Origin of the sequence: Fuchsiella alkaliacetigena (assembly GCF_023227765.1) — a bacterium.
Lineage (GTDB): Bacteria > Bacillota > Halanaerobiia > Halobacteroidales > Acetohalobiaceae > Fuchsiella > Fuchsiella alkaliacetigena.
The window spans coordinates 1-57,671 of record NZ_JALKBZ010000010.1; the positions used below are offsets into that span (position 1 = coordinate 1).

Consider the following 57,671-nt stretch of genomic DNA (forward strand, 5'->3'; position numbering starts at 1 on the left):
TGCATTTTTTAAATTCAAACTGAGTATAAGAAATAAGATTGAGTTTTAAAATAAAATTTATTCATGCGATTGCCCTGTAATGCTAATATTTGTACTTGATATTTAAAAATGATGTGATATGCTTATGTTAGAAATAAAAGAGCTTTATAAAGCTTATGATAAGTTGGAAGTCTTAAAGGGGGTTAGTTTTGCTGTTCAACGAGGTGAAACTTTAGCTATTATGGGCCCTAGTGGTTGTGGTAAGTCTACTATTTTGCGCTGCATTAATAGATTGACTGAGGCTGACCAGGGTCAAATTATATATAAGGGTACTAATCTGTTGGAGTTGAGCGAAAGTGAAATGTTAGAGCTGAGAAAGGAGATTGCTTTTGTCTTTCAAAGCTTTAACTTAATAAATAGACTAACTGTTTGGGATAATGTATTACTGGCTTTACTCAAACATAAAATTCCCACCAAGGTTAAGCAGCAAAAGGTAAAGGAAAGTCTGGCCCAGGTGCGTTTATTGGAGCGGAGTGAAGCTTATCCCTCACAATTGAGTGGAGGCGAAAAGCAAAGAGTGGGCCTGGCTAGAGCTTTGGTAATAGAGCCAGAATTAATCTTATTAGATGAACCTACGGCTGCTTTAGATCCTATCTTGGTAAAAGAGGTCTTAGATATTTTAGAAGAGTTGACTGTTACTGAAGATAAGACCTTAATTATTGTTACTCACGAGGTAGCTTTTGCTTCGCGAGCAGCCGATAGGATTTTGTTAATGGATCAGGGGAAAATAGTGGAACGAGGGACTCCGCAGGCTGTCTTTAATAATCCTAGTTCTAAGATAGGCCAGAAGTATCAGGAGTTAAAGGAATACCAGTGAACCTCTCCACCCAAATCAAGAATAAGATTTTCATCAAAGATACTAGCTTTGCGCAGGATGGAGTTTTCTCGGCTGTTTTTGATAAATTTTAAAAGATTGCAGGAAAATGTAGATAAGTTCTGGAAATAGTTAAAAGTTATTGTTATTAGGGAAGGAGGCAGCTGATGTCTTTTGATTTTCAGTACCAGCAAACCTTAGAGCAAGAGACTTCTTATACAGGTATAGGTCTACATACTGGCCAAGAGGTAACTATTAATTTTAAACCTTCAGCAGCAGATAGTGGGATAAAGTTTAAACGAGTAGACCTGCCTGGGCAGCCCGAAATAAAGGCTACAGTAGATAATGTATTGACTACTAATCGTTGTACTACTATTGGTAATCAAAACTTCAAAATAAGCACTATAGAGCATTTATTAGCAGCTTTAGGTGCTCTAGGCATAGATAATCTATTGATTGAATTAGATGCTGAAGAAGTACCAGTTACTGATGGGAGTGCTCAGATTTATTTAGATCTTTTAACTAAGACAGGTGTTAAAAGATTAGCTAAAGCTCGTTTAAGTAAAAAAGTTAAAGAGACTGTTTCACTTAGAGAAAGGAACAGTTTTTTAATAGCTCTTCCCTTTGAGGGCTTGAGGATTACCTATACCTTTGTCAGCGAACATCCTGCTGTAGGAAATCAGTTTGCTGATTTGATATTAACTGAAGAAACTTTTAGAAAAGAGGTGGCTGCCAGTAGAACTTTTGGCTTTGCTAGAGAAGTGGAGGCTTTGCAGAAACGCGGTTTGGCTTTAGGTGGTAGTTTGGAGAATGCAGTTTTAATTGGGGAAGAAGAGATAGTTAATGAGTTGAGGTTTGATAATGAGTTTGCTAGACATAAAATTTTGGATATTATAGGAGACTTGACGCTAATTGAGCCCTTTACGGGACATATTGTAGCTGTTCGTTCTGGACATGCTCTTAATATCGATTTAGCTAAGAAGTTAAGGGAGCAATTCAAAAGTAAATAGTTATCTGAAACGAGATAGGGAGGCTTAGTTATGTTAGATATAAATAAAATTAAGGAAATTTTACCTCATCGCTATCCTTTTTTATTAGTGGATAGGATTTTGGAAATGGAAGCTGAAAAGATTATCGGTTTAAAGAATGTAAGTGCTAATGAAAACTTTTTTAATGGTCACTATCCAGACCATCCAGTAATGCCGGGAGTTTTAATTGTGGAAGCTATGGCTCAGGTAGCTGGAGTATTGATGTTGGATCAGCAAGGAGATGAAAACTCAGTTCCTTATTTTGCGGGTATTGATAAGGCTCGATTTAGAAAACCGGTAGTTCCTGGTGATCAACTGATAATTAAGGCTGAGGTTTTGAAGCTCAGGGGTAGAATTGGCAAGATAGCCGCTGAAGCTTCAGTAGAAGATAAAGTTGTAGCTGAAGCTAAACTAATGTTCGCTATTGAACAAAAATGATCTATTAGTTAGATTTAGGGGGAAAGATTAATGAATGATAAGAATAAGCAGAATAATGTGGTCCATATGGCTAATATTCACGAGACGGCAGTTATTGATCCAGGGGCAAAGATAGGGAAGGATGTAAAAATTGGCCCTTATAGTGTGATTGGGGAGCATGTAGAGATTGGAGAAGGGACTAAAATTGGATCTCACGTAGTAATTAAAGGTTGGACTACCTTAGGCCAAAATAATGAAATCTTTACTGGAGCTTCAATAGGTTTGCAACCTCAGGATCAGAAGTTCAAAGGAGAAAAAAGTTATCTCTTTATAGGTGATAATAATACTATTCGTGAATATGCTACCATTCATCGAGGCACCGAAGATGGTGGTGGGGAGACTAAAATTGGTGATGATAATTTAATTATGGCTTATTGTCACGTGGCTCATGACTGTCAGTTAGGTAATGAGATAATTATGTCCAATGCTGCTAATTTAGCGGGACACGTGATGATTGAAGACTCGGCAGTAATAGCTGGTTTATCGGGGATTCACCAGTTTGTGCGCATTGGTAAAATGGCTATGGTAGGAGCTCATTCCAAGGTTGTTAAGGATGTACCACCTTATGTGTTAGTTGATGGTCATCCAGCTACTGTAGGGGGAATTAATGTAGTTGGTTTGCGGAGAAATGGGGTTACTCCGGAGTTGAGACAGCAGATTAAAAGAGCTTATAAGTGTTTATATCGCTCTGATCTAAATATTTCTCAAGCTATTGATAAAATGGATCAAGAGTTAGATAGCAGTGCTGAAATTGAGCACTTTTTGCGTTTTTTGAGAAATGCACAACGAGGTATCTGTAGATAGATCAATATAGGAGGATTGGCATGCAAAGAGTAGGCTTACTTGCAGGTGATGGAAATTTACCTTTGGTTTTTGCTCATGGAGCTAGGACTAGAGAAGTAGAAGTAGTAGCTATTAGTGTTACTCCTAATGCTTTAGCAGCTGAGTTAGCAGAGATTGTTGATGAACATTATCAGCTTAGCGTAGCTCAGTTGGGAGCAGTAATAGCTAAGTTAAAAGAATTAGACGTAGAAGAAGTAGTGATGGCTGGCAAGGTTAATAAGGACTTAATGTTTGCTTTGGATTTTGATCAACGAGCTATGACTCTTTTAAATAGATTACAGGAAAAGAATGATGATTCAATTCTGTTGGCTTTGGTGAATGAGTTAGAAAGTGAAGGAATTAAAGTAAAGCAACAAACGACTTATTTGGAGGAACTGTTCCCTGAGATTGGTCAGCTGAATGATGTTGAGCCTAGTGAAGAAGATCTCTTTAATATGGAGTTTGGCTTTAAAATGGCTAAAGGGATTGGGGCTTTGGATATTGGGCAGACGGTAGTGGTTAGAGATGGAGCAGTAATAGCTGTGGAAGCTATTGAAGGTACGGATAAAGCAATCTTACGTAGTGGGGAATTAGCTCCGGGAGATATGATTGTAGCTAAGGTGAGCAAGCCGGAGCAGGACTTCAGATTCGATATTCCTACTATCGGTATGCAGACTATGGAGAACTTAATTAAAGTAGGAGCTAGAGGAATTGTGATTGAGGCAGGCAAGACTTTTATTCTCGATGAAACTGAGGTGTTAGCTAAAGCTAATCAAGCAGGAATTTCGGTAGTAGCAATGGGGTGGCAAGATGAACAAGGTGTTATTAGTAGCCGGTGAGGCTTCCGGTGATTTGCATGCAGCGCGAGTAATGGAAGAAATGAAAGAGCTTAATGATAATCTAGAATTTATTGGTATCGGTGGACAGAGAATGGCTGCCGCCGGGATGGAGGTGCTTTTCGACCCTACTAGCCGGAGTACTATTGGTTTTGTGGAGGCTATTAAGCATCTTCCTTTGTTATGGGGGGTACTGAAGGATTTAGAAGAGTTAATTGAGAGAGCAGAGCCGGCAGTAGCTTTATTAGTCGACTATTCTGCTTTTAACCTCCGGGTGGCTAAGTTGACTCAAGAAAAAGGGATACCTACCGTGAACTATTTTGCTCCTTCGGCTTGGGCTTGGGGTAAGTGGCGGGCCCGAAAGATGGCCCGCCGAGAGGCAAAGATAGCTTCGGTCTTTCCGATGGAGGCTGAAGTGTATCGTCAGGCTGGAGCTGAGGTTAACTTTGTAGGTCATCCCTTATTGGATATTGTAGAGCCTCAGTTAAATAAAGAAGAAGCAGCAGCTGAATTTGAAATTGATCTCGACAGTGAGATAATTGGCTTATTACCCGGCAGTAGAGAACAGGAAATAAAAGGATTATTACCGCCAATGCTGGCCACAGCAGAGCTGATTGCTGCTCAGCGGGAGGTTCAATTTTTATTGCCTAGGGCTGAGACTGTTTCTCAGGATTTGTTAACGGAGTTAATAGCAGAAAGCGACTTAGAGATTAAAGTAGTTGAGGGTCATTCCTACGAAGTAATGAACTTAGCTAAGCTGATTTTAGTAGCTTCGGGAACGGCAACTCTGGAAGCTGCCTGTCTGGGTACGCCGATGATAATTCTTTACCAAACAGCCTTTCTTACCTGGTGTTTAGCTCAAATATTAGTTGATGTACCCTATATAGGTTTACCTAATTTGATTTTAGAAGAAGAGATAGTACCAGAGTTTTTGCAAAAGGAGATCAAGGCAGAATCTATTGCTCAGGTAGGACTACAGATCTTAAATTCACCTACTAAGCAGGCTCAGATTAAGAAAAATTTAGAGCAGGTAGTGACTGAACTGGGAGCAGGAGGAGCTACTAAACGAGTAGCAGAAATGGTTTTAGAAGTTGGAGGAGTGAAATAAGATTGGAATTAATCAAGAGATTACTATTAACTTATGTTAAACCTTATCGAAAAAGATTTACCTTAGCTATTATAGCGATGATATTTCATTCTGGCTTTACCGTGCTCACAGCTAAGGTATTTAAGGACTTAATAGATACTGTAGTGGCTAATATGGCTAATCCCGATGCTGACTTAATGCAGTTAAACTTAGTAGCAGCTTCAATTATTGGAGTTTACGTAGCTAAAGGCTTAACCTACTATGCTCAGAAGTATTTAACCTACTACGTCGCTCAAAAGTCTATCCGGGATATTAGAAATGATCTCTATCGTCATATGCAGAACCTTTCTTTAGGCTTTTATGATCAGGTTAAAACGGGAAAGTTGATGTCGCGGATTACTAATGATGTAGGTCAATTGGAAAGTGCTATTGTTTCCGGAGCGGTGGGGATTTTTTATAAATCCTTTACCTTAATAGGAGGATTAGCCTATCTATTTTATCTTAACTGGAGGCTATCTATGGCCGTGTTGGTGATCTTTCCGGCGGTGACTTATATATTTATTAAGTTTAACCGGAAGATTCGCAAGGTGAGTAGGCGAATGCAGGTTAAAGTAGCTAACTTTACCGATGTATTACAGGAAACCTTGGCTGGAATTAGAGTAGTTAAGTCTTTTGGGCAAGAAGAGTATGAATATCAGCGTTTTAGTGAAGAAAATCAAGCTAGCTTTGAAGCAACTATGAAGAACAAGCAGTTGAATGCTAGCTTAAGTCCTTTAATTGAACTATTAGCAGCTTTTTCCTTTACTTTTGTACTTTGGTTTGGAGGCTATCAGGTAATGCAGGGTAATATGACTACCGGGGAGATGATGGGTTTCTTTACTCTGCTGATTACTATTTCGGACCCTATTAAATCTTTAAGTAAGCTTTCGGGTAAAATACAAAAGGCTTTAGCAGCTGCTGAACGAATTTTTGAAGTGATGGATATTGAAAGTGAGATCGACGAAAAAGAGGATGCTATTGAGTTAACTGAGGTTACTGGTAGAGTGGAGTTTAAAGATGTTTATTTCCGTTATAATGAACAGGAAATGGTCTTAAAAGGAATTAATCTAGTAGCTAATCCCGGCGAGGTTGTAGCTCTAGTAGGGCCTAGTGGAGCTGGTAAGTCTACTTTAGTAGATTTAATTCCTAGATTTTATGAAACGGAGCGCGGAGATATCTTTATAGATGATTATAATATTAAAGACTTAACTATAGATTCCCTACGTTCTAAGTTAGGAATAGTTCCCCAAGAGACGATGCTTTTTGCAGAGACTGTGAGAAATAATATTGCTTATGGTTCTATAGATAGAGCAGAAGAGGAGATTATTGCCGCCACTAAAGCAGCTAATGCTCACGACTTTATTATGGGCTTTCCGGAAGGCTATGATACCAAGATTGGGGAAAGAGGAGTTAGTCTTTCCGGAGGTCAGAAGCAGCGAGTAGCTATTGCTAGAGCTATCTTAAAGGATCCGGAAATCTTAATTCTTGATGAAGCTACTTCTTCTTTGGATACGGAGTCCGAAGCTTTAGTACAAGAAGCTTTAGATAGATTAATGGAGAATAGAACTACCTTTGTAATTGCTCATCGCTTGTCTACAATTCTCAATGCTGATCAAATACTGGTAATTGAAGATGGTGAGATTGTAGAGCGCGGAACTCATAGCGAGCTATTAGAGCAAGGAGGACTATACAGCAGCTTATACGAAGTACAATTCGAATAGTGGAGGGAAAGAGATGCAGGGCAAGGATAGAGACTTAAAGGATCGAATCCAGTTGTGGATACTTTCGGTGATTTGTTTTGTGTTTGTATTGATAGCTAACTGGAGCGTTAAAGACCTAGTTGTAGTTGGCGAGGAGCGGATAGAAAGGCTAACAGCTGAACAGCAGGGACTGATTTTTGCTCTGTGGCACGGAAAGATGTTATTACCGATGTACTATTTACGACAGCGCGGTTACTATACTTTAGCTAGTCTCAGCAAAGCGGGTGAATGTATTAGCTGGGTTTTAAATAAATTAGGCTGGCAGATAATGAGAGGTTCTAACTTAAAAGGTTCTAAAACTAAAGGAAGTGTCCGTTCTTTGATTAGATTAATTAAGGTTTTAAGGCGCGGAGAAACTGTGGCTATTACTCCCGATGGCCCGCGAGGCCCGCGCCATCAGCTCAGTCCAGGAGTGCTTTATTTAGCTCAGAAGAGTGAGGCAGTAGTGGTGCCTATCGGAGTAGCTATGGCTAAGAAAAAAGAGGTGGGTACTTGGGATCGCTTTAATATCCCTTATCCTTTCACTAAAGGAGCTATCTATTTTGCTCCGGCTATAGAGGTGCCGACGGAACTATCTAAAGCCGAAAGGGAGGCTAAGAAAGAGGAAGTAGAAGAAGCTATCTTAGCAGCTGATAAAAAGGCGGAAGCTTTACTAAACTAATAGGATGGTTCTAAATATGAATAAAAAATTAGAAGACTATCTATTGCAAGTAATTAGAGGTCATAAGCAGGGATTTATAGCTTGGTTAATCTTATTTCTCTTTACTTTGCTTTCCAATATTTATTATTTGGGAATTAAGTTCAGAACTAAGCTTTATCAATGGGGCTTTAAAGAGGATACCAAACTGCCTTGTCGAGTAATTAGTGTAGGCAATATTACTATGGGAGGGACGGGCAAGACGCCGATAGTGGAGTATTTAGCTAAAAAGTTTAAGCAGCGGGGTCGAAAAGTGGTGGTTCTCAATCGGGGCTATAAGGCTGATTTTACAGGAGAGGTCGGGGTGGTTTCCGACGGGACTTCGATTTTGATGGAGGGCTCTCAGGCTGGCGATGAAGCTTTGATGCTGGCCCAACGTTTGGAAGGAGTGCCGATAATTATCGGTAGTAATCGGGTAGTTACTGGAGACTATGCCTGTCGAGAGTTTGAAGCTGAAATTTTAATTTTAGATGATGGCTTTCAGCACTGGCCTTTAGCTCGCGATGTGGACGTAGTGGTTATCGATGCTACTAATCCTTTTTCCAATGGCTATGTTATTCCGCGGGGGATTCTGAGGGAACCTTTGTCTAGCTTAGAAAGAGCTGATATCTTTTTATTAAGTAAGGTTGATCAAGCTCCGGAAGAGAAGCTAGCAGAAATTAAGGATAAATTGAATAAGTACAATCCGCAAGCGTTGATATTTGAAACTGCCTACCGTCCTAGTTATTTACGTAACCTAGAGGGAAGTGTAAAGTTAGCAGCGGAGTTTTTAGCTAGGAAACGAGTAATAGCTGTTTCGGGAATTGGAAATCCAGCTTCTTTTGAGCAAACCTTAGAGGATTTAGGGGTGGAGCTAGTGAAGCATACTAAGTTTGAAGACCATCACCGTTATACTAAGGAGGAATTAGTAGATATTTTTTCTGAAGCTGCTGCTAAAGGAGTAGAGCTAATAGTTACTACTGAAAAGGATGCCGCCAGTATAGAAGCAGAGCTGGTAGAGGAAATTAAGGGACAGGGGATAGATTTTAGAGTTTTAGGAATTGAGGTAGAGGTTAAAACAGAAGAGGTGAGAATGGATAGTTTGTTAACTAAGATGGAGGGTAGATAATGGAAGTAGTAGGAATTATTCCGGCCCGCTATGCGTCAACTCGCTTACCGGGTAAGCCTTTGGTGAATATTAACGGTAAAACTATGGTCGAACATGTTTATAGAAATTCAGCTCAAGCTAGAGTTTTGGATAGGGTGATTGTGGCTACCGATGATCAGCGAATTAAGAGTACTGTAGAGGACTTTGGGGGACAGGCGTTAATGACTGCGCCGACTCATCAGACTGGAACCGATCGTTTAGCTGAAGCAGCAGCTAAGCTGGAAGCGGAAATTGTAGTTAATATACAGGGAGATGAGCCTTTAATTAAGGCGGAGATGATTGAAGAGGCTGTTGAGCCTTTATTGGTCGATCCTACTTTACAGATGGCAACTTTGAAGCGAGAACTCAAGGAAGAAGAACGCCTCACAGATCCCAATCTGGTTAAGGTGGTTACTGATCAAGAAGGTGATGCGCTTTATTTTTCGCGGGCCCGAATTCCTCATAATAGAGGAGCAGCGGCTAAGTTCTATGAACATGTGGGACTATATGTTTATCGACGAGACTTCTTATTGACTTTTAGCGAATTAGCAAGTACACCTTTGGAGAAAGCAGAGTCCTTAGAACAGTTAAGGGCCCTAGAAAACGGTTATCGAATTAAGGTAGTGGAAACAGAATATACTTCAATTGGAGTAGATACTGAAGAAGACTTGCAGTTAGTTAGAGAAATTATGAAAGGAGAGCAGCATGGAGAATAAGGTTGTACTCAACGAAGAGATAACTTTTGGACAAGGTCATCCTTTTGTACTTTTGGCCGGGCCCTGTGCAATTGAAAGTGAAGAACGAGTGCTGCGGATAGCAGAACGGCTCAAAGAAATTACCACAGCTCTGGATATTCCCTATGTCTTTAAGTCTTCCTATGATAAGGCTAATCGTTCCTCAATAGATTCTTATCGCGGGCCCGGCTTAGAGGCGGGCTTAAAGATTTTAAATAAGGTAAAGGAAGAGTTTGAAGTACCAGTTTTAGCCGATGTTCACTGTACTCAAGAGGTAACTCCGGCTAGTGAGGTCTTGGATATTATGCAGATTCCCGCCTTCTTATCTCGACAGACGGACTTAGTAGTAGCGGCTGGAGCTAGCGGAGCTGTAGTTAAGGTTAAAAAGGGTCAGTTCTTGGCTCCCTGGGAGATAGATAATGTAGTAGAAAAGATCGAAAGCACAGGTAATCGTCGGATCTTATTGACTGAACGGGGAGCTTCTTTTGGTTATAATAATCTAGTAGTGGACTTTCGTTCCTTACCTCGGATGAGGGAAACAGGTTATCCAGTAGTCTTTGATGCTACTCATAGTGTGCAACTGCCTGGAGGAGCTGGGGATAGTTCGGCGGGAGAGCGAGAGTATGTACCTCATTTAGCTCGGGCAGCAGCGGGAGTAGGGATTGATGCTTTATTTATGGAGGTTCACGATCAACCTGAGGAGGCGCTGTGTGACGGGCCCAATATGATAAAGATAGAGGATTTAGCAGAGATTTTAAAGCAGGTTAAAGCCATTGATGCAATAGTCAAGGAGCTACGAAACAGGTAGTAAAAACTTAATTAAAACTGGTTAAAACTATCTAAAGTAGTTGCTCTCAAGCCAAAGCAAGTGTAGAGGTTAGAAATAACCTCAGCATGTTGAACTACGTCATTTGGTTAAAGGGTTTATTTATTAAACCTGACAAGGCAAATCACACCCTCGGATGTATCCCGTCAGTCTTAGGCTCTGTGGTGTCAAGGAAGGCCCCTCACCTAAGTTGCTTTTTAAGCAATAAGGTAGGCTAACACCAACAACACTTAAAGCCCCATTTGACATTGGCAAGAAGGGAATTACCCCGCAAGGGAGGTGGCAGAAATGCCTAATAAATATGCTTTTGTAATTGACGGCGAAGGCAAAACTTTAAGTCCTACAAAGTTCAACAATGCTTTTCGTTTAGTAAGGATAGGCAAGGCTAAACTATTAAGTAAATATCCATTAGTTATTCAATTAAATAAGGTTGTAGCTGAAAAAGAAATTGATACCACTAAAATAGTTTTAGGCATTGATGATGGAGCTAAAAAGGTTGGTTTTGCTCTAGTTCAACAATGCAAAAATAAAAACAAAGTGTTATTTAAAGCTACAATGCACCAGCGTGAAGATGTATCTAAGAAAATGGAAAAACGCCAAGGTTATCGTAGGTATAGAAGATCACACAAAAGATATAGACCTAAAAGGTTTGATAATCGTAGTGCTAGCAAAAGAAAAGGTAGATTAGTCCCAACTATTAAACAGAAAAAACAAGCAATTATTAGAGTGGTTAAGAGGTTAAATAAATATATTAGGATAGATAAAATTATCTTAGAAGATGTAGCGATTGATATTCGTAAAGTAATAGAAGGTAGAGATTTATACAATTGGGAATATCAAAACTCAAATAGGTTAGATGAAAACCTTCGTAAAGCTACTTTATATAGAGATGATTGCACTTGTCAATTATGCGGTGCAACCGATACTATGCTTCATGCCCATCATATTATTCCACAAAGAGATGGTGGTGCAGATAGTATTTATAATTCCATTACTTTGTGTGAAAGCTGTCATAATAATAAAGTAGATGACAATGAATATGAATATAAAGACCAGTTTTTAGCCAAAATTGATGGAAAAGAGCTTAATTTAAAAGCACCAATGCACGTAATGCAAGGTAAACATTGGTTAAGAGAGCAATTAGCCAAAACAGCTAATTTAGAAACTATTGCCGGTGGAGATACAGCTAATCGAAGGATTGATTATAATATAAATAAATCTCACTCTAATGATGCAATTTGTATTACTGGTTTACTACCAGTTGATACAATCAGTATAAAGCAATATATTATTAAACCACTTCGTAAGAAAAGCAAAGCTAAGATTAAAGAGTTAAAAGGCTTTAGACAAAAAGATTTAGTTAAATATACCAAAAGAGATGGAACAGAAATAATAGGTTATATTACTTCGCTTAGAATTAAGAACAACAAGTATAATTCTAAAGTATGCAGTTTTAGTAATTTTGAAGGTAAAACGTATCGTGGTTATGGATTTAGAAATCTGGAATTATTAGATAGACCTCAAGACTTGATGTTTGCATAGTTTTGAACAGTTTTAAGCAAATTTTACTAAGGAGAATTAGCCGATGGTAGATAAAGAAGAAATTAAAAAACAGGCCTGCCAAGTGCTGGAGATTGAGGCCAGAGCAGTGGAGAACTTAAAAGATTCTATTAATGGAGTTTTCGTGGAGTTGGTAGAGGTGATTTTGGACTGTCCGGGCCGGATTATTATGACCGGGATCGGTAAGTCAGGACTAATAGCCAAAAAACTGGCTGCTACCTTAGCTAGCACCGGAACTCCATCTTTTTTCTTGCATCCTAGCGAGGCCATTCACGGTGATTTAGGAATGGTTACCGCTAAGGATATAGTAGTTGCTCTTTCCAATAGCGGTGAAACTGAAGAGGTTATTGAGATTTTACCGGTTATTAAGCGAATTGGAGCCCAGGTAATAGCCTTAACGGGTAATACTAATTCAACCTTAGCTGAAAATGCTGATTACTTTTTAGATACCAGTGTCAAGCGAGAGGCCTGTCCCTTAGGTTTAGTGCCTACGGCCAGTACTACCGCTACTTTGGCTTTAGGCGATGCTTTAGCAGTAGCCTTATTGAAAGCACGCGGTTTTAAGCCGGAAGACTTTGCACTGTATCACCCGGGAGGCAGCTTAGGGAAGAAGTTACTGTTGAAGGTAAAAGACGTAATGCACGTGCGAGAGAGAAATCCGGTAGTTGAGCGAGATAGCCTATTAAAAGAAGTCTTATTTACTATGACTTCTACTCAGATGGGGGCAGCTAGTATTATAGATGATAATGGTAAACTGATTGGGATTATCACCGACGGTGATGTACGACGCAGCCTAGAAGAGTCGCCGGACTTGTTGAGTTTAAAGGCTGAAGAAGTAATGGTAGTAGATCCGGTGACTATTACTGCTGATAAAATGGCAGTGGAAGCAGTGAAGATAATGCAGGAGCGAGAGATTAATGACCTGCCGGTGGTTAATCAAGAGCAGGAGCCGATTGGGATGCTTAATTTCCAAGATTTATTAAAAGCAGGAGTTTTTTAGTAGTTGATAGTTAACAGTGTATAGTTGATAGTTGAAATTCAAAAAATTAAAGCTCTATCATTAGTTAATATATAATATTGGTATATTGTCTCGTTGGTGTGGAAGGCCAAACAGATGTTTCCAAAGTAATGGTTAGCTTCGCGTCACACATAGAAAAAATTATTTGATGCTTCTAGAACTCATCTCCACTAAAATAAGAGCAAGCTAATTTTAATTAGAAAAATTAGCTAAACCAGCTCTTATTTTAGCTCCGATTCGTTAAGAAGCATTGACAAATAATTTTTAATATCGCTTAGAAACACCTGTTTGGCTGTGCTGATAACGAAATAACTATCTTAACCTACAAGTTGATATGTTTCAAAGAGCGACTCTGAGAATAGCCCGGAGGCAAGGATGCCGGGAGGGCTATTCTCGAGAGTGAAGGAGGCACGGACGCCGACTGAACGGCAAGTGGTTGAAACATATCAACTAGCTCAGGCTTTCGATAATAGCTATATCGGGAATGCAACAATAGAATGATATTGCTTTGTTCTTAGAGCTTGAAATTAACTATACATTATCAACTGTCAACTATAACAAAGCAATAGGATGATAAAATAAAAAAACACTGGGGGATTTGATGATGAATTTCAATTCCGAAAAAACAAGAGAGTTAAAAAATAAGGCTCAACAGATAAAACTCTTCATCACCGATGTCGACGGAGTCTTAACCGACGGGAAGATCATTTTAGGTAGCGAAGGTTTGGAGTTTAAAGCCTTTCACGTTCATGATGGACAGGGAATTAAGCTAGCTCAAGAGGTCGGCATAGAGGTAGCTATTATCACCGGTCGGGAGTCGGAAGCGGTAAGCTGTAGAGCAGCTGAGTTAGGTATTAGCGAGCTTTATCAGGGAGTTAGTGATAAAGTAGAGGTTTTTGAGCAGTTATTAGCTGATTATAATTTAAGTTCAGCCGAGGTATCCTATATAGGTGATGACTTAGGTGATTTAGCTTTATTGAAGAGAGTAGGTTTGGCCTTAACGGTTAGTAATGGAGTATCAGCCATTAAAGAGGTAGCTGACTATACTACTACTAAGCCTGGAGGAGCAGGAGCGGTTAGAGAGGCTATTCAGTTAATTTTGGCTTTACAGGAGCTGTAGGAGGTTGAAGTAGATGCAGGATTGGGTAGTTTATTTAGTATATCGTTGTTTGGAGTTGATAGTTAATTTAGTACCGGAATCGATAGCTTTTAAAATAGGGCGAGCTTTTGGCAGCTTAGCTTATAAATTGATGTCTCGGCGGCGGGAGATAGCTGAGGCAAATCTTAAACTGGCCTTTGATTTAGATGAACAGGAGTTGGCTGATTTAACTCGGGCCCACTTTAAGCATTTAGGAATGGTAATTATCGAGTTTTTGCGCTCTCCGCAGTTAGATCAACAGCAGGTAGAGGAGATTGTGGAGATTGAAGGGGCAGAATATTTAGATGCGGCTCGGCAGCGGGAAGAAGGGATAGTTATCTTTACCGGTCATTTTGGTAACTGGGAGCTATTGGGTATCTGTTTAACCTTAATGGGCTTACCGATGAATGCTTTAGCTAAAAACCAGAGTAATGAACTGATAAATCAACATATTCTTAAAAATAGACAACTTACGGGAGCTAAGGTTTTTGCTAATAAAGGTATGGTTCTTAAAAAGGCTTATCAAGTTCTCAAAAAAGGGGAAGCCTTATATGTGATTGGCGATCAAAAGGCTAGAACTGCTGAAGAGTATGTAGAGTTATTCGGGGTTAGGGCTACTGTTGCATTAGGAACTGTTGATTTGGCGGCCCGGACTAATTCTTGGATTTTGCCTATCTATCTACCGCGAGTAAAGGAGGGTAAGTATCGCTTGTTGATTAAGGAGCCAATTAAGGTACAAGGCAAGCTGGCTAAAGAGGAAAAAATAGAGGTAATGCAGAACTTACACAGTAGTTTAGAGGAAGTAATTAAGGAATATCCTGAACAGTGGCTATGGATTCATAGACGTTGGCATTTTTCGCCGGATTTAGAGGAGGAACTCTATTAAGCTAGCTATAATATAGATAAAGGAGGGGAGCTTGTGAAGCGTTGGGGAGTAGTTTTGTTAGTTGTTTTGCTAATTACTGGTAGTTTTATTTATTTATATACTGATTTAGGTGAAGAAACAGCTCCGCCTCCGGCAGATTCAGAAGAGCAAACAGAGGAAGTACCTGAAACTGAGGTTAGCAATGCTGAATTGACAGTTCGTAGCTTGGATGGAGAGAGTAGATTGATTTTAAAAGCGGAGAAAATAGTTCGAGTTGCGGACGAGAATAGGCTTGATTTACAGGAAGTTTTAGTGGAAATTTATGAACAGGGAGCTCAAGAGTTAAGCGCTACTTTGGAGGCTGAAAGTGGAGTTTTTCTACCTAGTGAGGGAAGATTGGAGTTTTTTGCTCCTTTAAAGGTGACAGGGCGAGGAATGGAAGTTCAAGCTGACACCTTAAATTGGGAAAGACGAGAGAATCGTTGGTCGGGAGAGGGTAATGTAGTAATTATTAATCAGCCAGAAGAGATTAAATTAACTGGAGGAGAGTTTGTGGCTTATTTGGATTTTGATCGTTTACAGGTGAAAGAGAATGTACACTTAAGTAGACTGGAACGGGAAGAAGGTGAGAGTGGTGACGGTTAAAAATACTAAGTTGGGTTTTAGTTTAGTTCTACTTTTGGGAATCTTATTTTTATTAGCAGCTGGAGTAGGAGCTGGAAATAACGAAGGATCTATTGAAGATATTGAGATTTGGGCCGATGAAATGACTATTGAGGAAGATAAGTTAATTGCTGAAGGTAATGTAGTTATTTATAGCCCGCAAGGTGAAATGAGAGGAGCTTACTTTGAAGCTGATAATATAAGTGAAACTGGTGTTTTAAGTGGAGATCCAGTCTGGGAAAATGAAGCAGGTTGGGTAGTGACGGGGAGTAAGTTTGAGATCGACTTTGCTAAACAAGAGCTTTTTATTCCGGAGCGGGCTAATGTGGAATCAGAACAAGTGGTAGCCGACTCTCAGCAGTTACACTACTTTCGAGCCAGAAATGAAGTTATTTTAACTGGAGAAGTAGAGGTTACTAATCAGCAGCGTCGTTTGACTGGTGAACAAGTAGTAATAGATTTGGAGACTGAAAGAATGACTTCATCTGGTAGTAGCCGACTGTTATTGCCGCGTAGAGATGTAGAAACTGAGGATGATCAAGAATGACTATTAAAGCTGTTGATTTAGTAAAAGAATACGGGGGAGTAAGAGTAGTAGATCAGGTTAATTTTTCTGTAGAGCCGGGAGAGATTGTAGGTATTTTGGGCCCGAATGGAGCTGGCAAAACCACCACCTTCTATATGGTAGTAGGATTAATCAATCCTGAACAAGGAAAGGTCTTACTCGAGGACGAAGATATTAGTAGCTTGCCGATGCATAAAAGAGCTCGAAAGGGAATTGGTTATCTAGCTCAAGAGGCTTCTATTTTTAGAAAGTTATCGGTAGAGGATAATATTATGGCTATCTTAGAAATGATAGACCGGGAAGAGGATGACCAAAAGATTGTAGATTCATTATTAGCTGAATTTGATATTGAAAATATTCGTGAGCAAAAGGGTTATACTCTTTCCGGAGGAGAGCGACGCCGGGTAGAGATTGCTCGGGCCCTAGTTACAGATCCAAAGTATATTCTTTTAGACGAGCCCTTTTCGGGAGTAGATCCCATAGCTGTTAGCGATATTCAGGATATTATTTCTTACTTGAAGGAAAAAAACTTAGGAGTTTTAATTACCGACCATAGTGTTCGGGAAACCTTAGAGATTACCGACCGAGCTTATATAATGCACGAGGGTAGAATTTTGCTTTCAGGAAGTTCGGATGAGATAGCTAACAGCGAAGTAGCTAAGAAGTTCTATCTAGGCGAAAAGTTTCGGATGTGAGGTGTGCAAATGAAGATAATCGATAAATATATTTTAAAACAATTAGCAGCTCCCTTTTTATTCGGAGTTTTCGCTTTCGTAAGTATCTTTATCGGTACCGATATTTTATTCGATTTAGCCGATTATGTAATTGAATGGGGAGTGCCTTTACTGACGGTAATGCAGCTTTTCTTTTTAAGCATGCCGGAAATAATAGTTTTAACCTTCCCTATGGCTACTTTATTAGCCACTTTATTGGTTTTTGGTCGCCTTTCGGGTAATAGTGAAATAGTAGCCTTAAAAGCAGGAGGAGTTAGCTTTATTAGGCTGATAATTCCGGTTTTAATAGCAGCTTTTTTAATTAGTGGTTTAAATATTTTGATTACTGATACTTTAGTGCCTAGAAGTAATGAGTTTTATAGTAGGTTAGTTTGGGATATTGAAAACCAAGAAAGCTTTCCTACTACTCAGAAGCATTTACGCATGACTCCTATTGACTCCAGTACAGATAGAATAGACTATATATTTTATGCCTATAAATTCGACGGCGAGGATATGACTATGGAAGAGGTCAGCTTTCAGGACTATAACCAAGGTCAATTAGTTCAGGTTATCGAAGCTGAGCGAGCTAAGTGGACTAATCAGCAGTGGAAGTTTTTGGATGGGAAGATCTATGATTTACAGGATGGAGATCTAGTACCGACCATGAACTTTCAGGAATATGCAGTTAAGAGATTAGATCGTACTCCTACTCAGGTGAGACGTAGCCAACAGGATGAAGACGAGATGACTTTAAGCGAACTGTGGGAGTGGATTACCTTAAGAGAGTCAGAAGGTCGGGATGTTACTGAATTAAAGGTTGATTTTCACCATCGCTTTTCTATCCCCTTTGCTTCTTTTATCTTTGCTTTGATAGGAGCTCCTTTAGGTTTGCAGCCTAGTCGCTCTAGTACCTCTATTGGTTTAGGTTTGAGTATAGTAATTATCTTTATTTATTATAGTTTAATGACTATTGGTTCGACTTTAGGCCAGTCGGGAGCTTTAGCGCCTTGGTTGGGGGCTTGGATTCAAAACTTTGTTTTTGGGCTAGTAGGGGTCGCTTTAATAATTAGGGCTGCTCGTTAAAATATAGCTGGAGCTATACTGTTAAAGAGGGGGGTAGTAGCTATGTATGGAGCAATTATGATTATTAGTCTAATTGTAATTAGTGGCTTAATAGCTTATATCGGTGATCAGATTGGAATGAAAGTAGGTCGTAGTCGTCTTTCTATCTTTGGACTGCGGCCTCGCCATACTTCGATTTTAGTTACTATCTTAACCGGAATTATGATAGCTACTATTACTATTAGCCTGTTATTAGTTACTTCGCGGGGAGTGCGAATGGCTCTGTTCAATATGGAAGCTATGCTTAGAGAACTAAACACCTTAACCGAACAGGTGGAAAGTAAAGACGATAAATTAAGTGAAATGCAGTTAAGTATTAATACTAAGAGTGAAGAGTTAGAGCAGTTACAAGGTAAAAAAGCTGAGACTACTAAACAGTTAACAGCAACTCAAAAGGAATATCAGCTAACTTTAGAAAAATTAGCTGAAACTGAAGAAGAGCTAGCTAGATTGAACGAAGTTAAGGAGGCTTTAACTATTAAAGTAGATGACTTAGATCAGGAAGTAGCTTCTTTAGAAAAAGTAGTAGAAAAGTTAACTATACAAAGAGATGAGTTAGAAGCTAGACTTGATAATCTATCCTATAGCTTGCAGTTTGTAGGTCAAAAGTACATAGATTCACTGGTAGGTGATATAGTTTATCAAAAAGAAGAAGTTATTTATGCTGATACCATTGAGGCTGGTCTTTCTGATCAAGAGACAGTAGAAAGCTTAGATCAGTTTATTGTTAAAGCTAACCAAAAGGCTGTGAGTCGAGGAATCGAAGAACAAGATAGTGAACGAGTAATTAAAATGTATGAGGATGATCTATTGAGAGCCGCTCAGACTTTGCGGCAAGAAGAGGGGCAGATGGTGGTAAGGCTAGTAGCTCAAAAGAATACTTTAAAAGAGGAGGAGTTGTTAGCAAAATTTGAAATATACCAAGACTATCAGGTTTATCAAACTGACGAGGTATTAGCTAAGTTGGAAATTGAAAAAGTGGAGTCTATGCAGAGCTTAGAAAGAGAGTTAGAGCTGTTTTTAACCGAAATTAATGCTAATGCTATTGAAGCAGGTTTAATTCCTGATGCTCAAGGAAAAGTAGGTAGTGTTAGTTTTAGCCAGTTTTATGACCTTTTTGACCAGATTGATAAATTAGATAAACCAGTAGAGGTTAAAGTAGTAGCTGAAGAGGATATTTGGCGTAGTGATTCTTTAGTTAGTAATGTTGAGTTTCAAGTTCGTTCTCTAAAGAGGTGAGTTAGTATGATTTTAGGCATAGATCCCGGCCGAAAAAAATGTGGATTAGCTATAATGGATTTTGAAGAAAATGTTTTGGCTCAAGAAGTAGTAACTAGAACAGAGCTAACTAAAAGGATAAATAGCTTGGCTGTTGAATATACTTTACATAGTTTAGTAATTGGCGACGGGACTTTAGCAGAGGAGATAATTGATAGTTTGGAGTCACAGTTAAATTTTGAAATAAAAATAATAACTGTTGATGAAAGCTATTCTACTTTAGAGGCTAGAGAGCTTTATTGGCAGCATAATCCTCGCCGAGGTTGGCGTAAACTGTTGCCTATTTCTTTACAGACTCCGCCTAGAGAAATAGACGATTATGCAGCAATTATTTTAATTAAAAGGTTTATAGCTCAAAATTAAGCAGGAATTTAGATTTAGATGTAGAACTTAGGTAATAATATATATTTTAAGTTAGCTTTTTAAAATTTGTAAAGGAGGAAGAGATTATGAAGAAGATAGCTTTAATTTTGACTTTAGTAATGCTTTTTGCAGCTACAGTACCTAGTTTAGCCTTAGCTGCTAATCCCTTTAGCGATGTACCGACAGGACATTGGGCTTATGAATCCATTGCTAAGTTAGCTGAACTGGGTGTATTGGTTGGGACAGAGCACGGGGAGTTTAAAGGTCAGGAAAAAGTAAGTAGATACGAAATGGCAGTAGTTACTGCTAAAGCAATAGGGCACTTAGAAGAAGCTGGGGAGGGATTAACCTCAGAGCAGCAAGCAGAAGTAGAAGAGATATTAGCTGACCTTTATGATGAGTTTGAAACAGAATTATCGGTTTTGAGAACAGATGTAGATCAGAACAAAGAAGATATTGAAGAATTAAGAGATGATGTAGGCGGTCCTACAACGTGGGATCTGTTAGGTATTGGTCTAGGAATTGCCGGGATAGCATTATCTCTATAATTAAATAAGGATTTAGTAGATATGTACTTAGGAATATTTTAAACCTTCTGTTTAGGCAGGAGGTTTATTTTTTTTGCTTATTTTTTGCTTAAAAGTACCAAGAGGGGTTGGGGGAAATATAAAGAACAAAGGACAGAGGATAGAGGATAGATAAAGTTCAAAGTCAAAACCTTTTTGACGCAGTGCCCTGAAGGAGGACCTTTGAAATTGAGATTCCACGAGATGTTTTTGTTTTTAAAACATTGAGAGGCGATTTTTCCGACTGAGGAAGTAGTCTTGGGCTGAATGAGCACGAATAAGTTCAAAATAAAAAGCTTATTTTTAAGTAATAGTTAAGAATCCAGAATTTAATATTTAAAACTTTTAAAATGTTTTTATTCGTGTTGATTTGTGTTCATTAGTGGTTTCAATAGATTTTAAAGGTTTTTTCTGAACTATTTGATATTCTGATTACCAAATCTTTCTCAAAATTTTAAACAGGAACTTGACTAAAAAAGCAGAATAAAGTAGATAAGAGTCATTTAAAGTAAAATATTTTTAAATACAGTAAAATAGATACATATTTTTACAAACATACAAATAAATTTTACACATTTTAATATAGAAATTGTAATTAACTTTTAAATAGTTTATCAAGTTTTCATTCTTAAAGATAAGCAGCGGTGAGAAAGGAGGTGTACCCCATAGATAACCGAACTGCTTTCAATTTAAGAATGATATTTTCGAAATACTTAAGCTGAAAAGGAAATCTCAATCTAGGCAGTAAAAAATGAGGAAACTAGGCTACTCATTTTAGCTACTACCCTGGATTAGAGGAGATAAAAAAGCTGAAGTAGAGTAGAAAAACTAACTAATAATAGTAATAGATAATCTAGGGGGATGTATAAATGAAAAACAAGTTAATTATTCTATTGGCTGTAGTAATGGTTTTTGCAATGACTGTACCAGTAATTGCTAAATCTTATTCCGATGTATCTATTGATCATTGGGCTTATGAGGCTGTACAAGATGTAAGTGAGATGGGGATTATTACTGGTTTTGAAGATGGGACTTTTAGAGGTGAAGAGAGCTTAAATAGGTATCAGATGGCGATGGTTACTGCTAGAATAGCTGAGCAGTTAGCTAAAGGTGATTTGACTCTCGAAGAGGAAGCGCAGTTGACTGAGATTAAAGAGAAGTTAGCTGAATTTGAAGCTAAAGATAATGGAGTCAGTATTAGTGGAGAGCTAGGAGTAGAATATAAGTACGAAGATGTTAATTGGGATGAAGATCGAGATGATAATCGAGACGATTATATTGATGAAGACTTGGCCGATGATGAAGTCTTTGTTAATCCTTATGCAGTAGATGGAGACCAGATTTATAGTGTTGAACGTTACTTCCAGGAAACTGCTGATTTCGATATTACAATTGAAAAGGAAGGTATTAGAGCTGATTTAGAGCTAGGATTGAAAGCAATCGCTGAACAGGATGATCATCAGGAGTTTGTAGTTGGAGATATAGCTTCGCAGGAGTTGGAGTTAGATAATATCTTTGCTACTGTAACTACTGAAGACTTCGTAGCTAAATTAGGTGAAGAACAAGAGGTGGATTTGAAGGATTACTTATTCTTCGAAGCAGAATTAGATGGAATTACAGTTGAAGCTGGTGATTACTGGGTAGGTTTAGGTCAAGAGGACCAGGATACAAGACATATGTTAGCTAGAAAGAATAATATTTTGGACTTACCAGCTAACCTATATGTAGGTGTGGAAGATCAAGTTGATAACGATAGAGAAACAGTAGTAGCTGTTGATACTGAATTTACAATGATGGATTTAGATTGGACAGGTGAATTTGCTACTAATGATTCAGAGATGGAGAATAAGTTGCTTAGAGTAGGAGTAGCTAAGGACTTAGATTTAGGCTATTTATTCAGCTTAGAAGGAAATATTGAGCAAACTGAGAACTTTAATGGAATTAAGTATGATGATGATGAAGATGATGGTTTTGAAGGAACTAAGAAAGGATATGACTTTAGAGTAGCTACTGATGTGGATAAAGTAAAGTTGGCTGTGCTTTATGAAGATTACGAATATGCTACTGAGGAAGAGCAAGAGACTACATTAAGTGCTGAAGTGCTTGCAGATAATCCTTATAGTATCTATGGTGTTAATCTCTTTGGTAACTATGAGTATAAATTGGATTCCGAAGAAGAAGTTCGTTATGTAGAAGCTAGTAGAGCTTTAGATACACTTACTTTAACTGGTATTTATGACTATGAAAGTGATGATACCGATGATAAGCTAGTTAGCTTGGACTATGCTTCTGAAATGGACATTGCTGGTATTAACTTTAGGCCGCAGCTGGGAGTGGCTGCTATTCGCGATGACCTTAACGAAGAAGATTATTTAAATAAGAAAGCAGGTTTAGAAGCAGCTTATGCTATGAGTGAAAAAATCACCTTAACTGGAGGTTATGCTTGGGCCGATAAAGAGCACCGGGTAGATATTCCTGGTGAAATGGCTAAGAGTTATGCTGCTTTAGACTATAAAATTGCTGCCGATGCTAGTGCTTCTTTAAGTTATGAAGAGGTAGACTTTAGTGGAGTAAAGGCTAGTGATGATTTCGATGTGCAGAGCTTAACTGCTGATTTCAAGCTCAGATTCTAAATTCTCTCCAAAACCCCTAGGGCAAGAGTCCTAGGGGTTTTTATTTATCTTTTAAGCAGGTGTTTTAGCTGAGGATATAGAATAAACACAATATAGCTTGGATTATGCTTAATTTTGGAAAGGGGGTTGAGGGGTCATTGATAAATGACTACAATTGATTATGAAGAATTTAATAGTACTTATAACTGTTTTATTATTGCTCTTAATCTCCCTTAGTGTTGAAGCTCAACCATTAAGTTCGGACTTTTTACTACATAATAATGAACTAGAAGCAGGGCAGATGCGAGCAGAACTTGAAAATTTGAACTTAAGTAGGCCTTCGGAAATTGAGTATTGGATAGAAAGATTAATTAAGATAGATGTAATTAGAGATAGGAGTAATAATTTTAAACGAAGAGAAAGTAGAGAACATAGAAAAATGGTAGAAGGGATTACTTATTATCAGGATTTGGATGTAGAAAGTGATTTTACTGATGATAAAGTATTAGTAGAGAAGGATGGAGGGTTGCAGTTAGGAGTTTTAGCAGATGCTTTGCGGACTAAGGAGCAAGCTAATAAAGACTTGTTAGCAGTGATTGAGTTTGACCGAGAATCTAAATTGAGTAATCAGCATAGCTTTGATTGGGAAGTGGAGACCTTTAGGGAAGAAAACTATTTAATAGATTATGAAGATTGGTATTTAGGTTTGGATTTTTCTCACTCAGAAATTGAAGTTTTACCGGAATTAGGATTTACTTATCAGACTTCTGATCGGACTTCTATTTTTGCTGATTATTCAGAAAAGATGGATCAGGATGATTTAAAAAGAACTACTACTGTCGTAGGCTTGGAGTATAATAATGATCTAGGGAGTTATCAACTTAAGTATGAATTTCAAGATTCCTCAGAACTGGAGTCTAGCTCAGCTGGAATTGAGTTAGGAGTGAGTGATTTTGCAAAAGTAAGAGCTATTTATACTTTGTTAGAGCAAGAGGTTGCTGATAAAGAGGAAATTAGTCAAGAGCAGGAACAGCTGCGTTTACAGCTCTTGGATTTAGGTTTGGATTTTAATGTTAATAATCAAGCTAGTCTTAAGTTGGGTTATCAGCTGAGTGAAAGAGATAAGACGGCTGATTTGGAAGAGGAAGAAGAAGGATTGCTGCAAAAATTTAAACCTAGTAGTGCTGATATAAAGTTGGAGCTTAAGTTTTAGTCAGGGGGAGTAGTTATGCCGGAGAAAATTAGTGTTTTATTGATATTTTTGTTAGTATTTGCTCTAGTTACTCCTAGTCTTACGGCTGAAACTTTGCAGTCTACCTTTTCTGTGGAGAGATTAGGTTTATTAGAGGAGGTAGTTACTGGAGAGCGAAATAGTGAAGAAGCTATTTTGATTAGATTGGAAGAGTTAGAAAGAAAGTTATACGGGAGAAATATGTCGGGCTCTTTAATTGAACGTTTAAATAGAATTGATAATTTGATTTTTACTAGTAGTGTGAATAGACCTTCTATTTTCTTTTCTATTAGTTCGATAGAATGGATTTTGTGGCAGGAGCTTAATCAGGGCCCGCTGGAAGAAAGACTCTTGGAGTTAGAAGAGCTATTATTAGGTAAGTCTACTAGAGGTAACTTAGTAGCTAGATTAGGAGAGTTGAAAAATCAAAGTTTGCCTGATGGCAGAATTAATGCTAAAAAAGTAGAGGTTTCGGAGGGGATACAGCTAGAAGTGAGCTTCTTGGAAGACTTAGATGCTGGCAAACTGGAAATAGGAGAAGTAGTGGAGTACGAATTAGTAAACGATCTGGTGGTAGAGGGGAAAATGGTCTTAGCAGCAGGTATTAGAGGGACAGCAGAGGTTACTAATTTAACAGAGGCTGATTTTTTAGGTCAGGATGGAATAGTGGAGTTGGAGTTTGCTGATTTAAGAATGTTAGATGGTACTCAGGTAGAGGTAGTACCTACTGATGATTTGCGTGTATATAGCGGGCGTGAGCTAGCTGCTGGGGTTAGTATTTTGGGAGTAGCTACCTTCGGGCCCTGGGGAGCAGTAGTCGGTAGCTTCGTGCGAGGTAGTAACCAAGTGATTGAAGCTGAACGGAGCTTTAGATTAGAGTTTAGTGAAACTATTGAAGTGTTGGGAATATCTATCGAAGAAGCTATGGATGAGGAAGAGAGAGAAAGGTTACAAGAGGAGTTAAGGGAATAGTTTTTTTAAGATTATCTGCCGTTTAAATAAAGTAGAAATTGCCTAAAGGAGATTTAATTGCTTTCCAGAAAATATTAAGGAAAGAAGCTAGGTATTTAGATATTAGGAAGAGGTGCGATTTTTGCTGAAAAATAAAGCTATCTTAATTGTAGTAATAGTAATTCTATTTACTTTCAATTATTCTGCCGGAGCTAGAGAGGCACCTTTTAGTATTGAAGCCGATGATCTGGTTTTAAATCAATCTGGAGAGTTAATAATAGCTTCTGGTAAGGTGAGGGTAGAGTTTGATGATTTAGTACTTCTAGCCGATGAGCTAGAGATAGATTTAGTTAAAGAAGAGGTTTTGGCGATAGGAGAGGTAAGTTATATCGAAGATGGCTTGGAGTTGACAGGTTCTAAATTAATTTATAATTACGGACAGGAGCAAGGTGAGTTTTTAGAAAGCGGCGGTAGAGTGGAGGATTTACAGGTAAGCAGTGATCGGATTGAAATGGTGAGCGAGGATGATTTTAAACTGGAGAGAGCTATGGTTACTTCCTGTATTGAGGACAAGCCTCACCATAAGTTTGTAGCTCGTCAGGCTACTATCTATCCCGGGGAGATGCTAGTGGCTAGAAATGTAGAGTTTTGGCTAGGTGATTATCATTTACTGACCTATCCTTCTTATCGAGTAATGCTAGAGGAAGGAGTAGTGGTGACGCCAATTCCTACCTTTGGTTATGGTAGTGAGGAAGGGGCCTACGTAAGGATGGATTATAACCACTATGTAAATCCCAACTTAATGGGAGAGCTTAGTTATCAATGGAATTCTAAAGCTAGCGATAGAATAGTTTTGGACTATGATTATCAAATGAGAGAAAATATAAGGTTAAATCCTATTTTTGTGCATAATCCTGATGATGATAACGATGACGATGATGATCTCAAAGAACGAGATATAAAAAAACAAGACTGGTATGGGCGCTTGATTTTTAATGGTGATTTCGATTATAATTTAAGTATGGACTCTGATTTGAAGTATATTAGTGATCGAGAGTTGATTGGAGATTTGCAGTTAACACAAACTAAGGATCAATTTTATTGGCAGTTGGATTATGAGCATAATCTTAACTGGAACTATCAGCCTCACTTCTCTTTAGGAGTGACTGAGCACGAGTTAGCTAATACAGGCCTTTTAGGTAGGGCTGAATATAGTCATAGTAAGTTGCAGTTTAGAAAAAGTGAAGAAGAGATAGCCCAACAAGAGCTGGAGTTAGGAGTTAAGCATGACTATTCATTAACCGATAGTACTAACTTAAGTTCTCAGGCTGACTTTAATCGGGCCCGTTACGAAACAGATAGTGAAGACTTAGAACATGACCTTTATAGCTTAGCTTTCGATTTGGATCAGCAGTTGCCAGCGGTAGCTGATATCCATTTGGGTTGGCAACACGTGGGAGAGAGCGGTGATACTCCTAGTGTATTTGCTGATTTCGATGATTTAACTGAGAGTAAGGCTGATCAGACTAGTTGGCGACGTTATTATGATCTGAACTTAACTGGTCATTCGCTAACAATAGGCGGTAGTGGTGCTTTTAATTGGGGACTAAAGGGACAAAGAGCTACTTATGCTACGGAGGATGTCTATGATGCCTATGGTTATCAGTTAGGTTATCAACAGGGCTTAGGAAGTAGAACTGACTTAGCTCTTAACTATGAGTACTTGACCGAGGAAGGTCAAACACCACTTAGCGATGATGAAATCGATAAAAAAGATCATCTGGAAGCTGCTTTAAGTTATAGTGGCACTAGCCTTAGTTTAGGCGGTAGCCTGGAGTATCATTTAGCTGAAAGCGAGTATACTACTGCTAAGGCGGAAATAGGCTATAGAACTAATAGCGGAGAGTGGCCTTATTGGAGTGTAGATGCTAGTGCTGAGTATGATTTTGAGGATGAGGAGTATGATGAGCAGTTAGTAGAAGTAAAGAGAGTTTATGACTGTATGGATTTCGGTGCTAATTGGGACTTTGTTGAGCAAAGAGGAGAAATTAGTTTGCAGTTGAAGTATTAAGCTGTTAGTCGTGAGCTATGGGCTGTGAGCTTTGAGCTCATAGCTACATAATAATAAATTACTTAGATAGGAATGGTTAGTATGGGTTTATCAGATTATCAGCTAGAGGAATTAAGAGGGATATTTAAAAACTATGTTGAGCTTAAAGCTGTATATCTTTTTGGTTCCTATGCTATGGGAAAAGAAGGTAAATCTAGTGATTTGGATCTAGGTATTGTATTGGCTGAAGATTATAAGCAGCAAATAAAGTTAGAAATTCTAACTGAATTAGCAGTTAAAGGTTACTGTAAGGTAGATTTAGTTATTTTAAATGAAGCTGATTTAGTAACCAAACATGAAATTGTTAAACACAATAAAGTTATATATCAGCGAGCTGATTTTGATACAAATGACTACTTTTCTCTGACAATGAGACAGTTTCTTGACTTTAGGCCTTTTCTCAAAGTACAGCAAAGATATTTAAAGGAGAGAGTACTCAATGGTTAATCAGGAGATAATTCAAAAAAGAATAGATAAAGCTAATCAATATTTAGATTTTTTGAATGAAATAAGGGCTGATTATAGCTTAAGGGAGTTTAAAAGTGATCCTCTGCTTTATGGTAGTTCAGAGAGATTTTTACATCTGTGTATTGAATCATTTCTGGATATAGGAAATCATATTATTAGTGATCAAAATTTAGGTAAGGTTGATGCTTACAGCGATATTCCGAAAATTCTTTTTGAAAATGATTATTTATCAGCTGAAATAAGGGATGTATTTATTATGATAGTGGGTTTTAGAAATATTTTAGTTCATGATTATTTGGAAATAGATAGAGAGATAGTATATTCTGTTTTAGAGGATAATTTAGAAGATTTAAAAAGACTAGTAAAAGTATTTGCTGAGTTTTTGTAATTCTATATAGGAGAGTTATTTATGAAAAGGTTATATTATTTAATCTACAATTTATTGTTAGCAGTGCTTTTTGTGCTTTATTTACCGGTAGCGTTCTATAAGCTGATTATTAAAGGTAGATATAGAGAAGGTCTTAAGGAAAGGTTTGGCTTTCTACCGCGGAGCTTGAAGTATTTACAGGAAGAACAGGTGATTTGGGTGCACGCTGCTTCGGTGGGGGAGACTATGGCGGCTAGCTCTCTAGTTAAGGAGTTAAAGAGGAAGCATCCGGAGTATCAGCTGGTCTTTTCTACTATGAGTGATACTGGCCGAGAGACTGCTCAGCAGGTGGTGGGTGAGCAAGTGAAGGAGATAATTTATCTACCTTTGGACTTTGGCTGGGTAGTTAGGCGAGTTTTGAAAAAGCTACAGCCGCGGTTGATAGTCTTGATTGAAACGGAGTTGTGGCCTAACTTGATTCGGCAAACTAAACGTTCGGGAGCTAAGGTGATGGTGGCTAGCGGACGAATTAGTGATGAAAGTATAGATCGATTTAAGTATTTAGGTCCACTGTTAAAGGAGATGTTAGCTCAAGTGGACTGCTTTAGTATGCAGTCGGAGCTGGATGCTCAGCGGATTATTGAATTGGGTGCTGCGGAGGATAAGGTAAAGGTAGACGGTAATATTAAGTTTGATAAGGAGTATCCGGAGTTTAATGAGGAGGATCAACAGCAGCTTTACCAGCAGTTTAAGTTAGATCCTCAGCGACCGATTTTGGTAGCTGGTAGCACTCATGCTGACGAGGAAGAGCAGTTGATTGAGGTTTATCAGCGGATTTGTGAGGAGTATCCGGATTTAGTGTTGATTATTGCCCCGCGCTATCCCAAGCGTACCGAGGAGATAGAGCAGCTTTTTGAGGAAGAGGGATTGGAGACGGTGCGTCGTACTAAGATTGAAGAGCGAGATCCGGAGCAACATTCAATTATTTTAGTGGATACTATTGGAGAACTGATTAAACTGTACAGTATGGCTGACTTAGTTTTTGTAGGTGGGAGTTTAATTGAGCGGGGTGGTCATAATATTTTGGAACCAGCAGCTTGTGGAAAGCTGGTTTTCTTCGGCCCGCATATGTTTAACTTTAAGGAAAATACGAAGATGTTACTGGAGTCTGAAGCTGGAGTGCAGGTGGAAGATAGTGAAGAGCTGGCAGAGGAGATGGTTTATTATTTACGCAATAGTTATCAATTGCAGCGTAAGGGACGACAGGCCCGCCAAGTGATTTTGAATAATCAGGGAGCTGTGGAAGCTAACTTACATTTAATTAGCAACTTATTGAGGAAAAATATTTTAATAGTCCGCTTAAGTGCTATTGGCGATGTAATTCATGCGCTGCCAGTGGCTAATGCGGTGCGGGAGAGCTATCCGGAAGCGGAGATTACTTGGATTGTGGAACGCAAGGCTTATGATTTAGTAGCCAATAATCCTCATTTGAATCGAGTACTACTCTTTCCTAAAGAAAGCTGGAAGGAGGAGTTTAAGCAGGCTAAGCGAGCTACCTTAAAGAAGGCTTACTCTTTTTTAAAGGGGTTAAAGGAGTATGATTTTGATTTAGTTTTAGATTTACATGGACTTTTTAAAAGTGGAATTGTTACTTACTTTAGTCGAGCTCCTTTGCGAGTTGGAGCTGCCGATAGTAAGGAAGGAAGTCGTCTTTTTTATAATCAGTTAGCTGAAGTGGAGCCGGACTTACATAAGGTGGAGCGAAACTTAAATTTGGCTAGAGAGATTGGAGCTGAAAGCAAGGTAGTTACTTTTGATTTTGCTGTTGCTGAAAAAGAGGTGAAAAAGATAAACTCTTTATTAGCTAAGCTGCCTTTGGACTTTCGAGCTCCCTGGGTAGCTATTAACCCTTATACCAGTTGGACTTCTAAAAACTGGCCGGAGGAGTATTATGCCCAGTTGACTAAAAGATTAATTGAAGAGTTGGATTGTGAAGTGTTTTTGACCGGTAGTCCGGCCGATAGAGAAGGAGTAGCCGGGATTAGGGCCCGCTTTAATGAAAAGGTCTATAACTTAGCTGGAGAGACTAATTTAAAGGAGTTAACAGAACTCTATAAACGAATGAATCTTTTTATTGGTGGTGATACGGGCCCGATGCATCTGGCAGCGGCAGTAAATACGCAGGTGCTGGCCTTGATGGGCCCGACTACTCCCCAGACACATGGCCCTTACGGTAATCAGCATCGAGTAGTGCGCCTAGAGGGACTAGACTGTTTGGAGTGCTGGGATCGTAGTTGTGAGCAGGAGCGAGCCTGCATGGAAGAGCTAAGTGTAGAACAGGTTTTTAGAGCGGTTAAGGACTGTTTAGAGGGGGATTAAGAATGGGAGGATCAGCTACTAAGATTTTAGTAATAGATTTATTATACTTGGGAGATTTAATATTTGCTACGCCTTTCTTTAGAAACTTGCGGAAGAATCACCCGCAAGCTAGAATAGATTTAGTGGCTAATGCCAACTTTGTAGGGATTATCGAGGATAATCCTCATTTAGATAATATCTATGCCTATGATAAGGAATGGAGTATTAGGCAAAGTTGGGATTTTGCCAAAGAGGTAGGAAAAAACAACTATGATTTGGGCTTTAATATTCATGGTAACTGGCGTACTGCCTTGCTTTTGCGAGTGATTAATCCCACCTATAGTGTAGGTTATGGAGGCAAAGGGAGAGGGATCTTTCTGTTTAAAGAGCTGCCTAGACGAGAAGATGGGCATATGGTTGAGAACTATTTAGCTTTTTTAGAAGATTTAGATTTGGAGATCAAGGATCAGGCGGGAGTAGAAATCCACTGGGATTCGGAAGCTGAGGCTAATATGGAGGCTTGGCTAAAAGAAAAAGGGTTAACGGTTCAGAAGCTAGTGGCTCTTAATACTGGGGGTAGCTGGGCTACTAAGCGTTGGACTAAGCAGAAATTCGCTGAATTAGGGGATAGGTTGGCTGAGGAGTATAGTTGTCAGGTATTGTTTTTAGGCGGGCCCGGAGATGTAGAACGAGTGGAAGAGATAGTGGAAATGATGGAGACTAAGCCGGTGATTGCGGTTGGAGAGACTACTATTAAGGAGTTAGCTGCTTTGACTAGCAAGTGTGAGTTAGTGATTAGCGGGGATACCGGGCCGGTGCACGTAGCAGCAGGAGTAGGAACACCAGTGGTGACACTCTTTGGGCCTTCGGATGAGCAGAAGTATCGGCCTTATAGTGAACAGAGCGTGGTAGTGAAGAAGGAGTTGCAGTGTCGGCCTTGTGGGGAGCATGAGTGTCCGCAAGATCATCATCGGTGTATGCGGTTGATAGAGGTGGATGAGGTGTTGGCAGCGATTGAGGAACAGAGGTTTTTGGGTAAGGATTTGAAGTCTTTATCTGGATAAAGGGATTATTCGATATATTCATTGTGGGCTTTAGTTTTAACTTAAAGTGCATTTTAAAAATGATGGTATTGAAAAGGATGGTTTTAAGTGAAAGAAGTTATTGATAAAGTTGATTATTATAAAGAAAAGACAGAAAAAGGTTATAAATTATTGTGGATTGATGATGATTGGGACGGCGATAATTTTAGAGATTTTCTTTATTCTTTAAAAGAAAAAGTTGATTCAGGAATAAGGATTCATGATAAACGAAATCTTTTGGTTAAGATAGATAAAGAAGAAGGTCTTCAAGCTGATATTGCAGTTAAAAAATTTAGATTAACCAGAAAATATGACAAAATTAGATTTTGTTTTATAGATTCTAAAGCGGTTCGCTCTTTGAGAATAGCTTTTGCTTTACAGAAAATTGGATTAAAAACTCCTCAACCTATAGCTGTAATAGAGGAAAGGGGAAAATTCAATCAGCTAATTTATAGCTATTATGTGACAGAATATGTTGATTATGATTATTCTTTGCGTGATGTAGTTGAAAATAAGGTAAATTATTCTTCTCAGCAATTTGAAAAATTATTATCAGAATTGGCGAAAGAATTATATGAAATGCATGAACAAGGAATAATTCATAATGACTTGCATGTTGGCAATATCTTAGTAAAAGATTTAGATGATAGTTTTAGCTTTTATTATATTGACTTAAATCGAGCTAGAATTAAAGATAAATTAAGTAAAAAACAAAGAATTAAGGACTTAGCTAGATTGAGGTTAACAGAAGAAGAACAAAAGTTGCTTTTAAAAGATTATATTCCGGCCAAATATAAAGAGTGGTTGCCTTGTATTAAAGCTAAAAGGGAGAAAAGGAATAAATTTCGTAAGTATAAGAAAAAAATCAAAGGCTTTTTTAATTTAAATAGTTAATTTTCTAATGATATTTATATAGATTTGAAGAATTAGAGGTGGTTTATTTGCTTAAAAAAGAAAATTATAACTCTAAAATTGAAGTTTACTATTCTAATGAGTTAGATTATACTCAACTTAATAAAGGTTTAACTAAAAAAGTAGTTGAAAGTTTTAAAAAAAGTAATGAAATCTTAAAGAATGATGATTTAGAGTTGGTTAAGTCAGAAAATGAGTTGGATAATAAAAAAAAATTAAGACAAGTTTTTAAATTAGAAATTAATAATAAAAGTTATTATGTAAAAAGGCTATTTAAAAAGAGATTTAGATATTTATTTAATTTTAATAGTTTTAAAAAATTATTTAAAGGAGGAATTAGAAGCTTTAGAACTTTAAAAAAGTTAGAAGCTATTGGTATCTCAGTAGCTAAACCAATTTTTGCTGTGGTTTATAGGAGAGGAACTTTTATTTTTGATAGTTTATTAGTTACTGAGGAAGTTAAAAGTATTTCAATTTATAATTATCTTCGTCAAACAGAAAAGATTACTTTCCAAATGAGAAAAGAGATGATTTTAAAATTAGCTAAATTTTGGGCTAAACTATTTAATAACAGTTTTTTATTTAAAGATGCACATTTAGATAATTTTTTGCTTAACTTTAAGGAAGGTTCCTTTAATATTGTATTGGTAGATGTTGATGCTATATCTTTTAATCCAAAATTTTTACCAAGTAGTCGTATAGAAATTAAAACTTTAGCTCGCTTTGGTGCTTCGGTAATTGAAGCTCTTGTTGATACTGGGATTCCAATGATTAATAAACGAGAAATTGCAACTTTTTATCAAGAGTTTTTTAATAGATATTATAGAAAGGTTGATCCTAAAGAATATTTAGCAAAAGTTAATAAGGCTATAATTGAAAAATTAATTGATAGAGATAAGAGAGATCTAATTAACAAGGCAGAGTTTTTAGATTATCAAAATCAAATTTAAAATATAATAATGAGGTGAATCATTTATGGGATTAGCTTTTAGAAGTGAAATTAAAAATAATAATGTATTAGAAAAGTTTTTTTTATTAGCTATGTTCTTTTTTACTTTTCAGAGTGCTATGAGAAATATTTTTTTAGGGTTGTTATTTATTGCCTATTTAATTACAAAATTATATTATAAAGAGTTTAAAATTACTTCCAGTGAATTTAATAAATATGTAGTAATATTTTTTATATTTAGTCTCCTATCTTTATTTAGAGCAGATAATTTAGCAAGAGGCTTGGATGCTTTGATAAGTCCTATTTTCAGATATGTTGCTTTTTATTTCATGGCTTTAGAGTTGATAAAGTTAGAGAAAGTAAAAAAATATATTAATATTATTTTTGCTAGTAAGCTATTAATGATGATTTATGGTTATTATATGGATTATTTTACTGATAATGATTTTTTTCGAGGTTCTAATGCTAGGGCTGCTTTTGCTGGTTTTATGGTCTTTTTTGCTTTAACATTATTATTTACACAAAAAAGCTCAATTTATAAAAACTTATTATATGTTATAGGGTTTCTACTAGGAATTATGGCCTTACCTATTCAATCGCGGGGTGCTGTAGTAGGTTTTGCAGTAGGAATTTGTATTTGGATAGTATTGATGTTTTATAAAGAATTTGATTGGAAAAAACTAACAGTAATTATAGTGTTAATAGCTCTTATTTCAGTTCCTATTTTAAACTCAGAACGCTTAATGCGAGATTTTGATCGATTACGAAATTATCAAGACACATTAAGTACTCGCTTAAATATGTGGAAGGTTTCTATTGATTTAATCAAAGAAAATCCAGTTTTGGGAGTAGGAATAGGTAATTTTAAACCGGCGGCTTTTGAGCAGGCAGAAAAAATTATGGGGGAAGTACCTTGGAGTAGCCGGCATCGACATCCTCATAACTTATATTTGCAAATTGCTATGGAGCAGGGAATAATTTCATTAATTATATTTTTGATTATTATATTTAAAGCATATAAAATCTCTTTTAGTAATTATCGTAATTTTAAAATGGGAGAGTGGGGTTATTTTGTGGCTATTGCATTTATAGCTATGTCCATAGCTTTATTGACTCAGAGTTTAGTTAGCTTTGTTACTAAGCGAAGTTATAATGGGATTACTTTGATTATACTGTTTATTCTTAATTATAAATTTTACTATGCTAATTTGCTTGGAAGAAGTGATAACTGATGGAAGTAGTTAAAAAAGAGTATGCTGAAGTTAAAGTATATAATCCTTTAGAAGTAGAAATTGATTTTGATTTTATAGCTGAAATAAAGGATTATCTTTTATTTGCTAAAGATAGTTATCTTTCTTTTGAATTAGTTAAGGAAGATAAAAGTGATGTTTATCGATTGGAGTATAAGAAAGAACCTTTTTATGTGAAGCATTATAGTTATAAAAGTTTTAATAAAATAGCTAAGCGATTTTTTCGAGGAGCTTACGGAGTGAAAAATTTAAAGACAGCTGTTAAGTTATTAGCAGCAGGGATTAATGCAGTACAACCTATAGCTACTTTAGTTTATAAAAGAAATTTTTTATTTGTAGATAGTATTTTTATTATGAAAGAAGTTGAGGGCTTTGATCTCTATGATTATTTAGCAGAAAATAACTTTAGCTATCAATTTAAAAGAAAGTTAATTATCAAGTTAGCTAAATTATGGGCAGAATTATATAATAATAAATTTTTACATAAAGATCCTAACCTTTTTAACCTATTTATCAATTGGGATAATGGGGATTTTAATTTAAGTCTGGTAGATATTGATAATATTTATAAACTTCCTTTTATTCCTAAGAAATTAGTGGTGAAAAACTTATTTAAATTTAATGAAAGATTGATAGTTAATTGTAATGAATTAGGATTAGAATTGGGGAAAAAGGAGTTATTATTATTTTGTACAGAATTGGTAGATGCTTTACAATGGGATAATATTGACTTAAAGAGTTTTATTGATCAAGTGATTAAAGGGACAAAGGCTAGATTAAAGCGAAAGCAAAAAGAACATCTGTGGTATAAGTACAGTAACTAGATAAAGATTCTAGTATTAAAGGTGAGGTTTAAAATGGCATTTGAAATAAAAAAACAAAGATATAATTCTAAGATTAAGTTATATTTTAGTAGTAAACCAAATAAGCAATTGCAAGAAGATATAATTACTTTTCTTAGTTCTGATTATAATTTGCCTCCGGATGGATTTGAACTGATAAAAAAAAGTCAGCGCAGGGGAAGAATAATTTTTAGATATAATTCAGGAATTGAAGTTTATTATATCAAAATATTATTATCAAATAAATTTAGAAAGAAAATAGAAAATCTTATTTCTCCAGAGGGATTAAGATATTTCAAAATTTCAAAAAAGTTATTAGCTGCTAGAGTTCCTATAGTTCAACCAATGTTAGCCATGACATTTCATAAATCCTTATTACGAGTTGATGGGGTTTTTGTAACTAAGGAATTCAAAGGCATTAGTATGCGGGACTATTTTAAACAAAATAGTCTAGCTGATTTTGATCGAGAACTAGGGTTAGATATTATAAAGTGTTTAGCTAGAATTTGGGCTAATATTGTTAATAATGATTTTTTACATCAAGATCCTACACCTAGTAATTTTATGATTAATATAGCTCAACAAGGTTTTAAATTATCTTTAGTAGATGTAGATGATATTTATCCACTTCCTTTTTTACCGCACAAATTAGTTTTACATTCTTTAGCTAGATTTTCTAGAAAATTTTTTTCTAGTTTAATTAGGACTAAAAATGAGGAGTTTATCGGCCAGCAAGAGAGATATATTTTTTTTAAAGAATTCTTAGCTCATTATAAACGAGATATTGATTTTAAAAAGTTTGTAAGGGATGTTAATCAATTAACTATTAAAAAATTAGTTAAAAGAGATTATGAAGATTATATTCTTCAAAGTGATATTATGAAAGACATTTATTCAAGGTCTAAGCACAAGTAGGATTAATTTTCAGAGGGGAGGTGTGGAATTGGAGTTTAATAAAGAAAAATATACTTCCAAAATCAAAATTTATTATAATACACCAGATTTTAAAGGTCTTTCTCAAAGAGCAATAGACTATTTTTGGTTAGATAAAGATTTTCTTGAAGAGAATATAGAGTTGATTAAAGATGGTACTTCAAGAAAGATCAGGGTTTTTAAGTTAAACTATGATAATAAAACTTACTACTTGAAAAAGTACGCTTTTGAAAGAATAGATAAGAAACTACAAAATAATCTTTTCCGTCGACCTGAAGGAATTAGAAATATGAAGAATGCTCATAAGTTATTGGCAGCTGGTATTCCTACGGCTAAACCTATTTTCTCAGCTACTAAACGCAAGTTGCTTTGTCGGGATAGTATCTTCGTTAGTGAAGAAGCTCCGGGAATAGAATTAGCTGAATACATAAATGAAAATGGCTTAAGTGGTCAGCAAAGATTAATTAAAGCTTTAGCTGGCTTCTGGGGAAGGTTTATCGGTAATAACTTTATCCATCAAGATCCAGGACTGGATAATCTGTTTGTTAATCTTGATGAAGATAAGTTTGAACTGACTTTAATAGATATTGATAGTGTTTATGCACTTCCTTTCTTGCCTAAGATAGTGGCTTTACATACCTTGGCTAGGATTGTCTCTAAATTACATAAAAAATTATTTAAACTCGAACATCATCCGCTGACTAAGAGAGAGCAAGATTTATTTTTGCAGGAGTTTATCGCTAACTGTAGTAAGGACTTTGATTTTGAAAAACTGAACTATAAACTCAATAAATTGATTGTGAAGAAGATGATTAAAAAAGATCGGCGGAATATCGTTGCAGCTAATGAAAAGCTGTCTGCTTTTTTATAATTTTTAATTTATGTCAATTCAATGATGGAGGTTGTGCAGATGAAGATTGCTTATTATTTGGCTAAAGGAGTAAAGTTTGTATTTGAAAAGAAGCTTGGTCAAGCAACGGTGCTTAAGGTAAATCCTCGGCAGATTAACTTGTATAATCCTAAACCGCATAGTCACTTTAAAAGTCGTTGTAAAAGAATTATTAAAGAGTCCTTGTGGACTGAGGCGCTAAAGATGTTATTAACAGATAAGGAGCGTTTGTTAAGCAAGCTGTATTTAATTCCTGGGGACTGGGATTTAGATACTATTCCTTATCGGGAGTATGAGACTTATCAGCACATGGAGGAGTTGTATAATTGTAATTATAACTATCAAGAGACAGAACGCTATCAGGAACTGATGGAGTTGATTGAACGAGGAGAGACCTTTAAGCACAAGGGCCCGGTGATGAAGAGCAAAGAAGATATAGAGGAACGCTACTTTGGTCGCTACATAAAGACCTTTCGGAGTATGGAAGAGAAAGGCTATATTAATAAAAGGTTAGATGACTTAGGCTATGTTGCTATTAGCAGAAAGGGAGAGATAGTTAAGATGCAGCGGGGTCGGCATCGTTTAGCTATAGCTCAGCTGGTGGGGATAGAGTCCTTTCCGGTTAAGATTAAGTATATTCATCCGCAATGGATAGAAAAGCAGCTTGAACAGAGCTCAGCTAATGAGCTTAGTCTGGATTTCTTGCGTGAGTCATTGCAGAGGCTACAGGAGAAGTATAAGCAAGAAGAGTTATTTGTTGAGGATGACAAGGCAAGCGCTAAATTATAAATGGAGGTTGAATAATGAAATTGGCAGAAGTATTTTATCACTTGATTACCTTTAGAAAGTATATGTTAAAAAGAAAAATGGGAAAAATCACTACTTTTGAAGTATCCCCAGCTAAGATTAACTTATATAATGGAAAGCCCCATACTATATTTAAAGAACGATGTAAGAAGATATATCATAACTCTTCTAAAAAAGAACTTATAGCTCTTTTTTTTAATGAAAGAAGACTAATTAAAGACTTATTTGTGGTAGCTGGTGATTGGGATTTGGAAGCTACTCCTTTTGTGGAGCACGAGACTTATCAGCAGATGGAAGAGCTACACCGATATAATTATAATTATGAAAAGACTGAACGCTATCAGGAAATGATGGCTTTAATAGAAGATGGGGAAAGTGTTAAGCATAAGGGCCCGAAGATGAAGAGCAAAGAGGAAGTTATTAATCGCTATTTTAAGCGCTATATAAGCGTTTTTAAGAGTATGGAAGCGAACGGATATCTTGATAAAATAACTGATAGGATACGAGATGATCTAGGTCGAGCAGGGATCGGTAGAAATGGAGAAATAATCAAGATGGACAAGGGTCGGCATCGTTTAGCTATAGCCAAGATTTTAGACATAGATACGATACCGCTTAAAATAAACTATATCCATCCCCAATGGATAAAAAAGCAGCTTCAACAAAGCTCAGTTAATGAACTTAATTTGGATATTTTACGTAAATCATTAAAGGTAGTACAGGAGCGATATAATCAGGATGATCTATTTACAGAAAATAATAAAGCAAATATTAAACAGTTGTAGGAGGCTAAAGATGGAGAGAGTGTTTAAGTTAAGCTTACTAGTGTTTTTGATTTCAATAATTGCTAATCCTGTTTTAGCCGAGGTGGATATATCTGGTGAAGTTAGGACGATTTACGATAAGGCTTATTACGGTAGTGAAGAGGAGTTGATTGGTGAGATTTGGGCCCACCCCGAACTCTTGGACTTAAATATATATCTATATAATGAGCGCTATCATACTACTGAGGATATACTAAAGCTACCTCAAAATGAGTTTTTTAAACAGGAGTATGCTTTTAGGTTTAAAGAGGATTTGAATGAGCAAACGGACTTTCAGTTGGATATATTAGCTAGAAGTCATTTTATCGAAAATAAAAGACAGGTTGATACTGATAGTGATAAGTTAGCTGAACGACGAGATCCGCCGCGGGATTTGGAGTTATATCGGGCTTTGTTGAAAGTGGAGGGAGCTAATTATGACCTAGCTATAGGAGATTTAGTTGAATTAAAGGCTGAGGATTACTTTTTACACCGCAAAGACTTAAAGGGCTTAGATATGCAGAGTGATTTAGGTAGCTTCGATTTAAGAACCTTTCACGGTGGACATAATCCAGACTACTTATATGAAAATGATCCTAATTGGGAGAAAAAGTATTCCGGTTTAGTTTTGAGTAGAGATTTAAGGAGTAGTATTGTTACTGGGAAGTATTACTTTGTTAACAATAATGAATTAGTTAATCTTGCTCTAGCTACGGAGACTGAGTTTACCCAACTGCTTAGCGGAGAGGCGGAGATAGTCTATAATACTTCTAACTCTAGTTATAATGATAAGATAGTAGATCATCCTGATGACGAGAGAAGCGATCTATTAGCTAGAGCTGCTTTAACTGCGCAAAGTGATCAAGCTACTTTATCTTTGGGAGCTGAACAGATCGGCAAGGACTTTCAGCTTGTATATGCTGATCGGCTAAAGCGGGGAGTAACTGCTGTCTATCTAGAGGGTAGTTATAAGCAGGAGAGCTTTAGTCCTCGTTTTAAGTTAGAGGCTCAGGATTATGACTATTGGGACTTGGATTGGGAAGAGGCGGAGTATGATCCTGATAGTTTTGAAGATGAAGACTACGATAAAGAAAAGGATTATCTGAGCAAGAAGTATAGGAAGTTAGTAGCTGGAGTAGGAGCTGATTATAAGTTAAGTCAGCAGACTGATTTAAAGGCTGATTATAAAGCTCGGTGGCGAGATGATACTGAAAATATAGAGTCGCAGCTTCTTTTTAGAGCAGATAGAAGTTCTTACTTAAGACCGGAGTTGATTTTTAATAATGAGTTGATCACTCAACTGGATACGGAAGAGCTTAACTTTATTTATTTTAAGAATGGAGTAGAGTACAGTATTTCTGAACGGAGAGCTCTGAACTTTAATCTTAGTTATTTATATGGAGAGGATAAAGTGAGGGATCAGCGAAGCGATGGAAATAGACTCTATATTGACTATATTTTAAAATTCTAAGTAAAGTATGCTTTTTGTTTATTGATATAAAGGACTTTCAGGAAAACTATTGAATTATTAATGATATGGAAATTATTATTAGTTGAAGCAGGATGAAGGGGGGACAAGATGAGAAAGTTAAGTTTGTTGATAGTGATGGCTATATTTTTAACTATTACTGCTACTACTCCAACTTTGGCTAGTACTGATTGGACTTTGGAGGCTTTGGGTGGGGTAGTTTATAATTTAGAAACAGTTTTGCGGATTGAAGAAGAGGATGGGGAAGAGATAAAGATTGATAGAGCTGATTATGCTACCAGGCCTTTCGATACTCCACTTTATTATTCTTTAAGAGTTGCTAGGTGGAAGGATAATGCTGCCTGGGAGTTCGAGTTTATTCATCATAAGCTCTATTTGGAGACTGAACATGAGGATATTGATAACTTTGAGGTCACGCATGGTTACAATATATTTACGATTAATAGAGCTTGGAATATTAATAACTTTGATTATCGTCTAGGAGCAGGAATGGTGTTGGCTCATCCGGATGTGACAATGGCTGGGGAAGAACGATTTGTTGAAGAGGGTGGTATTTTAGATACTGGTTATTATTTAACGGGCCCTGCTTTACAAGCCGCGGTTAGCAGACGCTTTGAATTAACGGAAAAATTATTTGCTACTGTGGAAGGAAAAGCTACTTCTGCTCGGGCTGTAATGCCGATTAGTGAAGAAGGCGAAGAGGCTAGAGTGCCTAATTTAGCTTTACATGGACTATTTGGAATTGGTTATAAATTTTAAGAGAGGAGATGCATAGTATTTTAAAACTGAATAAAAGATTATTATTTAGGAGATTGGTAGTTGTTTTATTAATAGCGTTTATTTATATGTTAAGTACATCTTATATGACTAAAGCTAGTCCTGATCAAAAAATTAGGGATTTTGTTCAAGAAACGAATAGAGGTTTGTGGTCTGATTCTATGAGTGTGATTACGCATTTAGGATTAGGAGAGGTGAACTTTGCTATAGCTACTATTTTACCTGACCGAGAAGCTCGCTATGATTCCTATAAGGCCTTACTTGTTAGTTCAGTTTCAGTTACTATACTTAAATATGGGATTGGAAAGAGTAGACCAGAGGGGGAGATTACTTACGAACCTTATACCACGAGTGCTAGTAACCGTGCTTTTCCCTCAGGACATACGACAACAGCTTTTGCTTTAGCTACTATTATGGCAGAATATTATCCAGAGTATAAAAATAGACTTTATGCTTTAGCTACTTTGGTAGGAATTAGTCGCTTGTATGTAGATGCTCACTGGGCTTCGGATGTAGTTGCTGGGGCAGGCTTAGGTTATGCTAGTGCTAAGTTTGTAGAATATAGATGGTGAAAGTTCTAAAAAGCTCTGAAATATTTTGGAGCTTTTTTTAAAATTAAACTTAAGGAGGGTTGGATCAGATGCCAAAATATTTCTTTCGTTTAAATACTATATTAATTATATTGTTTTTGACTTTATCGTTAGGTAGAGGAACAGCTTATGCGGAGGATTTTTTCACCTTTGAAGTAGGGCCGATTATAACAACTAGTTTTAGTAAAATACCAGATCATAACTTTAATCCCTTACAGGTTTCTCAGCTAGGGTATGGTCGCCAAAAAGGCAATGTGTATTTGCATGTGTTTTGGGGTTCACTAGATGGAGAGGCTGAAGAGCGAAAATCTTATCTATTTGGTGAATTAGGTTATCGGAGTGATTTTGGTGACTCTCCATATTATTGGCAAGCTTCATTTGGAATTGGACGAGTATCTTTTGGTAGAGGAGAGGCTGAAGAATATAATCACTTATCCTCTAATAATATGTTTACTCAGTCGGTTGCTGTTGGGCGTGGAAATTACTATGTAGCTTTTCGGCATATGTCTAATGGATATAGAGAAGGTTATGAAGATATATTAGGAAATCCAGGGCCAAACAGGGGGCGGGATACTTTGACCTTTGGAGTGAAATTCTAAAGTAAAGATTATACAGTGAGATGTTTTTGCTTTTTTCTTTAGCTTTTGAGATACTTTAATTTTTATTTAGGAGGAAGGGCTATGAAGTATAAACGTATTTTAGTAATTATCTTATTAATAACTTCTTTATTAGTTGGATTTAGCTATTATGAGGCACGGGCGGCGGGCCCTATTTTGAAGCTAGATGAAGAGGTAAGAAGATTTGTAAAAAGTACTGATGAGGGCTGGGTGGATAATACTATGAGTAATATAACCCGGACAGGAAGTACTAGCTTATTAATTCCAATAGTGGCTTCGATTCCTAATTATGAACTAAGGATGGATGCTTTAACTGGTTTTTTAGCTAGCCATACAGTGACTGAGACACTGAAGCGAGTAACAGGGAAAACACGACCTCGGAGTGAAGAGCGGAAATACGAACCTTTTTCTGGCAACATGTCTTTTCCCTCCGGTCATGCAGCTGGTACTTTTGCTATAGCTACTGCTATTGCTGAACATTATCCGGAGTATAGACGCTATGCTTACGCTTGGTCAACCTTAGTTGCTATTAGTAGACTCTATGAAGATGCTCATTGGTTTTCTGATGTAGTTGTTGGTTCAGCAGTGGGTCACTATACTACGAAGTGGACTATGGATTTGATTGAGTGGTAGAACTTGACTATAGAAGGAGCTTGAATTTGAGTTTTTAATAATTTGAGGAAATGATATAATAAGAATATAAGCTTGAATAAAAGAAGTGAAGGTTATTTTTTAGGAGGTTTAGAAAATGACAGTTGATTTAGATAAAGTAGGAGTTTTTATGGATAGAGACGGAACGGTAAGTAAAGAGATCGGTTATGTAAACCATGCGGCTAGATACGAGCTGTTACCGAGAACTGCGGCTGCTATTAAACTACTAAATGAAAAAGGGATTAAGGCTCTTTTAGCTACTAATCAAGCCGGGGTAGCTAGAGGTTACTTTCCGGAGGAGAGAATAACAGAGGTTCACCAGAAGCTAGAGCGGCTTTTAGCTGAAGAAAATGCTTATTTAGATAAAATTTATTACTGTAAACACCATCCCGACGTAGGCGAGGGAGAGTATCGTCAGGACTGTGAATGTCGTAAGCCTAAGCCGGGCCTGCTTAAGCAGGGAGCGGAGGATTTTGATCTGGATTTGGAGCAGTCTTATATGATCGGCGATAAGATCAGCGATGTGGAGGCTGCTAAAAGAGTAGGAGCTCAGGGAATTTTGGTTTTAACTGGCTATGGTCGGGGAGTATATGAGTATGAGCAGGATCAATGGACGGTGCAGCCGGACTATATAGCTGAGGATCTGTATGAGGCTGTGGAGTGGATTTTGGGAGAGCAGAGGATAAAGGATAGAGGATAGAGGATAGATAAAAGATAAAATCAATAAAAGAGGGAGCTAATATGACAAATAAAGATGCTTCGCAACGGGAGTTACTTAGATTATTTCAGAAATCTGGAATTTTTCACTTCGATGTTACTGGAGTGGAAGGGAGTTCTCTCAAGGATATTAATCTAAGCAAAGTTGATGAGTATTTTTCCAGATATGATGTTGACTTTATCAATGAAAGCGAAGAAGAAAAAATAAGATTGTTACGCAATATCGATATTTTAACCAAGGATAATGAAGCAACTGTCGGTGGTTTGCTTATTTTTGGTATAAATCCGCAAAGATATCTGTTAAATGCTTCAATTTCTTTTGCTCGTTTTAAAGGTAAGGAGATTGCTGCGGAGTTGATTGATAAGCAGGTAATTAAAGGAACTTTAGATATTCAGATTGATACTGCTTTTTCTTTGCTTAAAAATAATATAGTTAATTCCTCGGAGATAGTAGGGACTAAGAGAGTAGCTAAAAATAAAACTTATCCGGATAAAGTATTCAGAGAGTTAATAGTAAATGCCTGTGTACACAGAGACTATTCGATTCATGGCTCCCGGATCAGGATCTTATTCTTTGATGATAGAATTGAGTTTATTAATCCGGGTCGCTTGCCTAATACTGTGACTATTGAAAAGCTAAAGGCTGGGGTTTCCTATGCGGTAAATCCGGTAATTGTTAAGTTTATGGAAAATTTGAGGTATGTGGATAAGTTAGGTAGAGGCTTGCCAATGGTTTATCAGGAAGCAAAGAAGTTAGATAAAGAGGTTGTTTTTGAGGAGATTGGAGAAGAGTTTAAAGTGGCTTTATATTTATAATAGTTTGAATGGATTAACCGAAAACTCTATAAGTCCTTATATAATTGATGAAGTGGAGAAAGATTTAAAACTAGTGCATTTTTGATAAGGAGGATAATATGCCAAAGAGCAATCAACCCTGTGAGAATAAAGATGAAAAAGAAACAGAAGCGAGTAAATTTAAGGGTTTGTTAAAAGACCTTGATGAAGATGCTGTAGAGTATCAGCGGAAAATTAGAGATGAGTATGAAAAAAGGTCTAGACTTTATGAGTTGGGTAAAGATCTGTTTGGGGTAGCTGGAACTGGGGATACAGAATCATCTACAACTTATAAAGAAAAAGTTGCTGAAGAGATAAATGCAAAGTTCAATGATTGATGCGGAAGGATTTTTACACAGAGATGGAAATAAGATTGCAGAAGGGAGTTAGTCTTAATAATGACGGACTTGATATCATATTTATCTAAATTCGATCAACAGAAAATCTTGATCGTCGGTGATATAATAGCCGATGAGTTTATTATTGGGGAGCCGGAGCGTTTATCTCGGGAGGCCCCGGTGTTGATTTTGCGCCATAATGAGTCTTCGATACTGCCTGGTGGTGGTACCAATGCAGCCAATAATGTAGCTGATCTAGGTGGAGAGGTCTATTTAGCGGGAGTGATTGGTGCTGATCGGATGGGAGAGCGGCTTAAGAAGTATCTAGCTGAAAAGCAGATTAAGACAGATGGTTTGATAGTAGACGATAGTAGGCCTACTTCGGTTAAGACCAGAATCTTGGCTGGCGGAGGACAGACGGTCAAGCAGCAGGTAGTCAGGATTGATAAGTTAGAAAATAGCCATGTTGACCCGGAGATAGAGGAAAAGCTCTTGGCTTATGTAGAGGAAGTAATAGCGGAAGTAGAGGCGGTGATTCTTTCCGATTACGGGAATGGAGTCTTTACTCCTCGGATTAAGGAACGGGTGATTGAGTTAGCTAGAGATGAAGAGAAGCTGGTGACAGTGGACTCTAGATACGAGTTATTGAGCTTCGAAGGGATAAGTATTGCTACCCCTAATAAAGAGGAGACAGAGCAAGTATTAGGCTTTAAATTGGATTCTAGAGAGCAGATAGATAGAGCAGGACAGGCTTTGTTAGAGAAGTTGGCAGCAGAGGCGATGTTGATTACTCTCGGTGGAGAAGGAATGGCTTTGTTTACGGAGCCCGGAGAGAGCGGTACTTATATTCCGGCGGCTAACTTTACTGAGGTGTTCGACGTGACGGGGGCTGGAGATACGGTGATTGGAGCTTTGACTTTGGCTTTGGCTAGCGGAGCTGCTTTTGAGGAAGCGATGCGGATTGCTAATCATGCGGCGGGAATTGTGGTGCGTAAGGCGGGAGTGGCTACTACTGATCGGGAAGAAGTTAGAAAAATGATAGAGGATAGAGGATAAAGGATAGATAAAGTTCAAAGTCAAAACCAATTTGACACTGACTAAAATCTGACTAAGTTCTGATTAGACCTTAAAAGATAAGTTCAAGAACTTTGGAACCACGCGCCCTGAAACGACGCTAGAACTTTAGCTAGCCATTACTCTGGGGATGATAATCCTTGAGGAAGTAGTCTTGGGCTGAATCAACACGAATAGAGACATTTAAAATCTTTAAATAATTAAATTCTGTATTGTCAACTATTACTTAAAAATAAGCTTTATATTGTGAGGGAAGTGAATTGTTATGAGTGGAGATGAGGAGTATCCGCTTTTATTTGCTGATGAAGAGGAGGAGCAGAGGAAGCTGGAGCAGCGTTATCAAAGAGCCTTAACAGCAGCTAGAAAAGCAGCTGAGTTGTTGAAGGAGGAGTATGGAGCTGAGCAGGTCTGGATTTTTGGTTCTTTGGCTGAGCAGGAGAGATTTAATAAGTGGTCGGATATTGATTTAGCGGCTCGGGGGATTGCTCCGGAGAAGTTTTATGCAGCGGTGGGAGCGGTGACGGGGTTAGTTGAGGAGTTTAAGGTGGATTTGATAGATATTGATGACTGCAAGGAGTCTTTAGCTGAGACGGTAGAGAATGAGGGGGTGGAAGTATGAATAAACGCTATCTTACGTTGATAAGCCGGATTGAGGATGAGCTTAGTGATTTAGAAGAAGTTGTTGAGAGAGTTGAGAAGGCTTGGCAGCGGGTGGAAAAGAGTAATGATGATTTATACCTAGATAGTGTGGCTTTGAATCTACACGGATTTTATGCTGGGCTGGAAAGGGTTTTTGAGCTGATAGCTACGGAGATAGATGAGAGCAAGCCGGAAGGAGCTTCTTGGCATCGGGATTTGCTAAGACAAATGGGAGTAGAAATTAAGCAGGTTAGGAGAGCGATATTATCTAAGGAAACTATTAATGAATTGGATGAGTATAGAGGGTTTCGTCATATAGTGAGGAATGTTTATACCTTTAATTTATCTAAAAAGAGATTGGAGCCTTTAGTTGTTGAGTTGTCTGCGGTATTTGAGCAGGTAGAAGATGAGCTAGAGGAGTTTATTAAATTTATGGAAGCGGAAGGGAGTTAGAGATGGAGTATGTTAGATAAACTAGTGAAATTAGCAGAATTGAAGGAAGTTTTGCAGGAACGGAGGCGGGCTAAGCAGAAGATTGTGTTTACAAATGGTTGTTTTGATATTTTGCACGTGGGTCACGTTAGGTACTTACAGGCGGCTCAGGCTAAGGGTGATCTATTAGTGGTGGGGATTAATAGCGATACTTCGGTGAAGCAGCTTAAGGGTGAGCAGCGACCGGTGGTGCCGGAGGAAGAGAGAGCGGAGATGTTGGCTGCCTTGGAGATGGTAGATTATGTGGTGATCTTTGAGGAGTTGACGGCTAAGCGAGTGATTGGGGAGTTGAAGCCGGATATTTATGTTAAGGGTGGTGATTATAGCGTAGAGGAGCTGCCAGAGGCTGAGGTGGTGGCTAGTTACGGTGGCAAGATAGAGCTGGTTAAGGAGGTTAAGGGGGCCTCTACTACTAATATCGTGGAGGAAATACAGAGGATAAATGATAGATGATAGAGGATAGATAAAAAATTAAGAGCAAGAGATATTAAAGTTTAATTTTTGTTTTAGGGAGGATTTTTGCAAGAAGTCTCTAATTAGTATTAATGGTAGTAATATCAAAATATTAGTGGAATTATATATTAATTTGCTGATTATATCAGATTTTGATTGGAGGATGGAGATGGAGAAACAAAGAGAGTTGAATGAGGAGTTTGTGGAGATTGATTTAAGAGAGTATATTATGGTTTTGTGGAAAAGAAAAGGGATTATTATTGGGATATTGGCAGCGGCTATTTTGTTTAGTGCTATTGTAAGCTTTGCTGTCTTAGAGCCTATATATGAATCGGAAGCAACGATTAGATTAGGAACTGATAGCGGTAGTTTTTCTAGTCGGGAGGCTGCTAGTGAAAGATTAAGGAGTTTAAGTTATTTTAGAAGATTAAATGAAGATTTAGAACTAGGTTTAAGTGATAGTCAAGTGGATAGCTTAAGAGGTGGGTTGGAGATAGAACAGGGTGAGGAAGAGAATATATTACATATTAGTTATCAAGGTGAAGAGCCTGAAAAGACTCAATTAATTATAGATAACTTAGTTGCTATTCTAATTGAAGATAGCAATCAGCGTTTTGGGGAAGTTAGAAGTCGTCGAGAAGAACAGATAGCTAATATTGAGCAGGAGATGGATAATTTAGAACTTAGATTAGAAAACAGAGAAGAACAAGTAGAAGAGTTATTAACTGAAGGTGATTTAACTACTACTGATAAGATGGTTTTAAGTAATTACTTTACGGATAAGATGCAGGACTTAGAAGATCTTAAGTTTGACTTACAAGATAGAAAGCATGAACGTGAAGATAAGCTGTTAGAAATGGAGGAGTTGGAAGTGCTTAATGAAGCACTTATTCCAACAAGTCCGGTGGCTCCTAATAAGAAGTTGAATTTAGCTATTGCAGGAGTGTTAGGGATTATGCTAGGAGTTTTTATAGTGTTTTTAGCTGAGTTTTTGGAGGGAATGGATTTTACTGAAGTGAAGAAGGATGAAGCTAAGAGAGAATAGATTTATAATTTAATGGTTTAATTTCCCAGAGTTTTAAGCAGGAATTTAAGGCTAGGCTGGCTAAGTTAATTATAGAGTTGAGGTAAATTTAGCAGATAAATGCTATAAAATGCTATTTGTTGCAGGGATTCTTTGATATTTAGCGAATTAATATTGAATGAAAGAAGTTAGGATTTTGTTTTTAGTGATGGGGATTACATAATTAACGGGTAAATTGGATTATAATGCATTTAGTTGTTGGTTTTAAAACAGTTTAGACTAAGAGTCTGATAAAAAAGATTAGAATCGGCTAAATTTATGAAAATCTGGGGGCATATAAAATGTGTAAGTATAATCCCAAAATTGATCTAGTTTTCAGGAAATTATTTGGTAGTGAGGAGAATAAGGATTTACTACTATCATTTATTAATGCTGTATTGGATAGGGAGCCTCGGATTGAAGATTTGGAGCTTAGAAACCCCTATAATTTAGCCGATTATCTGGAAGGTAAGATGAGTATTCTCGATATTAAGGCTGTGGATGAAGAGGGAGTCTGGTACGATATAGAGATACAGATTGCTGAACAGGGTGCCTATGGAAAGAGGGCTTTATACTACTGGAGTAAAGTCTATAGTAATCAGATTCAAAAGGCTGAAGATTATAGAGATTTAAGGAAGACTATCGGTATACATCTGCTGGATTTTGATTATTTTGTTGATCAGAGGTATTTAAGGCAGGTTGTTTTAAAGGATAATGAGACGAATCAGCTTTATGGGGAGCTTGATTATCAAGAGTTGTTTTTTATAGAACTGAGTAAGTTTGATAAGGATTTAAAGGAAGCTCGAACTATATTGGATAGATGGATTACTTTTTTGGATAAAGCTTATGAGTACGATGAAGATACTATTCCCGAGGAGTTTAAAGAGGAAGAAGAGATTGTCGAGGCTGTTAAGCGGCTAGAAAGAATGTATTTTAATGAGCAGGAAAAGAAGATCTATGAAGCTAAGAGGAAGTGGATTATGGATAAGAGGGAAGAGCTGAGAACAGCAAAGGAAAAAGCTAAAAAAGAGGGTATAAAAGAAGGGAGAGAAGAAGGCAGAAAAAAAGGTAGAGCGGAAGGTAGAAAAGAAGGAATAGAAAAAGGTATGGAGCAGGGAGAAAGAAGAAAAGCAGTTAAGATAGCCAGAGAGATGTTAAAGGATGGAGAAAGTATAGAAAAGATAGCTAAGTATACTAACTTGTCCCGAGAAGAAGTAGAGGAGTTAAGGTGAGTTTTGAAATTATTGAGTAAAGAAGTTTATAAGAATTTAGACGCAGACTAAAATCTGATTAAAATCGGACTAAAGCATAGAGTCTTAAAAATAAATATTTTAAGATTTTGTGGTTTAGTTTAGGATGTTCAAAGTAGTTTGATTGTTAGGTTAAGCGATGATATCATGGAGGTGAGAGTTTTGCAGAAGATTGAAATTGAAGTTTCTGATTATATTGCAGAACTATCTGAAGGAGAAAAAGATAAACTTGTAAATACATTTTTGTCTATCTCAATTAAGGAAAGAATGAATAAATTAACTGATGAGTATAACAATGCAAATAACAAAATAAAAGAGTATGAGAAGAAGTATGGGAAGACATTGAAAGAGGTTGAAGAAGTAGGGATTGATAATGAAAGTGATATAGATGAGCATGAGGAGTATATGGATTGGGTTTTCTGGCAAAGAGTATATGAAAATTCTAAAGAAGAAATAGAGAAATATCAACATTTTTTGAGTGAAGAAACAGACGGATAAAAATGAGAATTAGAGATTTGGAGGTGCTTAAAATGAATTTTATTAGAAAAATTATTGATAGCGATTCATTAGACTCTATAGTTGATTTGCCTCCTGAGTTAAAGAATAGAAGGGTAGAAGTTATTGTGTTACCAGTTGAAGAAGATAATAGCCAGGCGAATAAGAGTTTAAGAGGAATTTTAAATAAATATGCTGATTCAGAATTAAGGAAGAAAGAAAAAGGGGCTTGGCAGATGAGAGTAGCTGAAAATTATGAAGATCATTGATGCTAATGTAATTTTGAGATATTTGCTGGATGATGTAGAAGAGTTAGCAGATAAAGCAAGTGAAATTATTGAAAAAGATAGAGTCTATATATTGAATGAAGTATTAGCAGAAGTGATATATGTTTTAGAAGGTGTATATGAATTAGATAGAAAAGAGATTAAAGATGTTTTGTTTGAGTTTTTAGGACTAGAAACAGTGGTTATAGAGGATAAAAAATTATTATTTGAGTCATTGGAAAAGTATCTAGAAATTAAGTTAGATTTTGTTGACTGTTTACTATATGCTTATGTAAAGGTTAATAATAGAAAAGTGTATACTTTTGATAAAAAGCTTAATCAAGAGATTAATAAGCTGAATAAAAATCTATTAGACGCAGACTAAGATCTGACTAAAATCTGACTGGAGCGTACAGGATTAAGGACGTACAAGATTAAAAAATGATAAAGTTAAGGCTTAGTTAGGATTGAGCTAGAGGTTTAAGAGTTTAATACATTTTGAAATCTAATGTTTTAAGTTTTTAATGTTTAATGTTTTAGTCAGAACTTAGTCATGTTTTAGTCGGCACCCCAAGGGCATTTCCCAGAGTAATGACTAGCCAAAATAATGGCGTCGCTTCGGGGCATGTCAAATAGGTTTTGAACTTTATGGAGGTTGAGTCACTAGATGCTAAAATCACTATCAAAGTTATGGCAATTATTCAATAAAAGAGAACGTTTGCAGATTTTCGGGTTGTTTGGGGCTATTCTGTTCATGGCCCTATCCCAGGTGATCGGAGTGGCTTCGATTATGCCCTTTATGGATCTGGTGATGCAGCCGGAGATGGTTGAGGAGAATCAGGTGTTAAGTTGGTTATATACTACCTTTGAGTTTACTTCGGTTAATAGATTTATTGTCTTTGCCGGAATAGCGATGTTTGTATTAATCATGGTTACTAACGGGATTTCTACTGTTGCTACCTGGTTAAAGTATAAGTTTGTCTGGATGAATAATCATCGTTTGGCTATGCGGTTGTTAAGGAAGTACTTAGGTAAGCCTTATGCATACTTTTTAATCAATAACTCCTCTGATCTGGGTAAAAATGTGTTGCAGGAGGTTAAGGAGTTAACTAAAAGCTTTATCATTAAGTTAATAGAGCTCTTTACTTACGGAGCAGTGGCGCTGGCAATTATAGTATTTTTATTGATAACTGATGTGACTATCACTTTGGCGGCTATCTTCATACTTGGTGGTAGTTATGGTGCAGTTTATTATTTTATTCGGAGGAGAATGGAAAAGGCTGGTGAGGAGCGACTGGAGGCTAATAAGCAGCGTTATAAGACAGCTAATGAGGCTTTTAACGGAATTAAGCAGATTAAGATTAGCGGTCGGGAGGAGCATTTTTTGAGCCGCTTTGCTGAGCCTTCGTTGAAGGATGCCAATCTACGAGCTTGGCGGAAGGTAGTGGGGATGCTACCTCGTTATATACTGGAGGCTATTGCTTTCGGAGGAATAGTCTTGCTGGTGGTGTATTTGATTCTGGCCGGTCAGGAAGCTCGGGAGATGGTACCGCTGGTCAGTCTATTTGCTTTTGCTGGTTATCGTTTGATGCCGGCTTTGCAGAAGATATTTTATGCAGCTACGGATATACTATTTAACATGGCGGTGCTGGATAAGATTCATGAGGATATGTTTGAGACGGGAGAGAATGAAGCGGTTGATTGGTCTCAGGAGCTGCCAGAAAAGCTGCCTTTTAAGGATAAGATTGAACTTGAAGATATACAGTATACTTATCCTAATGATCAAGAGCCGGTGCTGAAAGGGATTGATTTGAGTATTCAGCGTAATACTGCGGTTGCTTTTGCAGGAGAGACGGGAGCTGGAAAGTCGACTTTGGTTAATCTGCTCTTAGGTCTATTGACTCCGGATAAGGGTGAGATTAAGATAGATGGAGTGGAGTTAAATCAAGAGAATATACGAAATTGGCAGCGAAATATTGGTTATGTACCGCAGGATATCTATCTTTGTGATGATACTATTTTAAGTAATATTGCTTTTGGGGTAGCAGAGGATGAGATAGACCTGGAGGCTGTTAAACGAGCTGCGAAGATTGCTAATATAGATGGTTTTATTGAGAATGAGTTGGCGCAAGGCTACCAGACTGTAGTTGGTGAACGAGGAGTTAGAGTTAGTGGCGGCCAAAAGCAGCGTTTGGGACTGGCTCGGGCCCTATATCATGACCCAGAGGTTTTGGTTTTAGATGAGGCGACCAGTTCTCTTGATGGTGCTACGCAGGAAGCTGTGATGGAAGCAATTGAGAATATAGCAGAAGTAAAGACGATGATAATGATTGCTCATCGATTATCTACTGTTCGTGATTGTGATACGATTTATATGTTAGGTCAAGGTCGGATTGTAGATTCTGGTTCTTATGATGAGTTGGTTGGTTCTAATGTTATGTTTAGGAAGTTGGCTGATTTGAGTGGTTAAAAAGAATAAAGCAAATTAACTTATATCAAACAATCATAATTTTACAGTTTATGAAATAAAAATTTTAGGGTTAATTTTTTCTTTAGTTGTCTGATAGTATTGATATTATGTTTTATCATTTGGACCATAATATCTTCATTTATTGGTATAATCTTGCATGCATTTGTTAGTTTTTCAAACATAATAGCAATTAATAGTGGTGGTGATTAATATGACAAAAAAATATAATGCTATAGTTGTGTTGGGTTTTGGCTCTACCGGTTCTAGTGCTGTTGTAGATTTATTGAGAGAATTTGAGACATATAAAAGTTTTGGAACTGAGTTTAGACTTATTAAAGATCCAGATGGAATTATGGATTTAGAAGATGCCTTAGTAAATAATTGGATAATCAAAAAAGATGATACAGCTATAAAAAGATTTAAAAAGTTAACTGATATTCTTGGGCGGGAAACGAGTAAATTTTCAAGTTTTGGTAAAAATTATAATAAATATTGTAAAGGTAATTTTTTTAATTTAACTGAAAAATATATAAATAGATTAGTTGATTTTAGTTATGAAGGTAGTTGGATAGGAAATGACTATAGTATGAATTGGTTTGATAATATTTTGAAAAAGTTAAAAAGAAAAATTGGGATCAAACGTGATAAAATTATGTTTTTTTCTTGTCTTTCTAAGAAAAAATTTTATTCTTTAACTAAAGATTATCTTAATAAAATAATGAAATCTTGTGTTGATAATAGTAATGTTGATAATATTATATTAGATCAGGCTGTTTCACCTTTTAGTATTAAAAGAGCTTTGAAATACTTTTATTCCTGCAAAATTATTTTAGTTCATAGAGATCCAAGAGATCATTATTTAGAAGGTAGGAATAGACGTTTTATTCCTAGTGATATTGAAAAGTTTATTAAATGGTATAAGAATATGAAAATGAAATCTCAGCATGATCAATTTAGTTCAACAAAAATATTAAATATTAATTTTGAAGATTTAGTTTTAAATTATAAAGAAACATTTAATATTATTTTGAATTTTTTAGGTGAGGATAAAAAAATACATATTGAAAAAGGCAAACACTTTGATTATGAAAGAGCTTGTAATGGTATTAAATTATGGGAAAAAAAAATAAATTTAAAATACAAACAACAAATTTCAAAGATTTATACTAATTTAAGTGAATATTTTTTTGAATTTTAAAGATCAAAATAAATGTTTTTTGTAGGAGGAAAATTAAATGAAAAAAATATATAATCTTATTAGAATATTATATAATTATTTTAAAATTAGATTTTTAAAAGATGATAAATTAGTATCTTTATTTAGGAAAAAAATTCATTCTTTAGAAAATAAATTATTTCAAGAAGAAATAATCTTAATAAAAACATTATATATTAGAAAAATTTATTTTGAAGCTAAGAAAAGAGATTTGCTTTCAGAGGATGAAATTAATTGGGGGAAAAGAGTATTATTTGGAGAAAACAATTCTCAAATAGTTAAAAAAGATAAATTTATGCAAGAAAATGATTTTTTTGGTATTATAAAGAACAGACGAAGTGTGAGAAAATTCAAAAATGAAGAAGTATCTGATGAAATTTTAAAAAAACTGATTAATGCAGCAAGATGGGCTCCAACTTCTTGTAATAGACAACCCTGGGAGTTTATAATAATAGCTGATAAAGAACTTATTGAAAAAGTTAGAGATTTTAGAGGACAAAAATTCATTAGTGATGCACCATATTGTATATTAGTTTTAATGAATAAAAATTTATATCATTATGATGATGAAAGTTTAATTAGTTATTATTTAAATCTTGATGCAGGAGCAGCGATTCAGAATATTTTACTTATGGCAGAATATTTAAACCTATCTGCTTGCTGGGTTAATTTAGCAGATAATAACCTCAGTGATGAAGAAAGAAAAGAAATGAAAGAATTATTTAATATTCCTGAAAAAATGATTTTAAATACTGTTATACCAATTGGTTATTCAGATTTTAATCCAAATCCTCCTGGAAGAAAAGATTTAGAAGAAATTATATATTATAATAAATTAGGGTAATGATTTATTTAAATTGCAGAGGGTACAGTAGATGAATTAATAATAAGGCTTTAAATAGAGATGGTTAATAAAATTAGTATAGATAATTCGGTAATGTTGTTTAAATTTGTTTGAGAATAATTTTGAAGGAATGGAGTACCTTTTTTCTACCCCTGGAACAATTGGTGGCTCTATATATATGAATGCGGGTAGGGGTAAATCTCATAATAAAGCAATATCTGATAAACTTGTAAAAGCAAAAGTGTTTGATGCTGATGATATTTTTGAGTTAAATAAAGAAGAATGTAGGTTTGCATATAGGTATTCAATTTTTCATAAGAAGAGTGAATGGATAATACTTGAAGCTACTTTTGAATTGAATGATCGAGAGTTTAATATTGGTGAAAAGAAGATTAAGGAAAGGATTGATTATGTTAAAGAAAATCAGCATAGAAATTATCCAAATGTAGGTTCAATTTATAAAGCAGGGAAATCTGGTAAAATTCTTAAGTTATTGAGTTATTTTAAAATAGGTGATTGTAAATTTAAAGGTAATTGGATAATAAACTTAGGGGATGGTAGGGCAGAAGATGTTTTAAAGTTACTTAAAATTTCTAAAGTATTGCATTGTTTAGTTATGAAAAAACCTAAACTAGAAGTTGAAATATGGTAATAAAAAGGAGTGCAATAATATGAAGCCTAAAAAAAAGGTAGGTATTTTAACATATCATCATGTGTTAAATGAAGGAGCAAATTTACAAGCTTATTGTCAAGCTAAAGCACTTCAAAAAACTTTAGGAAAAAAATATGATGTAAAGATAATAGATTATAGGGTTTTTAATAAAGAATTTACACAGTGGAAAGGATTAATTGCTAATTTTATAAAAATGAGAAATCCGATAGTTAATTTTAAGAGATATAGAAAAATAAGATCTTTTATCAATAATGAAATGCCATTGACTTCTGATAAACTTGTTTCAAATAATTATGATAAAGCAATTGAATTTATAAGTGATAAATATGATGCTATTATAGTAGGAAGTGATGAGGTATGGAAGATTTTCGAAGGGAAGTATTCTAGACCTTTTCCTAATGCCTATTGGTTATCACCTGAATTAAAATGTAAAAAGATATCATCTGCTGCATCTGCTAACAGATTTAATTATGAGGAAGCAGATAAGAAAAAAAAGAAACAGATGAGAAAATTTCTTAAAACTTTTGATTTAGTAGGAGTAAGAGATGATCATACTCTTAACATGTTAAAATATTTAGATATAGAGGAAGAAAAATCTTATAAAGTTCCTGATCCTACTTTTTCGATTAAGTTTAGTGAAGATATTTATAAAAAAGTTAAAGAGAAGTTAATTGATAAAGGACTTGATTTAAATAGACCAATTATGGCATTAGTTATATCAAGTTCAGGGAGAAAAAATGGACTTTCTAAGAATGTAGCAGATTATTTTAGAAAAAAAGGTTATCAAATAGTTAGTATTAGTATGAATAATGAGTTTGCAGATTTTTATCTACAAGATATTCTTAATCCATTAGAATGGGCTCATGTTTTTAAATATTTTGATTTTTGTTTAACGGATAGATTTCATGGTACAATTTTTAGTTTGCAAAATAATATTTCTTTTTTAACTGTTGATCATGAAGAACGTTATTTGAAGATTAGAAGTAAAACGGTGGATCTTCTTGAAGATTTAAATTTAATAGATAATCATATTAATGTGTTAAAAGAAAAAGATATAATAGAAAAAATAAAAAGCATTCATAATGAAGGAAAGAAAGTAGATTATGATTTAAAGTTATTTAGGGATAATTATTATTCTCATTTAGAAAGAATAAAAAAATTAATGAAGTAAACAAATAGTATTTTGTAATTATAAGTTGAGTTATTAAGAGATGTCCTTGCCCCTTAGATCTTGGACAAGAAAAAACTATGCTTTTCTAACAGAAAATTGCTCTAATTTACTAACTAATTCTTATGCTACTAGCTTGACACCATCTATTAGCTCGTTAACCAGCTGACTATGATAATAAGCTGGTGGAACACCTGAGACGCTTGAATGTGGACGCTCTTGATTATATTTAGCTATAAATTCATCTATAGAACCTTTACAATGAGCAATATGACGATAATAGTTCTGATATACTTCTTCCCGTTTCAATGTTCCGTGAAAACTCTCAATATGAGAGTTTTGTTCTGGAGTATTAACAGCTATTCTTTCGTGCTCAATATTTGTTTTGCTAATATAGCTTTGAAAGTCTTTACTTCTAAACTGAGTGCCATTATCTGTTCTTAAAACTAAGTTATCTATATCTCGTGAATTTACTGCTTGCTTTAAGGCTTTAAGAGCTTCATCAGTTCGGCACCTAAGACTTACATGGTGACCTACTATCTCTCTGGTATAGACATCTATTATGTCAAACATATAGACCCAACGACCGCTTTTATCTAAATACATTTGAACCATGTCCATCTCCCATAGTTGGTTAGGGGCAGTTAATTCACGTTTTTGCTTTAATTGATAATTATCTGGTTTAATAGTAGTCTTATCTTGTAACAGATCAAGTACGTCCATTATGCGGTAAATACGCTTGTAATTTACTTTTAAGCTGTGCTTAAACCTTAAGTAATCAGTTACCATTCTATAGCCAGTATAAGGATGTTCTTCACAGTATCCTTTAACTAGCTCAATAACTTCTTTTTC

Annotated in this window: 61 protein-coding genes (1 of these 61 running past the window's edge); 60 read left to right on the top strand and 1 reads right to left on the bottom strand. The window is 36.3% G+C overall.

What is annotated here, in order from left to right; all coding sequences use genetic code 11:
- Positions 1–124: 124 nt before the first annotated feature.
- The 60 genes from MWH30_RS04250 to MWH30_RS04545 all read left to right on the top strand — a co-directional run bounded on the left by MWH30_RS04250 (position 125) and on the right by MWH30_RS04545 (position 56,822).
- Positions 125–856 (top strand): amino acid ABC transporter ATP-binding protein, encoded by a 732-nt coding sequence (locus MWH30_RS04250; RefSeq protein ID WP_248662814.1) that lies wholly within the window; start codon positions 125–127, stop codon positions 854–856.
- Positions 857–1,020: 164 nt separating this feature from the next.
- Positions 1,021–1,863 (top strand): UDP-3-O-acyl-N-acetylglucosamine deacetylase, encoded by an 843-nt coding sequence (gene lpxC, locus MWH30_RS04255; protein WP_248662815.1) that lies wholly within the window; start codon positions 1,021–1,023, stop codon positions 1,861–1,863.
- A gap of 30 nt (positions 1,864–1,893) precedes the next feature.
- Entirely contained in the window at positions 1,894–2,319 is a 426-nt protein-coding gene (gene fabZ / locus MWH30_RS04260; RefSeq protein ID WP_248662816.1) for a 3-hydroxyacyl-ACP dehydratase FabZ, read from the top strand.
- Between the two features lie 30 nt (positions 2,320–2,349).
- Positions 2,350–3,162 carry an acyl-ACP--UDP-N-acetylglucosamine O-acyltransferase gene (lpxA, locus tag MWH30_RS04265; RefSeq protein WP_248662817.1) on the top strand — a complete coding sequence of 271 codons (813 nt, stop codon included), beginning with the start codon at positions 2,350–2,352 and terminating at the stop codon, positions 3,160–3,162.
- 20 nt (positions 3,163–3,182) lie between these two features.
- The gene (locus MWH30_RS04270; RefSeq protein ID WP_248662818.1) at positions 3,183–4,019 is read left to right on the top strand and encodes an LpxI family protein; all 837 of its coding nucleotides are present in this window, start codon (positions 3,183–3,185) and stop codon (positions 4,017–4,019) included.
- Positions 3,991–5,124: a lipid-A-disaccharide synthase gene (lpxB, locus tag MWH30_RS04275; RefSeq protein WP_248662819.1), complete on the top strand. Its 1,134-nt coding sequence runs from the start codon at positions 3,991–3,993 to the stop codon at positions 5,122–5,124. The genes MWH30_RS04270 and lpxB overlap by 29 nt, the downstream gene beginning before the upstream one ends.
- 2 nt (positions 5,125–5,126) lie before the next feature.
- A complete protein-coding gene (gene msbA / locus MWH30_RS04280) occupies positions 5,127–6,863 on the top strand; it encodes a lipid A export permease/ATP-binding protein MsbA (RefSeq protein ID WP_248662820.1) in 1,737 nt (578 codons plus the stop codon).
- A gap of 13 nt (positions 6,864–6,876) precedes the next feature.
- Positions 6,877–7,563, top strand: coding sequence for a lysophospholipid acyltransferase family protein (locus MWH30_RS04285; protein WP_248662821.1), 687 nt, complete (start codon positions 6,877–6,879; stop codon positions 7,561–7,563).
- 16 nt (positions 7,564–7,579) lie between these two features.
- Positions 7,580–8,707 (top strand): tetraacyldisaccharide 4'-kinase, encoded by a 1,128-nt coding sequence (gene lpxK, locus MWH30_RS04290; protein WP_248662822.1) that lies wholly within the window; start codon positions 7,580–7,582, stop codon positions 8,705–8,707.
- Entirely contained in the window at positions 8,707–9,441 is a 735-nt protein-coding gene (kdsB, locus tag MWH30_RS04295; RefSeq protein WP_248662823.1) for a 3-deoxy-manno-octulosonate cytidylyltransferase, read from the top strand. The genes lpxK and kdsB overlap by 1 nt, the downstream gene beginning before the upstream one ends.
- Positions 9,431–10,267 (top strand): 3-deoxy-8-phosphooctulonate synthase, encoded by an 837-nt coding sequence (kdsA, locus tag MWH30_RS04300; protein WP_248662824.1) that lies wholly within the window; start codon positions 9,431–9,433, stop codon positions 10,265–10,267. The genes kdsB and kdsA overlap by 11 nt, the downstream gene beginning before the upstream one ends.
- 306 nt (positions 10,268–10,573) lie before the next feature.
- Positions 10,574–11,827 carry an RNA-guided endonuclease IscB gene (iscB, locus tag MWH30_RS04305; RefSeq protein ID WP_248662825.1) on the top strand — a complete coding sequence of 418 codons (1,254 nt, stop codon included), beginning with the start codon at positions 10,574–10,576 and terminating at the stop codon, positions 11,825–11,827.
- A 43-nt stretch (positions 11,828–11,870) separates the two neighbouring features.
- The gene (locus MWH30_RS04310) at positions 11,871–12,845 is read left to right on the top strand and encodes a KpsF/GutQ family sugar-phosphate isomerase (protein ID WP_248662826.1); all 975 of its coding nucleotides are present in this window, start codon (positions 11,871–11,873) and stop codon (positions 12,843–12,845) included.
- Between the two features lie 622 nt (positions 12,846–13,467).
- The gene (locus tag MWH30_RS04315; RefSeq protein ID WP_248662827.1) at positions 13,468–13,983 is read left to right on the top strand and encodes a KdsC family phosphatase; all 516 of its coding nucleotides are present in this window, start codon (positions 13,468–13,470) and stop codon (positions 13,981–13,983) included.
- Between the two features lie 13 nt (positions 13,984–13,996).
- On the top strand, positions 13,997–14,887 hold the full coding sequence (locus MWH30_RS04320) for a lysophospholipid acyltransferase family protein (protein WP_248662828.1): 891 nt from the start codon (positions 13,997–13,999) through the stop codon (positions 14,885–14,887).
- A 33-nt stretch (positions 14,888–14,920) separates the two neighbouring features.
- A complete protein-coding gene (gene lptC, locus MWH30_RS04325) occupies positions 14,921–15,511 on the top strand; it encodes an LPS export ABC transporter periplasmic protein LptC (RefSeq protein ID WP_248662829.1) in 591 nt (196 codons plus the stop codon).
- Positions 15,501–16,076: an LptA/OstA family protein gene (locus MWH30_RS04330; protein ID WP_248662830.1), complete on the top strand. Its 576-nt coding sequence runs from the start codon at positions 15,501–15,503 to the stop codon at positions 16,074–16,076. Before lptC ends, MWH30_RS04330 begins: the two co-directional genes overlap by 11 nt.
- On the top strand, positions 16,073–16,789 hold the full coding sequence (lptB, locus tag MWH30_RS04335) for an LPS export ABC transporter ATP-binding protein (protein WP_248662831.1): 717 nt from the start codon (positions 16,073–16,075) through the stop codon (positions 16,787–16,789). The genes MWH30_RS04330 and lptB overlap by 4 nt, the downstream gene beginning before the upstream one ends.
- A 9-nt stretch (positions 16,790–16,798) precedes the next feature.
- On the top strand, positions 16,799–17,893 hold the full coding sequence (locus MWH30_RS04340; protein WP_248662832.1) for an LptF/LptG family permease: 1,095 nt from the start codon (positions 16,799–16,801) through the stop codon (positions 17,891–17,893).
- 42 nt (positions 17,894–17,935) lie between these two features.
- Positions 17,936–19,171, top strand: coding sequence for a DUF3084 family protein (locus MWH30_RS04345; protein ID WP_248662833.1), 1,236 nt, complete (start codon positions 17,936–17,938; stop codon positions 19,169–19,171).
- A 6-nt stretch (positions 19,172–19,177) separates the two neighbouring features.
- Positions 19,178–19,573 (top strand): Holliday junction resolvase RuvX, encoded by a 396-nt coding sequence (gene ruvX / locus MWH30_RS04350; RefSeq protein WP_248662834.1) that lies wholly within the window; start codon positions 19,178–19,180, stop codon positions 19,571–19,573.
- A gap of 86 nt (positions 19,574–19,659) precedes the next feature.
- Positions 19,660–20,121, top strand: coding sequence for an S-layer homology domain-containing protein (locus MWH30_RS04355; RefSeq protein ID WP_248662835.1), 462 nt, complete (start codon positions 19,660–19,662; stop codon positions 20,119–20,121).
- Between the two features lie 887 nt (positions 20,122–21,008).
- The gene (locus MWH30_RS04360) at positions 21,009–22,772 is read left to right on the top strand and encodes an S-layer homology domain-containing protein (RefSeq protein WP_248662836.1); all 1,764 of its coding nucleotides are present in this window, start codon (positions 21,009–21,011) and stop codon (positions 22,770–22,772) included.
- Between the two features lie 160 nt (positions 22,773–22,932).
- The gene (locus tag MWH30_RS04365) at positions 22,933–23,964 is read left to right on the top strand and encodes a hypothetical protein (RefSeq protein ID WP_248662837.1); all 1,032 of its coding nucleotides are present in this window, start codon (positions 22,933–22,935) and stop codon (positions 23,962–23,964) included.
- 15 nt (positions 23,965–23,979) lie between these two features.
- A complete protein-coding gene (locus MWH30_RS04370) occupies positions 23,980–24,954 on the top strand; it encodes a hypothetical protein (RefSeq protein WP_248662838.1) in 975 nt (324 codons plus the stop codon).
- A gap of 121 nt (positions 24,955–25,075) precedes the next feature.
- Positions 25,076–27,004, top strand: coding sequence for an LPS-assembly protein LptD (locus MWH30_RS04375; protein ID WP_248662839.1), 1,929 nt, complete (start codon positions 25,076–25,078; stop codon positions 27,002–27,004).
- 81 nt (positions 27,005–27,085) lie between these two features.
- Positions 27,086–27,490, top strand: coding sequence for a type VII toxin-antitoxin system MntA family adenylyltransferase antitoxin (gene mntA / locus MWH30_RS04380; RefSeq protein WP_248662840.1), 405 nt, complete (start codon positions 27,086–27,088; stop codon positions 27,488–27,490).
- A complete protein-coding gene (hepT, locus tag MWH30_RS04385; RefSeq protein ID WP_248662841.1) occupies positions 27,483–27,899 on the top strand; it encodes a type VII toxin-antitoxin system HepT family RNase toxin in 417 nt (138 codons plus the stop codon). Before mntA ends, hepT begins: the two co-directional genes overlap by 8 nt.
- 21 nt (positions 27,900–27,920) lie before the next feature.
- Positions 27,921–30,257, top strand: a complete 2,337-nt coding sequence (gene waaF, locus MWH30_RS04390; protein WP_248662842.1) for a lipopolysaccharide heptosyltransferase II — start codon at positions 27,921–27,923, stop codon at positions 30,255–30,257.
- A gap of 2 nt (positions 30,258–30,259) precedes the next feature.
- Positions 30,260–31,300, top strand: coding sequence for a lipopolysaccharide heptosyltransferase II (gene waaF, locus MWH30_RS04395; protein ID WP_248662843.1), 1,041 nt, complete (start codon positions 30,260–30,262; stop codon positions 31,298–31,300).
- A gap of 87 nt (positions 31,301–31,387) precedes the next feature.
- Entirely contained in the window at positions 31,388–32,212 is an 825-nt protein-coding gene (locus tag MWH30_RS04400) for a lipopolysaccharide kinase InaA family protein (RefSeq protein WP_248662844.1), read from the top strand.
- Between the two features lie 215 nt (positions 32,213–32,427).
- Positions 32,428–33,180 carry a lipopolysaccharide kinase InaA family protein gene (locus MWH30_RS04405; protein ID WP_248662845.1) on the top strand — a complete coding sequence of 251 codons (753 nt, stop codon included), beginning with the start codon at positions 32,428–32,430 and terminating at the stop codon, positions 33,178–33,180.
- A gap of 25 nt (positions 33,181–33,205) precedes the next feature.
- Positions 33,206–34,411, top strand: a complete 1,206-nt coding sequence (locus MWH30_RS04410; protein ID WP_248662846.1) for an O-antigen ligase family protein — start codon at positions 33,206–33,208, stop codon at positions 34,409–34,411.
- Entirely contained in the window at positions 34,411–35,253 is an 843-nt protein-coding gene (locus MWH30_RS04415) for a lipopolysaccharide kinase InaA family protein (RefSeq protein WP_248662847.1), read from the top strand. Before MWH30_RS04410 ends, MWH30_RS04415 begins: the two co-directional genes overlap by 1 nt.
- 33 nt (positions 35,254–35,286) lie before the next feature.
- Positions 35,287–36,186 carry a BUD32 family EKC/KEOPS complex subunit gene (locus MWH30_RS04420; RefSeq protein ID WP_248662848.1) on the top strand — a complete coding sequence of 300 codons (900 nt, stop codon included), beginning with the start codon at positions 35,287–35,289 and terminating at the stop codon, positions 36,184–36,186.
- Positions 36,187–36,214: 28 nt separating this feature from the next.
- Positions 36,215–37,075, top strand: coding sequence for a lipopolysaccharide kinase InaA family protein (locus tag MWH30_RS04425; RefSeq protein ID WP_248662849.1), 861 nt, complete (start codon positions 36,215–36,217; stop codon positions 37,073–37,075).
- 39 nt (positions 37,076–37,114) lie between these two features.
- Positions 37,115–37,882, top strand: a complete 768-nt coding sequence (locus tag MWH30_RS04430; protein WP_248662850.1) for a hypothetical protein — start codon at positions 37,115–37,117, stop codon at positions 37,880–37,882.
- A 14-nt stretch (positions 37,883–37,896) separates the two neighbouring features.
- Positions 37,897–38,685, top strand: a complete 789-nt coding sequence (locus MWH30_RS04435) for a hypothetical protein (protein ID WP_248662851.1) — start codon at positions 37,897–37,899, stop codon at positions 38,683–38,685.
- Positions 38,686–38,695: 10 nt separating this feature from the next.
- The gene (locus tag MWH30_RS04440) at positions 38,696–40,174 is read left to right on the top strand and encodes a hypothetical protein (protein WP_248662852.1); all 1,479 of its coding nucleotides are present in this window, start codon (positions 38,696–38,698) and stop codon (positions 40,172–40,174) included.
- A 108-nt stretch (positions 40,175–40,282) separates the two neighbouring features.
- Positions 40,283–40,951, top strand: coding sequence for a hypothetical protein (locus MWH30_RS04445; RefSeq protein WP_248662853.1), 669 nt, complete (start codon positions 40,283–40,285; stop codon positions 40,949–40,951).
- 8 nt (positions 40,952–40,959) lie between these two features.
- A complete protein-coding gene (locus MWH30_RS04450; protein ID WP_248662854.1) occupies positions 40,960–41,541 on the top strand; it encodes a phosphatase PAP2 family protein in 582 nt (193 codons plus the stop codon).
- Between the two features lie 68 nt (positions 41,542–41,609).
- Positions 41,610–42,158 (top strand): hypothetical protein, encoded by a 549-nt coding sequence (locus tag MWH30_RS04455; RefSeq protein WP_248662855.1) that lies wholly within the window; start codon positions 41,610–41,612, stop codon positions 42,156–42,158.
- An 81-nt stretch (positions 42,159–42,239) separates the two neighbouring features.
- Positions 42,240–42,809: a phosphatase PAP2 family protein gene (locus MWH30_RS04460; RefSeq protein ID WP_248662856.1), complete on the top strand. Its 570-nt coding sequence runs from the start codon at positions 42,240–42,242 to the stop codon at positions 42,807–42,809.
- Positions 42,810–42,924: 115 nt separating this feature from the next.
- Positions 42,925–43,527, top strand: a complete 603-nt coding sequence (locus tag MWH30_RS04465; protein ID WP_248662857.1) for a D-glycero-alpha-D-manno-heptose-1,7-bisphosphate 7-phosphatase — start codon at positions 42,925–42,927, stop codon at positions 43,525–43,527.
- 41 nt (positions 43,528–43,568) lie between these two features.
- The gene (locus tag MWH30_RS04470) at positions 43,569–44,360 is read left to right on the top strand and encodes an ATP-binding protein (protein WP_248662858.1); all 792 of its coding nucleotides are present in this window, start codon (positions 43,569–43,571) and stop codon (positions 44,358–44,360) included.
- A 98-nt stretch (positions 44,361–44,458) separates the two neighbouring features.
- On the top strand, positions 44,459–44,716 hold the full coding sequence (locus MWH30_RS04475) for a hypothetical protein (protein ID WP_248662859.1): 258 nt from the start codon (positions 44,459–44,461) through the stop codon (positions 44,714–44,716).
- Positions 44,717–44,776: 60 nt separating this feature from the next.
- Positions 44,777–45,772 (top strand): bifunctional heptose 7-phosphate kinase/heptose 1-phosphate adenyltransferase, encoded by a 996-nt coding sequence (locus MWH30_RS04480; RefSeq protein WP_248662860.1) that lies wholly within the window; start codon positions 44,777–44,779, stop codon positions 45,770–45,772.
- Positions 45,773–46,055: 283 nt separating this feature from the next.
- Positions 46,056–46,409 carry a nucleotidyltransferase family protein gene (locus MWH30_RS04485; protein ID WP_248662861.1) on the top strand — a complete coding sequence of 118 codons (354 nt, stop codon included), beginning with the start codon at positions 46,056–46,058 and terminating at the stop codon, positions 46,407–46,409.
- Complete coding sequence (locus tag MWH30_RS04490; protein WP_248662862.1) at positions 46,406–46,882, top strand: ribonuclease toxin HepT-like protein; 477 nt, start codon at positions 46,406–46,408, stop codon at positions 46,880–46,882. Before MWH30_RS04485 ends, MWH30_RS04490 begins: the two co-directional genes overlap by 4 nt.
- A gap of 9 nt (positions 46,883–46,891) precedes the next feature.
- Positions 46,892–47,374: a D-glycero-beta-D-manno-heptose 1-phosphate adenylyltransferase gene (gene rfaE2 / locus MWH30_RS04495; RefSeq protein ID WP_248662863.1), complete on the top strand. Its 483-nt coding sequence runs from the start codon at positions 46,892–46,894 to the stop codon at positions 47,372–47,374.
- 169 nt (positions 47,375–47,543) lie between these two features.
- Positions 47,544–48,419, top strand: a complete 876-nt coding sequence (locus MWH30_RS04500) for a Wzz/FepE/Etk N-terminal domain-containing protein (RefSeq protein ID WP_248662864.1) — start codon at positions 47,544–47,546, stop codon at positions 48,417–48,419.
- A 320-nt stretch (positions 48,420–48,739) separates the two neighbouring features.
- Positions 48,740–49,669, top strand: a complete 930-nt coding sequence (locus tag MWH30_RS04505) for an Rpn family recombination-promoting nuclease/putative transposase (RefSeq protein ID WP_248662865.1) — start codon at positions 48,740–48,742, stop codon at positions 49,667–49,669.
- A gap of 180 nt (positions 49,670–49,849) precedes the next feature.
- Positions 49,850–50,185, top strand: coding sequence for a hypothetical protein (locus tag MWH30_RS04510; RefSeq protein ID WP_248662866.1), 336 nt, complete (start codon positions 49,850–49,852; stop codon positions 50,183–50,185).
- A gap of 32 nt (positions 50,186–50,217) precedes the next feature.
- Complete coding sequence (locus tag MWH30_RS04515; RefSeq protein WP_248662867.1) at positions 50,218–50,451, top strand: hypothetical protein; 234 nt, start codon at positions 50,218–50,220, stop codon at positions 50,449–50,451.
- Positions 50,438–50,833: a type II toxin-antitoxin system VapC family toxin gene (locus MWH30_RS04520; protein ID WP_248662868.1), complete on the top strand. Its 396-nt coding sequence runs from the start codon at positions 50,438–50,440 to the stop codon at positions 50,831–50,833. The genes MWH30_RS04515 and MWH30_RS04520 overlap by 14 nt, the downstream gene beginning before the upstream one ends.
- 282 nt (positions 50,834–51,115) lie before the next feature.
- Positions 51,116–52,918, top strand: a complete 1,803-nt coding sequence (locus tag MWH30_RS04525) for an ABC transporter ATP-binding protein (RefSeq protein ID WP_248662869.1) — start codon at positions 51,116–51,118, stop codon at positions 52,916–52,918.
- 211 nt (positions 52,919–53,129) lie between these two features.
- Entirely contained in the window at positions 53,130–54,116 is a 987-nt protein-coding gene (locus tag MWH30_RS04530; protein WP_248662870.1) for a sulfotransferase, read from the top strand.
- 37 nt (positions 54,117–54,153) lie between these two features.
- Entirely contained in the window at positions 54,154–54,978 is an 825-nt protein-coding gene (locus tag MWH30_RS04535; RefSeq protein WP_248662871.1) for a nitroreductase family protein, read from the top strand.
- Between the two features lie 106 nt (positions 54,979–55,084).
- A complete protein-coding gene (locus MWH30_RS04540; protein WP_248662872.1) occupies positions 55,085–55,630 on the top strand; it encodes a hypothetical protein in 546 nt (181 codons plus the stop codon).
- 19 nt (positions 55,631–55,649) lie between these two features.
- Positions 55,650–56,822 carry a polysaccharide pyruvyl transferase family protein gene (locus MWH30_RS04545; protein ID WP_248662873.1) on the top strand — a complete coding sequence of 391 codons (1,173 nt, stop codon included), beginning with the start codon at positions 55,650–55,652 and terminating at the stop codon, positions 56,820–56,822.
- Positions 56,823–56,942: 120 nt separating this feature from the next.
- Here the strand turns inward: MWH30_RS04545 and MWH30_RS04550 are convergent, their stop codons facing one another.
- Positions 56,943–57,671, bottom strand: partial view of an IS3 family transposase gene (locus MWH30_RS04550; RefSeq protein WP_282706193.1) — the 3' portion only. The gene runs 207 nt beyond the window's last position; 729 of the gene's 936 nt are visible here — the last part of the coding sequence; its start codon lies beyond the right edge, outside the window; its stop codon occupies positions 56,943–56,945.

Excerpts from the sequence above, each read along its gene's own strand:
- hepT (WP_248662841.1), top strand. The coding sequence starts at position 27,483 with ATGGTTAATCAGGAGATAATTCAAAAAAGAATAGATAAAGCTAATCAA.
- MWH30_RS04535 (WP_248662871.1), top strand. The coding sequence starts at position 54,154 with ATGAAAAAAATATATAATCTTATTAGAATATTATATAATTATTTTAAA.
- MWH30_RS04420 (WP_248662848.1), top strand. The coding sequence starts at position 35,287 with ATGGCATTTGAAATAAAAAAACAAAGATATAATTCTAAGATTAAGTTA.
- lpxC (WP_248662815.1), top strand. The coding sequence starts at position 1,021 with ATGTCTTTTGATTTTCAGTACCAGCAAACCTTAGAGCAAGAGACTTCT.
- waaF (WP_248662842.1), top strand. The coding sequence starts at position 27,921 with ATGAAAAGGTTATATTATTTAATCTACAATTTATTGTTAGCAGTGCTT.
- MWH30_RS04360 (WP_248662836.1), top strand. The coding sequence starts at position 21,009 with ATGAAAAACAAGTTAATTATTCTATTGGCTGTAGTAATGGTTTTTGCA.
- MWH30_RS04345 (WP_248662833.1), top strand. The coding sequence starts at position 17,936 with ATGTATGGAGCAATTATGATTATTAGTCTAATTGTAATTAGTGGCTTA.
- lpxA (WP_248662817.1), top strand. The coding sequence starts at position 2,350 with ATGAATGATAAGAATAAGCAGAATAATGTGGTCCATATGGCTAATATT.
- iscB (WP_248662825.1), top strand. The coding sequence starts at position 10,574 with ATGCCTAATAAATATGCTTTTGTAATTGACGGCGAAGGCAAAACTTTA.
- waaF (WP_248662843.1), top strand. The coding sequence starts at position 30,260 with ATGGGAGGATCAGCTACTAAGATTTTAGTAATAGATTTATTATACTTG.
- MWH30_RS04500 (WP_248662864.1), top strand. The coding sequence starts at position 47,544 with ATGGAGAAACAAAGAGAGTTGAATGAGGAGTTTGTGGAGATTGATTTA.
- MWH30_RS04285 (WP_248662821.1), top strand. The coding sequence starts at position 6,877 with ATGCAGGGCAAGGATAGAGACTTAAAGGATCGAATCCAGTTGTGGATA.
- MWH30_RS04430 (WP_248662850.1), top strand. The coding sequence starts at position 37,115 with ATGAAGATTGCTTATTATTTGGCTAAAGGAGTAAAGTTTGTATTTGAA.
- MWH30_RS04440 (WP_248662852.1), top strand. The coding sequence starts at position 38,696 with ATGGAGAGAGTGTTTAAGTTAAGCTTACTAGTGTTTTTGATTTCAATA.
- MWH30_RS04525 (WP_248662869.1), top strand. The coding sequence starts at position 51,116 with ATGCTAAAATCACTATCAAAGTTATGGCAATTATTCAATAAAAGAGAA.
- MWH30_RS04490 (WP_248662862.1), top strand. The coding sequence starts at position 46,406 with ATGAATAAACGCTATCTTACGTTGATAAGCCGGATTGAGGATGAGCTT.
- ruvX (WP_248662834.1), top strand. The coding sequence starts at position 19,178 with ATGATTTTAGGCATAGATCCCGGCCGAAAAAAATGTGGATTAGCTATA.
- MWH30_RS04460 (WP_248662856.1), top strand. The coding sequence starts at position 42,240 with ATGAAGTATAAACGTATTTTAGTAATTATCTTATTAATAACTTCTTTA.
- lpxK (WP_248662822.1), top strand. The coding sequence starts at position 7,580 with ATGAATAAAAAATTAGAAGACTATCTATTGCAAGTAATTAGAGGTCAT.
- MWH30_RS04480 (WP_248662860.1), top strand. The coding sequence starts at position 44,777 with ATGACGGACTTGATATCATATTTATCTAAATTCGATCAACAGAAAATC.
- kdsA (WP_248662824.1), top strand. The coding sequence starts at position 9,431 with ATGGAGAATAAGGTTGTACTCAACGAAGAGATAACTTTTGGACAAGGT.
- MWH30_RS04445 (WP_248662853.1), top strand. The coding sequence starts at position 40,283 with ATGAGAAAGTTAAGTTTGTTGATAGTGATGGCTATATTTTTAACTATT.
- MWH30_RS04485 (WP_248662861.1), top strand. The coding sequence starts at position 46,056 with ATGAGTGGAGATGAGGAGTATCCGCTTTTATTTGCTGATGAAGAGGAG.
- MWH30_RS04250 (WP_248662814.1), top strand. The coding sequence starts at position 125 with ATGTTAGAAATAAAAGAGCTTTATAAAGCTTATGATAAGTTGGAAGTC.
- MWH30_RS04315 (WP_248662827.1), top strand. The coding sequence starts at position 13,468 with ATGAATTTCAATTCCGAAAAAACAAGAGAGTTAAAAAATAAGGCTCAA.
- MWH30_RS04415 (WP_248662847.1), top strand. The coding sequence starts at position 34,411 with ATGGAAGTAGTTAAAAAAGAGTATGCTGAAGTTAAAGTATATAATCCT.
- MWH30_RS04320 (WP_248662828.1), top strand. The coding sequence starts at position 13,997 with ATGCAGGATTGGGTAGTTTATTTAGTATATCGTTGTTTGGAGTTGATA.
- MWH30_RS04475 (WP_248662859.1), top strand. The coding sequence starts at position 44,459 with ATGCCAAAGAGCAATCAACCCTGTGAGAATAAAGATGAAAAAGAAACA.
- MWH30_RS04355 (WP_248662835.1), top strand. The coding sequence starts at position 19,660 with ATGAAGAAGATAGCTTTAATTTTGACTTTAGTAATGCTTTTTGCAGCT.
- MWH30_RS04410 (WP_248662846.1), top strand. The coding sequence starts at position 33,206 with ATGGGATTAGCTTTTAGAAGTGAAATTAAAAATAATAATGTATTAGAA.
- MWH30_RS04515 (WP_248662867.1), top strand. The coding sequence starts at position 50,218 with ATGAATTTTATTAGAAAAATTATTGATAGCGATTCATTAGACTCTATA.
- MWH30_RS04455 (WP_248662855.1), top strand. The coding sequence starts at position 41,610 with ATGCCAAAATATTTCTTTCGTTTAAATACTATATTAATTATATTGTTT.
- MWH30_RS04530 (WP_248662870.1), top strand. The coding sequence starts at position 53,130 with ATGACAAAAAAATATAATGCTATAGTTGTGTTGGGTTTTGGCTCTACC.
- kdsB (WP_248662823.1), top strand. The coding sequence starts at position 8,707 with ATGGAAGTAGTAGGAATTATTCCGGCCCGCTATGCGTCAACTCGCTTA.
- MWH30_RS04470 (WP_248662858.1), top strand. The coding sequence starts at position 43,569 with ATGACAAATAAAGATGCTTCGCAACGGGAGTTACTTAGATTATTTCAG.
- MWH30_RS04465 (WP_248662857.1), top strand. The coding sequence starts at position 42,925 with ATGACAGTTGATTTAGATAAAGTAGGAGTTTTTATGGATAGAGACGGA.
- MWH30_RS04435 (WP_248662851.1), top strand. The coding sequence starts at position 37,897 with ATGAAATTGGCAGAAGTATTTTATCACTTGATTACCTTTAGAAAGTAT.
- MWH30_RS04450 (WP_248662854.1), top strand. The coding sequence starts at position 40,960 with ATGCATAGTATTTTAAAACTGAATAAAAGATTATTATTTAGGAGATTG.
- MWH30_RS04365 (WP_248662837.1), top strand. The coding sequence starts at position 22,933 with ATGAAGAATTTAATAGTACTTATAACTGTTTTATTATTGCTCTTAATC.
- MWH30_RS04370 (WP_248662838.1), top strand. The coding sequence starts at position 23,980 with ATGCCGGAGAAAATTAGTGTTTTATTGATATTTTTGTTAGTATTTGCT.
- lpxB (WP_248662819.1), top strand. The coding sequence starts at position 3,991 with ATGAACAAGGTGTTATTAGTAGCCGGTGAGGCTTCCGGTGATTTGCAT.
- MWH30_RS04545 (WP_248662873.1), top strand. The coding sequence starts at position 55,650 with ATGAAGCCTAAAAAAAAGGTAGGTATTTTAACATATCATCATGTGTTA.
- MWH30_RS04520 (WP_248662868.1), top strand. The coding sequence starts at position 50,438 with ATGAAGATCATTGATGCTAATGTAATTTTGAGATATTTGCTGGATGAT.
- MWH30_RS04505 (WP_248662865.1), top strand. The coding sequence starts at position 48,740 with ATGTGTAAGTATAATCCCAAAATTGATCTAGTTTTCAGGAAATTATTT.
- rfaE2 (WP_248662863.1), top strand. The coding sequence starts at position 46,892 with ATGTTAGATAAACTAGTGAAATTAGCAGAATTGAAGGAAGTTTTGCAG.
- MWH30_RS04270 (WP_248662818.1), top strand. The coding sequence starts at position 3,183 with ATGCAAAGAGTAGGCTTACTTGCAGGTGATGGAAATTTACCTTTGGTT.
- MWH30_RS04310 (WP_248662826.1), top strand. The coding sequence starts at position 11,871 with ATGGTAGATAAAGAAGAAATTAAAAAACAGGCCTGCCAAGTGCTGGAG.
- mntA (WP_248662840.1), top strand. The coding sequence starts at position 27,086 with ATGGGTTTATCAGATTATCAGCTAGAGGAATTAAGAGGGATATTTAAA.
- fabZ (WP_248662816.1), top strand. The coding sequence starts at position 1,894 with ATGTTAGATATAAATAAAATTAAGGAAATTTTACCTCATCGCTATCCT.
- lptB (WP_248662831.1), top strand. The coding sequence starts at position 16,073 with ATGACTATTAAAGCTGTTGATTTAGTAAAAGAATACGGGGGAGTAAGA.
- MWH30_RS04340 (WP_248662832.1), top strand. The coding sequence starts at position 16,799 with ATGAAGATAATCGATAAATATATTTTAAAACAATTAGCAGCTCCCTTT.